Annotated in this window: 56 protein-coding genes and 4 tRNA genes (2 of these 60 cut by a window edge); 41 read left to right on the top strand and 19 right to left on the bottom strand. The window is 63.7% G+C overall.

All coding sequences use genetic code 11. From position 1 onward, the window contains the following. Positions 1-382, bottom strand: the 5' portion of a protein-coding gene (locus BZG29_RS19410; protein WP_171985063.1) for a DeoR/GlpR family DNA-binding transcription regulator. Its footprint begins 377 nt before the window's first position; the window shows 382 of its 759 coding nt (coding positions 1-382); its start codon is at positions 380-382; its stop codon lies beyond the left edge, outside the window. A 226-nt stretch (positions 383-608) separates the two neighbouring features. Between BZG29_RS19410 and glpD the strand changes: the two genes are divergently transcribed. The 8 genes from glpD (at position 609) to glpK (ending at position 9795) form a co-directional block, all read left to right on the top strand. Continuing rightward, on the top strand, positions 609-2132 hold the full coding sequence (gene glpD / locus BZG29_RS19405) for a glycerol-3-phosphate dehydrogenase (protein ID WP_150131003.1): 1524 nt from the start codon (positions 609-611) through the stop codon (positions 2130-2132). A gap of 93 nt (positions 2133-2225) precedes the next feature. After that, complete coding sequence (locus tag BZG29_RS19400; RefSeq protein WP_077406473.1) at positions 2226-3320, top strand: ABC transporter ATP-binding protein; 1095 nt, start codon at positions 2226-2228, stop codon at positions 3318-3320. 1 nt (position 3321) lies between these two features. Further along, positions 3322-4422, top strand: a complete 1101-nt coding sequence (locus BZG29_RS19395) for an ABC transporter ATP-binding protein (protein WP_077406470.1) — start codon at positions 3322-3324, stop codon at positions 4420-4422. Then, positions 4422-5306 (top strand): carbohydrate ABC transporter permease, encoded by an 885-nt coding sequence (locus tag BZG29_RS19390; RefSeq protein ID WP_077406467.1) that lies wholly within the window; start codon positions 4422-4424, stop codon positions 5304-5306. Before BZG29_RS19395 ends, BZG29_RS19390 begins: the two co-directional genes overlap by 1 nt. Beyond that, positions 5306-6109: a carbohydrate ABC transporter permease gene (locus BZG29_RS19385; RefSeq protein ID WP_171985164.1), complete on the top strand. Its 804-nt coding sequence runs from the start codon at positions 5306-5308 to the stop codon at positions 6107-6109. Before BZG29_RS19390 ends, BZG29_RS19385 begins: the two co-directional genes overlap by 1 nt. A gap of 1 nt (position 6110) precedes the next feature. Then, entirely contained in the window at positions 6111-6413 is a 303-nt protein-coding gene (locus tag BZG29_RS19380) for a DUF2160 domain-containing protein (RefSeq protein ID WP_244517398.1), read from the top strand. Positions 6414-6485: 72 nt separating this feature from the next. Continuing rightward, positions 6486-8213, top strand: coding sequence for an extracellular solute-binding protein (locus BZG29_RS19375; RefSeq protein WP_034779106.1), 1728 nt, complete (start codon positions 6486-6488; stop codon positions 8211-8213). A gap of 88 nt (positions 8214-8301) precedes the next feature. Next, positions 8302-9795, top strand: coding sequence for a glycerol kinase GlpK (gene glpK / locus BZG29_RS19370; protein WP_077406464.1), 1494 nt, complete (start codon positions 8302-8304; stop codon positions 9793-9795). A gap of 19 nt (positions 9796-9814) precedes the next feature. Here the strand turns inward: glpK and BZG29_RS19365 are convergent, their stop codons facing one another. Next, entirely contained in the window at positions 9815-10375 is a 561-nt protein-coding gene (locus BZG29_RS19365; protein ID WP_077406461.1) for a YdcF family protein, read from the bottom strand. 151 nt (positions 10376-10526) lie between these two features. Between BZG29_RS19365 and BZG29_RS19360 the strand changes: the two genes are divergently transcribed. Next, complete coding sequence (locus BZG29_RS19360; protein ID WP_077406458.1) at positions 10527-11027, top strand: hypothetical protein; 501 nt, start codon at positions 10527-10529, stop codon at positions 11025-11027. Positions 11028-11036: 9 nt separating this feature from the next. On the opposite strand, the gene BZG29_RS19355 is transcribed toward BZG29_RS19360, so the two are convergent. After that, entirely contained in the window at positions 11037-11684 is a 648-nt protein-coding gene (locus BZG29_RS19355) for a cysteine hydrolase family protein (protein WP_077406455.1), read from the bottom strand. A 112-nt stretch (positions 11685-11796) separates the two neighbouring features. Between BZG29_RS19355 and BZG29_RS19350 the strand changes: the two genes are divergently transcribed. Continuing rightward, positions 11797-12789: a helix-turn-helix domain-containing protein gene (locus tag BZG29_RS19350; protein WP_171985062.1), complete on the top strand. Its 993-nt coding sequence runs from the start codon at positions 11797-11799 to the stop codon at positions 12787-12789. 142 nt (positions 12790-12931) lie between these two features. Here BZG29_RS19350 and BZG29_RS19345 read toward each other — a convergent pair whose 3' ends face one another. The 4 genes from BZG29_RS19345 to BZG29_RS19330 form a co-directional block, all read right to left on the bottom strand. Next, positions 12932-13792, bottom strand: a complete 861-nt coding sequence (locus BZG29_RS19345; protein ID WP_077406449.1) for a tetratricopeptide repeat protein — start codon at positions 13790-13792, stop codon at positions 12932-12934. A 135-nt stretch (positions 13793-13927) separates the two neighbouring features. Next, the gene (locus BZG29_RS19340; RefSeq protein ID WP_077406446.1) at positions 13928-14494 is read right to left on the bottom strand and encodes a carboxymuconolactone decarboxylase family protein; all 567 of its coding nucleotides are present in this window, start codon (positions 14492-14494) and stop codon (positions 13928-13930) included. 101 nt (positions 14495-14595) lie between these two features. After that, positions 14596-14943 carry a hypothetical protein gene (locus BZG29_RS19335; RefSeq protein WP_077406443.1) on the bottom strand — a complete coding sequence of 116 codons (348 nt, stop codon included), beginning with the start codon at positions 14941-14943 and terminating at the stop codon, positions 14596-14598. Between the two features lie 147 nt (positions 14944-15090). Then, positions 15091-15591 (bottom strand): Lrp/AsnC ligand binding domain-containing protein, encoded by a 501-nt coding sequence (locus BZG29_RS19330; RefSeq protein ID WP_070222192.1) that lies wholly within the window; start codon positions 15589-15591, stop codon positions 15091-15093. Positions 15592-15697: 106 nt separating this feature from the next. Here BZG29_RS19330 and BZG29_RS19325 point away from each other — a divergent pair, with 106 nt between their 5' ends. From BZG29_RS19325 to BZG29_RS19250, 16 genes are all read left to right on the top strand, one after another. Further along, complete coding sequence (locus tag BZG29_RS19325) at positions 15698-16987, top strand: D-amino acid dehydrogenase (RefSeq protein WP_077406440.1); 1290 nt, start codon at positions 15698-15700, stop codon at positions 16985-16987. Between the two features lie 13 nt (positions 16988-17000). Continuing rightward, on the top strand, positions 17001-18110 hold the full coding sequence (gene alr / locus BZG29_RS19320) for an alanine racemase (protein ID WP_253192652.1): 1110 nt from the start codon (positions 17001-17003) through the stop codon (positions 18108-18110). 204 nt (positions 18111-18314) lie between these two features. Next, positions 18315-18872, top strand: coding sequence for an NAD(P)H-dependent oxidoreductase (locus BZG29_RS19315; RefSeq protein ID WP_077406434.1), 558 nt, complete (start codon positions 18315-18317; stop codon positions 18870-18872). A gap of 162 nt (positions 18873-19034) precedes the next feature. After that, positions 19035-20585: a sensor domain-containing diguanylate cyclase gene (locus BZG29_RS19310; protein WP_253192651.1), complete on the top strand. Its 1551-nt coding sequence runs from the start codon at positions 19035-19037 to the stop codon at positions 20583-20585. Between the two features lie 153 nt (positions 20586-20738). Beyond that, positions 20739-22172: a cytochrome ubiquinol oxidase subunit I gene (locus BZG29_RS19305; protein WP_077406428.1), complete on the top strand. Its 1434-nt coding sequence runs from the start codon at positions 20739-20741 to the stop codon at positions 22170-22172. Next, positions 22162-23169 carry a cytochrome d ubiquinol oxidase subunit II gene (gene cydB, locus BZG29_RS19300; RefSeq protein WP_077406425.1) on the top strand — a complete coding sequence of 336 codons (1008 nt, stop codon included), beginning with the start codon at positions 22162-22164 and terminating at the stop codon, positions 23167-23169. The genes BZG29_RS19305 and cydB overlap by 11 nt, the downstream gene beginning before the upstream one ends. Next, positions 23169-23306, top strand: a complete 138-nt coding sequence (locus BZG29_RS19295) for a DUF2474 domain-containing protein (RefSeq protein ID WP_077406422.1) — start codon at positions 23169-23171, stop codon at positions 23304-23306. Before cydB ends, BZG29_RS19295 begins: the two co-directional genes overlap by 1 nt. Next, positions 23306-23842 (top strand): hypothetical protein, encoded by a 537-nt coding sequence (locus BZG29_RS28210; protein WP_077406419.1) that lies wholly within the window; start codon positions 23306-23308, stop codon positions 23840-23842. The genes BZG29_RS19295 and BZG29_RS28210 overlap by 1 nt, the downstream gene beginning before the upstream one ends. 41 nt (positions 23843-23883) lie before the next feature. After that, entirely contained in the window at positions 23884-24312 is a 429-nt protein-coding gene (locus BZG29_RS19285; protein WP_077406416.1) for a hypothetical protein, read from the top strand. A 127-nt stretch (positions 24313-24439) separates the two neighbouring features. After that, positions 24440-24781, top strand: a complete 342-nt coding sequence (locus tag BZG29_RS19280; protein WP_077406413.1) for a hypothetical protein — start codon at positions 24440-24442, stop codon at positions 24779-24781. 1 nt (position 24782) lies between these two features. Beyond that, positions 24783-26141 (top strand): TolC family protein, encoded by a 1359-nt coding sequence (locus tag BZG29_RS19275; RefSeq protein WP_077406410.1) that lies wholly within the window; start codon positions 24783-24785, stop codon positions 26139-26141. A 2-nt stretch (positions 26142-26143) separates the two neighbouring features. Continuing rightward, entirely contained in the window at positions 26144-27526 is a 1383-nt protein-coding gene (locus BZG29_RS19270) for a copper oxidase (RefSeq protein WP_077406407.1), read from the top strand. Between the two features lie 183 nt (positions 27527-27709). Beyond that, positions 27710-29365 (top strand): methyl-accepting chemotaxis protein, encoded by a 1656-nt coding sequence (locus tag BZG29_RS28695; RefSeq protein ID WP_077409191.1) that lies wholly within the window; start codon positions 27710-27712, stop codon positions 29363-29365. A 78-nt stretch (positions 29366-29443) separates the two neighbouring features. Continuing rightward, a complete protein-coding gene (locus BZG29_RS19260; RefSeq protein WP_077406405.1) occupies positions 29444-30217 on the top strand; it encodes a hypothetical protein in 774 nt (257 codons plus the stop codon). Positions 30218-30310: 93 nt separating this feature from the next. Further along, positions 30311-30826 carry a hypothetical protein gene (locus BZG29_RS19255; protein WP_077406402.1) on the top strand — a complete coding sequence of 172 codons (516 nt, stop codon included), beginning with the start codon at positions 30311-30313 and terminating at the stop codon, positions 30824-30826. Positions 30827-30841: 15 nt separating this feature from the next. After that, positions 30842-32140 carry an NAD(P)/FAD-dependent oxidoreductase gene (locus BZG29_RS19250; protein WP_077406399.1) on the top strand — a complete coding sequence of 433 codons (1299 nt, stop codon included), beginning with the start codon at positions 30842-30844 and terminating at the stop codon, positions 32138-32140. Positions 32141-32182: 42 nt separating this feature from the next. Here the strand turns inward: BZG29_RS19250 and BZG29_RS19245 are convergent, their stop codons facing one another. Both BZG29_RS19245 and BZG29_RS19240 read right to left on the bottom strand, forming a co-directional pair. Beyond that, positions 32183-32698 carry a DUF6265 family protein gene (locus BZG29_RS19245; RefSeq protein WP_077406396.1) on the bottom strand — a complete coding sequence of 172 codons (516 nt, stop codon included), beginning with the start codon at positions 32696-32698 and terminating at the stop codon, positions 32183-32185. A 77-nt stretch (positions 32699-32775) separates the two neighbouring features. Continuing rightward, positions 32776-33489, bottom strand: a complete 714-nt coding sequence (locus BZG29_RS19240) for an ATP-binding protein (protein WP_077406393.1) — start codon at positions 33487-33489, stop codon at positions 32776-32778. 310 nt (positions 33490-33799) lie between these two features. Between BZG29_RS19240 and BZG29_RS19235 the strand changes: the two genes are divergently transcribed. Beyond that, on the top strand, positions 33800-34195 hold the full coding sequence (locus BZG29_RS19235; protein ID WP_077406391.1) for a hypothetical protein: 396 nt from the start codon (positions 33800-33802) through the stop codon (positions 34193-34195). 73 nt (positions 34196-34268) lie between these two features. Here the strand turns inward: BZG29_RS19235 and BZG29_RS19230 are convergent, their stop codons facing one another. Together BZG29_RS19230 and BZG29_RS19225 are read right to left on the bottom strand one after the other, a co-directional pair. Beyond that, complete coding sequence (locus tag BZG29_RS19230; RefSeq protein WP_077406388.1) at positions 34269-35252, bottom strand: diguanylate cyclase; 984 nt, start codon at positions 35250-35252, stop codon at positions 34269-34271. A 303-nt stretch (positions 35253-35555) separates the two neighbouring features. Beyond that, positions 35556-37967 (bottom strand): ATP-binding protein, encoded by a 2412-nt coding sequence (locus BZG29_RS19225; protein ID WP_253192650.1) that lies wholly within the window; start codon positions 37965-37967, stop codon positions 35556-35558. Between the two features lie 508 nt (positions 37968-38475). Between BZG29_RS19225 and BZG29_RS19220 the strand changes: the two genes are divergently transcribed. From BZG29_RS19220 to BZG29_RS19210, 3 genes are all read left to right on the top strand, one after another. Further along, positions 38476-38552, top strand: a tRNA-Arg gene (locus BZG29_RS19220). An 83-nt stretch (positions 38553-38635) separates the two neighbouring features. After that, positions 38636-38712: transfer RNA gene (locus BZG29_RS19215), tRNA-Arg, on the top strand. 78 nt (positions 38713-38790) lie between these two features. Further along, positions 38791-38867: transfer RNA gene (locus tag BZG29_RS19210), tRNA-Arg, on the top strand. A gap of 115 nt (positions 38868-38982) precedes the next feature. Here the strand turns inward: BZG29_RS19210 and BZG29_RS19205 are convergent. Then, positions 38983-41148, bottom strand: a complete 2166-nt coding sequence (locus tag BZG29_RS19205; RefSeq protein WP_077406382.1) for a hypothetical protein — start codon at positions 41146-41148, stop codon at positions 38983-38985. Positions 41149-41418: 270 nt separating this feature from the next. Between BZG29_RS19205 and BZG29_RS19200 the strand changes: the two genes are divergently transcribed. Beyond that, positions 41419-41495, top strand: a tRNA-Arg gene (locus BZG29_RS19200). Between the two features lie 55 nt (positions 41496-41550). Here BZG29_RS19200 and BZG29_RS19195 read toward each other — a convergent pair. After that, positions 41551-42426 carry an AraC family transcriptional regulator gene (locus BZG29_RS19195; protein WP_077406379.1) on the bottom strand — a complete coding sequence of 292 codons (876 nt, stop codon included), beginning with the start codon at positions 42424-42426 and terminating at the stop codon, positions 41551-41553. Positions 42427-42539: 113 nt separating this feature from the next. On the opposite strand from BZG29_RS19195, the gene BZG29_RS19190 reads away from it, so the two are divergent. Together BZG29_RS19190 and BZG29_RS19185 are read left to right on the top strand one after the other, a co-directional pair. Further along, positions 42540-43496, top strand: coding sequence for a phytanoyl-CoA dioxygenase family protein (locus tag BZG29_RS19190; RefSeq protein ID WP_077406376.1), 957 nt, complete (start codon positions 42540-42542; stop codon positions 43494-43496). A gap of 94 nt (positions 43497-43590) precedes the next feature. Further along, on the top strand, positions 43591-44736 hold the full coding sequence (locus tag BZG29_RS19185) for an alpha-hydroxy acid oxidase (protein ID WP_077406373.1): 1146 nt from the start codon (positions 43591-43593) through the stop codon (positions 44734-44736). Here the strand turns inward: BZG29_RS19185 and BZG29_RS19180 are convergent. From BZG29_RS19180 to BZG29_RS19165, 4 genes are all read right to left on the bottom strand, one after another. Then, positions 44733-45239: an ATP-binding protein gene (locus BZG29_RS19180; protein WP_077406370.1), complete on the bottom strand. Its 507-nt coding sequence runs from the start codon at positions 45237-45239 to the stop codon at positions 44733-44735. The genes BZG29_RS19185 and BZG29_RS19180 overlap by 4 nt on opposite strands. A gap of 192 nt (positions 45240-45431) precedes the next feature. Then, the gene (locus BZG29_RS19175) at positions 45432-46088 is read right to left on the bottom strand and encodes a hypothetical protein (RefSeq protein WP_077406367.1); all 657 of its coding nucleotides are present in this window, start codon (positions 46086-46088) and stop codon (positions 45432-45434) included. 8 nt (positions 46089-46096) lie between these two features. Next, positions 46097-46864, bottom strand: coding sequence for a CPBP family intramembrane glutamic endopeptidase (locus BZG29_RS19170; protein WP_171985061.1), 768 nt, complete (start codon positions 46862-46864; stop codon positions 46097-46099). 8 nt (positions 46865-46872) lie between these two features. Then, a complete protein-coding gene (locus BZG29_RS19165; protein WP_171985060.1) occupies positions 46873-48465 on the bottom strand; it encodes a sensor domain-containing diguanylate cyclase in 1593 nt (530 codons plus the stop codon). Positions 48466-48604: 139 nt separating this feature from the next. Here BZG29_RS19165 and BZG29_RS19160 point away from each other — a divergent pair, with 139 nt between their 5' ends. The 8 genes from BZG29_RS19160 (at position 48605) to BZG29_RS19125 (ending at position 54014) form a co-directional block, all read left to right on the top strand. After that, positions 48605-49168, top strand: coding sequence for a GNAT family N-acetyltransferase (locus BZG29_RS19160; RefSeq protein WP_077406358.1), 564 nt, complete (start codon positions 48605-48607; stop codon positions 49166-49168). Next, a complete protein-coding gene (locus BZG29_RS19155) occupies positions 49165-49512 on the top strand; it encodes an SMI1/KNR4 family protein (protein ID WP_150131002.1) in 348 nt (115 codons plus the stop codon). Before BZG29_RS19160 ends, BZG29_RS19155 begins: the two co-directional genes overlap by 4 nt. A 15-nt stretch (positions 49513-49527) precedes the next feature. Next, entirely contained in the window at positions 49528-50067 is a 540-nt protein-coding gene (locus BZG29_RS19150; RefSeq protein ID WP_077406355.1) for a GNAT family N-acetyltransferase, read from the top strand. Beyond that, positions 50064-50774 (top strand): response regulator transcription factor, encoded by a 711-nt coding sequence (locus BZG29_RS19145; RefSeq protein WP_077406352.1) that lies wholly within the window; start codon positions 50064-50066, stop codon positions 50772-50774. Before BZG29_RS19150 ends, BZG29_RS19145 begins: the two co-directional genes overlap by 4 nt. Further along, positions 50771-51994, top strand: coding sequence for a HAMP domain-containing sensor histidine kinase (locus BZG29_RS19140; RefSeq protein WP_077406349.1), 1224 nt, complete (start codon positions 50771-50773; stop codon positions 51992-51994). The genes BZG29_RS19145 and BZG29_RS19140 overlap by 4 nt, the downstream gene beginning before the upstream one ends. 75 nt (positions 51995-52069) lie before the next feature. Next, positions 52070-52951 carry an alpha/beta hydrolase-fold protein gene (locus tag BZG29_RS19135; protein ID WP_077409190.1) on the top strand — a complete coding sequence of 294 codons (882 nt, stop codon included), beginning with the start codon at positions 52070-52072 and terminating at the stop codon, positions 52949-52951. Positions 52952-53040: 89 nt separating this feature from the next. Then, positions 53041-53505 (top strand): hypothetical protein, encoded by a 465-nt coding sequence (locus tag BZG29_RS19130; protein ID WP_077406345.1) that lies wholly within the window; start codon positions 53041-53043, stop codon positions 53503-53505. Continuing rightward, entirely contained in the window at positions 53502-54014 is a 513-nt protein-coding gene (locus BZG29_RS19125) for a DUF1993 domain-containing protein (protein WP_253192649.1), read from the top strand. Before BZG29_RS19130 ends, BZG29_RS19125 begins: the two co-directional genes overlap by 4 nt. A 3-nt stretch (positions 54015-54017) precedes the next feature. On the opposite strand, the gene BZG29_RS19120 is transcribed toward BZG29_RS19125, so the two are convergent. Then, the gene (locus BZG29_RS19120) at positions 54018-54473 is read right to left on the bottom strand and encodes a hypothetical protein (protein ID WP_077406342.1); all 456 of its coding nucleotides are present in this window, start codon (positions 54471-54473) and stop codon (positions 54018-54020) included. Next, positions 54470-55126: the 3' portion of a D-2-hydroxyacid dehydrogenase gene (locus tag BZG29_RS19115; protein WP_077406339.1), read on the bottom strand. 321 nt of this gene lie beyond the right edge of the window; 657 of the gene's 978 nt are visible here — the last part of the coding sequence; its start codon lies beyond the right edge, outside the window; the stop codon is at positions 54470-54472. The genes BZG29_RS19120 and BZG29_RS19115 overlap by 4 nt, the downstream gene beginning before the upstream one ends.

The raw sequence follows: 55126 nt of genomic DNA, 5'->3' as shown, positions 1-55126 counted from the left end.
TGGCGGCCACGTTCAGGTTGTTCGTCACCACGTGCAAGCCCGTGTGCCGGCCCAGCGCGCGCGCCACTTCCTCGGTCGTCGTGCCGATATTGATCAGGAGCGAACAGCCGTGCGGCACTTGCGCGGCGACGGCGGCCGCGATGCGCCGCTTGGCGTCGCTGTTGAACACTTGCCGCTGGCTGTAATCGATGTTTTCCACGGACGAGGGCAAGCCCACGCCGCCGTGGTACCGGGCCAGCAGGCGCGCTTCTTCCATCTGCTTGACATCGCGGCGCACGGTTTGCGGCGTCACGCCCAACTGCTGGGCCAGCTCTTCGACGGACATGGTGACCTTCTGGCGCACCACTTCGAGCAGGCGGCGCTGGCGGGGATTCAAAATCATGGGCTTGTCTCTTTAAAAATCAAAAAACGAACAGAAACGAACAAATAGTGATGAAAATATGTTGCTATGAGTTCGCATTCTGGCGTATCTTATTCATATTGCATGCGTATTACTAGATGGTGATCTTAACGACAGTCGCCGGCGATGCCTAGTCTTTCCTCGCCGCCCTTTCCCCGACAGACACGGAGTCCCGATGGCCGCAGCACAGCAAGGTGTGGAGACAGCGATGGCATACGACGTGCTGGTGGTCGGCGGCGGCATCAATGGCGCCGGCATCGCGCGCGACGCGGCCGGGCGGGGCCTGTCCGTGCTGCTGTGCGAAAAGGACGACCTGGCCGCGCATACCTCGTCCGCGTCCACCAAGCTGATACACGGCGGCCTGCGCTACCTCGAATACTATGAATTCGGCCTCGTGCGCAAGGCGCTGATCGAGCGCGAAGTGCTGCTGCGCTCGGCGCCGCACATCATGTGGCCGCTGCGCTTCGTCATGCCGCACGCCAAGGGCCAGCGCCCGGCCTGGCTGATACGCGCCGGCCTGTTCCTCTACGACATGCTGGCAAAGCGGGAAATCCTGCCCGCCTCCAGCGGCATCGACCTGACCCGGCACGCGGCCGGCACACCATTAAAACCCGAGTTCAAGCGGGGCTTCGTGTATTCCGACGGCTGGGTCGACGATGCGCGTCTGGTGGTCTTGAATGCCATCGACGCGGCGGACAAGGGCGCGCAGGTGCTGACGCGGACGCGCTGCACGGCCCTGTCACGCGCCGGTGCGGGTGAGGGCGCTGCCTGGCTGGCCACCTTGCAGCACGCCAGCGGGCGGCAGAGCACGGTGCGCGCGCGCAGCATCGTCAATGCGGCCGGGCCCTGGACGGCCGAGTTCCTGCAGCAGGCCGCGCCCGGCGGACAGGGCCGGCATTTGCGCCTGATCAAGGGCAGCCATATCGTCGTCAAGCGCCTGTTCGAGCATGATCATGCCTACATCTTCCAGCATCCGGACGGGCGCATCGTGTTTGCCATTCCGTATGAGCACGATTTCACCCTGATCGGCACTACCGACCTCGACTACCAGGGCGACCGTGGCAAGGTGGAAATCGACGACGAGGAAATTCGTTACTTGTGCGAGCTTTCCAGTTACTATTTCAGCAAGCCAATCTTGCCGGCCGACGTGGTCTGGACGTATGCGGGCGTGCGCCCGCTGGTGGAAGATGCGGCGGCCGACGCCAAGGCCGTCACGCGCGATTACCGCTTCGAACTGGACCAGGAAGGTGCGCCGCTGCTCAGTGTTTTCGGCGGCAAGATCACCACCTTCCGCAAGCTGGCCGAGGAAGCCATGGACATGCTGGCGCCCTTGCTGGGCAATACGTTGCCGGCCTGGACAGCCAGCGCCTGCCTGCCCGGCGGCGACGTGTTCGGCAGCACGCCGCAGAACCGGTCCGTGCGCGAGTTCGGCCAGTTCGTGCAGGGCTTGCAGCGCGAGTACGCGTGGCTGCCGGCGGCGCTGGTGGCGCGCTATGCACGCGCCTACGGCACGCGCATCCACGCGCTGCTGGCCGGGCGCAGGGACGTGGCGGCCATGGGCGAGGAAATCGCCGCCGGCCTGTACGCGGCGGAAGTCGATTATGTGCGGCGCCATGAATGGGCCGTCAGCGCGGCCGACATCCTGTGGCGGCGCTCCAAGCTGGGCCTGCACCTGCCGCGCGCGACGGCGGACACGCTCGACGCCTGGCTGTTGCAGCACCCTTTGTCATAGGCAGCACCCTTTGCCGTAAGCAGCACACGTTGGCGACCGCGCCCCGCAGAGGGCGCGGCGAAGAACAAGAAACCATCACTGGAGGAGAAGCGCGTGCAACTGGTACTGGACAAGATCAGCAGGAAGCAGGGGGCTGACGACTTTTTATATCCGATGTCGCTGGCCCTGGTGCCGGGCGCCATCAACGTCTTGCTGGGCACCACGCGTGCCGGCAAGACGACCCTGATGCGCGTGATGGCGGGCCTGGACAAGCCCAGCGGGGGCACGGTGACGGCCGATGGCGTCGACGTGACGGGCGTGCCCGTCAGCCGCCGCAACCTGGCCATGGTGTACCAGCAATTCATCAATTATCCGGCCTTCACCGTCTACGACAATATCGCTTCGCCTTTGCGCTTGCGCAAGGAACCCGAGGAACAGATACGGACGAAAGTGCTGGCGCTGGCCGAGCGCCTGCACATCACGCCGTATCTGCAGCGCACGCCCGGAGAATTGTCCGGCGGCCAGCAGCAGCGCACGGCGCTGGGGCGCGCGCTGATCAAGGATGCGTCGCTGTTGCTGCTCGACGAGCCATTGGTGAACCTCGACTATAAATTGCGCGAGGAATTGCGCCGCGAATTGACGGAACTGTTTTCCGGCGGCAGCACGACGGTCGTGTACGCCACCACGGAACCGCTGGAAGCGCTGCAGCTGGGCGGCCACGTGGCCGTGCTGCACGAGGGACGTTTGCTGCAGCAGGGGCCGACCCTGGACGTCTTCAACGCCCCCAATTCCATCGACGTGGCGCGCACCTTCAGCGACCCGCCCATCAACCTGATTCCCGCGCGCGTGGATGCGCAGGGCGTGGCGCAGGCGGCCGACGGCCTGTCGATACACCTGAGCAGCGCGCAGCGCGCCCGCCTGGGCGACAGCACGGAGGTGATCCTCGGCGTGCGCGCCCACAGCCTGCATCTGTCACCCCAGTCCGATGGCGACGTGCCCATCGCAGCTACGGTGGACCTGGCGGAAATCAGCGGCTCGGAAACCTATGTGCATGCGCGCCGCGGCGAGCTGGCCCTGGTGGCGCAGCTGGGCGGCGTGCACAACCTGGAAATCGGCAGCGCCTGCACCGTGTATTGCCAGCCGCATGCCTTGCTGATCTTCGCGCAAGACGGCGGGCTGCTGTTTGCTCCAGAACAAGGAGGAGCTTGATATGGCGCGCATCGAACTGGTGGACCTGGCCCACGCCTACAAACCGAATCCCACGGCGCCAAGCGACTATGCGCTGCGGCCCATGAGCATGGAATGGCATGACGGCGGCGCGTACGCCTTGCTGGGGCCGTCCGGCTGCGGCAAGACGACCTTGCTCAATATCATCTCCGGCCTCGTGAAACCGTCGCATGGCAAGGTGTTGTTCGACGGCAAGGATGTGACGCAGCTGCCCACGGAGGCGCGCAATATCGCGCAAGTGTTCCAGTTTCCCGTCATCTACGACACCATGACCGTGCACGACAATCTGGCGTTTCCGTTGCGCAATCGCGGCTGGAAAGAGATCGACGTGAAAAAGCGCGTGCAGCAGGTGGCGCAGATGCTGGAATTGACGGGCGACCTGAAATTGCGCGCCAGCGGCTTGTCCGTGGACGCCAAGCAAAAGATTTCACTGGGACGCGGTCTCGTGCGCCCGGACGTGGCGGCCGTGCTGTTCGACGAACCGCTGACGGTGATCGATCCGCACCTGAAATGGTTGTTGCGGCGGAAACTCAAGGAAATCCACCACGAACTGAAGTTATCCCTGATCTACGTCACGCACGACCAGGTGGAAGCGCTGACCTTTGCCGATCAGGTGGTCGTCATGACGCAGGGCGAAGTGGTGCAGACGGGCAGCGCGCAAGCGCTGTTCGAGGAACCGGAGCACACGTTCGTCGGCTACTTCATCGGCAATCCGGGCATGAACTTGCTCGATTGCACCTTGGACGATGGCGGCGTGCGCGTGGCGGGCCAGGCGCTGCCCGTGTCCGCCGCCGCGCGCGCGGCGCTGTCGGGTGCGCAAGGAAAAATCACGCTGGGCGTGCGGCCCGAATTCGTCGAGTGCGTCAAGGCGTACCCGGCAGAAGAGGGGGGCGACCATTGCCTCGATGCCACGGTGACGGCCGTGCGCAACATGGGCACGCATTACCTGGCGGAATTCCAGCTGGGCGGCGCGACGGTGGCGGCCAAGCTGCGCGCCATCGATGCCGTCGCCGGCGATGCCGTGCGGCTGCGCTTTCCGCCGCAACGCACCTTGTTCTATGTCAACGATAAGCGGGTGGCCTGATGATACATAACGGTAAAACCGACAACAACCGCCGCGCCTGGCTACTGATCCTGCCCGTGCTGCTGTGCGTGGCCTTTTCCGCCATCGTGCCCCTGATGACGGTGGTGAACTATTCCGTGCAGGATATTCTGAGCCCCACGCAAAAGGTCTTCGTGGGCACCGAGTGGTTCCGCATGGTCATGCTGGACGGCGACTTGCACAGCGCCTTGCTGCGCCAGCTGCTGTTTTCCGGCTCCGTGCTGGCGATCCAGATTCCGCTCGGCATCTTGATTGCCCTGTGCATGCCGGCCGATGGTTGGAAGGCGTCGCTGGCGCTGGTGCTGATCGCGCTGCCCTTGCTGATTCCCTGGAACGTGGTGGGCACCATCTGGCAAATCTTTGGCCGCGGCGACATCGGCCTGATGGGCTATACCCTGAACCAATTGGGTTTTGACTACAATTACAACGGCAACTCGCTCGACGCGTGGCTGACGGTGATGGTGATGGATATCTGGCACTGGACGCCGCTGGTCGTGCTGCTGTGCTATGCGGGCTTGCGCGCCATTCCCGACGCGTATTACCAGGCGGCGCGCATCGACGGCGCTTCGCGCCTGGCCGTGTTCCGCTACATCCAGCTGCCGAAACTGCGCAATGTGCTGATGATCGCCGTCTTGCTGCGCTTCATGGACAGTTTCATGATCTACACGGAACCGTTCGTGCTGACGGGCGGCGGACCGGGCAATGCAACCACCTTTTTGTCGCAATACCTGACGCAAAAGGCCGTGGGCCAGTTCGACCTGGGGCCGGCCTCGGCCTTCTCACTGATCTATTTCCTCATCATCCTGCTGTTCTGCTTTGTGCTGTACACGTGGATGCAGAGAGTCGGCACGGGAGACCAGAAATGATGCACAAGAAAATGAGCAGCACCATCCTCGTGGTCTTTTTGCTGGGCTCGCTGTTGCCCATCTACTGGATGCTCAATATGTCGCTCAAGACCAACGAGGAAATCGTCGGCGTGCTGAGCCTGTGGCCCCAGCAATTGACATTCGCCAATTACCACACGATTTTTACCGACCGTTCCTGGTACAGCGGCTACATCAATTCCATGATCTACGTGGCCTTGAACATGGTGATGTCGGTCACGGTCGCCTTGCCGGCCGCCTACGCTTTTTCCCGCTATAACTTCGTCGGCGATAAACACCTGTTCTTCTGGCTCTTGACCAACCGCATGACGCCGCCCGCCGTCTTCCTCGTGCCGTTCTTCCAGCTGTATTCGACGGTGGGCCTGATGGATACGCATCTGGCCGTGGCGCTGGCGCACATGGTCTTCAACGTGCCGCTGGCCGTGTGGATTTTGGAAGGCTTCATGTCCGGCGTGCCGAAGGAAATCGACGAGACGGCGTATATCGACGGCTACAGCTTTCCCCGCTTCTTCATCCGCATCTTCTTGCCGATGATTAAGTCTGGCGTGGGCGTGACGGCGTTCTTCTGCTTCATGTTCAGCTGGGTGGAATTGTTATTGGCGCGTACCTTGACGTCCGTCAATGCCAAGCCGATTGCCGCCACCATGACGCGCACCGTCTCGGCGGCCGGCATGGACTGGGGCGTGCTGGCGGCGGCGGGCGTGCTGACCATCGTGCCCGGCGCGCTGGTGATCTGGTTCGTGCGCCATTACATAGCCAAGGGTTTCGCGATGGGGAGGGTGTGACATGGAAAATACCGATAGCACGGCCAGCCTGTTCGGCTGGATGGCCTGGACGCCGGAGGTGGCCATTTTCTTCATCTGCATCGGCCTGATGCTGGCCGGCATGACGGTGTGGCAAATCCGTTCGCCCAGCATCGAACGAAAAGGTTTCCTGCCGATGCCGACCACGCGCGGCGACCGCCTGTTCATCGGGCTGTTGACGGCCGCGTATGTCAATCTGGCGTGGGCGGGGTTTACGGAAATGCAGCAGGCCATCGGGGCTGCCATCAGTTTTGTGGTGTTGTTGATTGTTATGCGTTGGGGATAACCGGCTTGCCGGTATTGATGGATGCCGTACCGCCAGCAGGCGGCCGGTAAAAACTATAAAAGGAGATTCACGATGAAATTGAAGTTCACGGTCTTCGCGGCTGCGGCCATGCTCGTGTCGAATGCGGCCCTGGCGGACGCCAAGCAGGCGCAAACCTGGATCGACAAGGAATTCCAGCCATCCAGCCTGAGCAAGCAGCAACAGCTTGCTGAAATGAAATGGTTCATCGATGCAGCGGCCAAGCTGAAAGCCAAGGGCATCAAGGAAATTTCCGTGGTCTCGGAAACCATCGACACCCACGTCTACGAATCGAAGACCCTGGCCAAGGCCTTCGAGGAAATCACGGGCATCAAGGTGCGCCACGACATCATCCAGGAAGGCGACGTGGTGGAAAAGCTGCAAACGTCGATGCAGTCCGGCAAGAGCATCTATGACGGCTGGATTTCCGATTCCGACCTGATCGGCACGCATTACCGCTATGGCGCCGTGGAACCTCTGTCCGACTACATGGCGGCCAAGGGCAAGGAATTCACGAATCCGGGCCTGGACTTGAAGGATTTTATCGGCATCAGCTTCACGACGGCGCCGGACGGCAAGGTGTATCAATTGCCCGACCAGCAATTCGCCAACCTGTACTGGTTCCGCGCCGACTGGTTCGCGCGCAAGGATTTGCAAGCCAAGTTCAAGGCCAAGTATGGCTACGAGCTGGGCGTGCCGCAAAACTGGTCCGCGTATGAAGACATCGCCGATTTCTTCACGAATGACGTGAAGGAACTGGATGGCAAGAAAGTCTATGGTCACATGGATTACGGCAAGAAAGATCCGTCCTTGGGCTGGCGCTTCACCGATGCGTGGCTGTCGATGGCTGGCGCGGCCGACAAGGGCATTCCGAACGGCATGCCGGTCGACGAGTGGGGCATCAAGGTAGCGGCCGACAAATGCACGCCCGTGGGCGCCTCGATGTCGCGCGGCGGCGCCACCAACTCGCCGGCCGCCGTGTTTGCGCTGACGAAATATATCGACTGGATGAAGAAATACGCGCCGCCGCAGGCGAACGGCATGAATTTCTCGGAATCGGGGCCCGTGCCGGCGCAGGGCGAAATCGCCCAGCAAATCTTCTGGTACACGGCATTTACGGCCGGCATGACGAAACCGGGCTTGCCGGTGGTCAACAAGGACGGCACGCCGAAATGGCGCATGGCGCCGTCGCCGCACGGCCCGTACTGGAAAGAGGGCATGCAGAACGGCTACCAGGACGTCGGTTCGTGGTTCCTGTTCAAGTCCACGCCGGACGACCGCAAGGCCGCCGCCTGGCTGTACGCGCAATTCGTCACCTCGAAAACTGTGTCGCTGAAGAAATCCATCGTCGGCCTGACGTTTATCCGCGATTCCGACATCCGCCACGATTATTTTACGAAGCACGCGAACGAATACGGCGGCTTGATCGAGTTCTACCGCAGCCCCGCCCGCGTGGCGTGGACGCCGACCGGCAACAACGTGCCCGACTATCCGAAGCTGGCGCAGCTGTGGTGGAAGAACGTGGCCACGGCGATTACGGCGGAAAAAACGCCGCAAGCGGCCATGGATAACCTGGCCGAGGAAATGGACCAGGTCATGGCGCGATTGCAGCGGGCCGGCATGAAGGCGTGCGCGCCGAAGCTCAATCCGAAGGTCGATCCGAACCAGTATCTGTCGGACCAGCATGCCCCATGGAAAAAGCTGGCGAATGAAAAGCCGAAGGGTGAAACGATTGCCTACGATAAATTATTGCAGGCTTGGAAAGAAGGCAAGGTAAGGTAGTCGTGTAAGCTTCTGCCGGGGCTGTCCCGAGGGCACGGAGTGAATCAGCTCCGTGCCTGTTTTTACCCGATTTTCGCACCACCAGACAATGACCAAATACATACTTGCTTTAGATCAGGGCACCACCAGTTCGCGCGCCATCCTGTTCGACCATGCGGGCCGGCCGCACGCCAGCGCACAGCGCGAATTTCGCCAGATTTTCCCCCAGCCGGGCTGGGTCGAGCATGACGCGAACGACATCTGGGCCTCGCAAGAGGGCGTGCTGCAGCAGGTGCTGCGCGACAGCGGCGTGGCCGCATCCGACGTGGCCGCCATCGGCGTGACCAACCAGCGCGAGACGACGGTGCTGTGGGACCGCGCCACGGGCGCGCCCGTCGCCAACGCCATCGTCTGGCAAGACCGGAGAAATGCGGCTTACTGCGAGCAACTGGTCGAGCAGGGCAAGGCGGACGTGATCCAGAAAAAAACGGGCCTGGTGCTGGACGCGTATTTTTCCGCGACTAAACTCAAATGGCTGCTCGACAACGTTCCCGGCGCCCGCGCGCGCGCCGAACGGGGAGAACTGGCCTTCGGCACCGTCGACAGTTGGCTGATCTACAAGATGAGCGGCGCCCACTTGACGGACACGAGCAACGCGGCGCGCACCATGCTGTTTAATATCAATACCCTGCGGTGGGACACGGATTTGCTGGCGCTGCTGGACATTCCCGCCTCGCTGCTGCCCGACGTCGTGCCATCGAGCGGCGTGGCGGCGCACACGCATGCCAGCTTGCTGGGCGTGTCCGTGCCCATCGCCGGCATCGCGGGCGACCAGCAGGCGGCCACCTTCGGCCAGGCCTGCCTGAAACCTGGCATGGCGAAGAATACCTACGGCACGGGCTGCTTCATGCTGATGAACGTGGGCAAGCGCCCCTTGCCCTCGAAAAACCGGTTGTTGACGACGGTGGGCTGGAGCCTGGGCCCTGATGCAAATCAAACCGATTATTTGCTCGAAGGCAGCGCCTTCATCGCGGGCGCGGCCGTGCAATGGATGCGCGACGGCATCGGCATCATCCGCGACTCGTCCGAAGTGGAAGCCTTGGCCACCAGCGTGCCCGATTCGGGCGGCCTGGTCTTCGTGCCCGCCTTCGCGGGCCTGGGCGCGCCGTACTGGGACCCGTATGCACGCGGCACCCTGATCGGCATCACCCGCGGCACGGGCAAGGCGCACATCGCGCGCGCCGCATTGGAGGGCGTGGCCTACCAGAACGTCGACGTGCTGTCGGCCATGCAGGACGACGCGGGCATTGCCCTGTCCGAGCTGCGCGTCGACGGCGGCGCGGCGCGCAACGATATGCTGATGCAGTTCCAGGCAGACATATTAAATGTGCCCGTGGTGCGTCCTGTGGTGACGGAAACGACGGCCCTGGGCGCCGCCTACCTGGCGGGCCTGGCCGTGGGCTTCTGGGACTCGCAGGAAGAAATCGCCGCCCAGTGGCAGGTGGGGCGCCGCTTCGAGCCGGCCATGGCGGCCGACGAGCGCCTGACGCGCTTGCATAAATGGCAGCGCGCTGTCGAGCGGTCGCGCGACTGGAGCGAGTGAGCCATGGAATCAGCCGGGATCAGTGCCGTATGAAATACACGGCGTAGCCCACCGTTTCGCGCGGCACCGAATACAGGTCGCGCAGCTCGAAATAGGGGGCGTGCACGTTGCCGCTGACGGCGATGCCGCTGCGCGTCAAAGCCAGGCGGAAGCGGGGCACGTGAAAATACTGCGTGGCGACCATGGCTGTCTTCCAGCCGTGCTCGCGCATCAGGATTGCTGCGTTGCGGGCCGTGGCCTCCGTGGTCCAGCCTTGATTATCCTCAATGATGGCGCTGGCTGGCACGCCGCGCGACTGCAGGTAGCGGGCCATTGATGCGGCCTCGTCGAATCCTTCCTTGCCCGTCGCGCCGCTGACGAGGATGCGCGGCGCCCTGTGTGCCTGGAATTGCTGGAGCGCCGCGTCGAGCCGTGCCTGCAGGCGCGGGCTGGGAGTGCCGTCGGGCAAGATCGTATTGCCAGGCACGACGATCACGTCGGCCGGGGCCAGCTTGTCGTTGAGGCCCTCCAGCACCATGGCGGCCGTGGCCAGCAGGAACGTTATCAGCGCCAGCAGGGCGGTCAGTGTCAATCTTCGCATCGTCAGGCATCCGGCAGGTTTTTCGTGAGCGCGACTGTAGCAGATCGCGCCGCGAATTGACCATTCGCAAGCCGGCGCAGGTGGATTTTCGCCTATGCTAAGCTTGGTGATCTGGCAACCTGATCCCCCTTACTTGCATTGGAGAACCAGCATGACAGCCGTATCCAGCATCCTGATTGCCATGACTTTCGCCGCCCAGGCGGACCAGTATGAGCATGCCGAACGTGCCGAACGTGCCGGGCGCGGCGATGACATCCAGCTCGTCTGCTATGGCGAGGCAGAAAAAACCGTCATGGAAAATCGTTCCGGCATGGAATGGGACAATGACAAGCATCAATATGTGCAGAAATCCACCGTGGAAACGGGCAAGAGCCGTTTCGATACGGCCGTCAACGTCAGTATCCAGGGCAGCGCGGCGCAAATCCGTTTGCCGAAGCAGTTGATTCCACCGATTCATGGCGACAGCAACGACGGCTGGTGGGATTTGATGGATTTGATCGTGGGCCACGATGAAATCCGCGGCCGTTTCCGTCTGAACGCCCTGAACCGCCCCGCCGTGGTGATCAACCGGCGCAGCGGCGTGATCACGGTCGACGGCATGATCAAGTTCAGCGGCCGCTGCGACGCCGATAACGGGCACCGGCGCTTTTAAGAAGCCAACTCAGGCGGCGACAGCCGCCTTGCGCGCGCGCTGGTTCGACAAATAAATATTGTCCTTTTCCAGCGGCTTGCCCTCGCGCACGGCATCGAGCCAGTCCTGCGTGCTGACGACGGCGGCGAAATTCGAGTGGAACACGGCGCTGAAGACGCGGTGGATTTCTTCCGCGCTGGCCGTGCCGCCCGCATTGGCGTAGGGCAGGGTGCCGGTGGCGTCCTGCAGGAACTCGACTTGCAAGCCGTCGTGCGCGGCGTGGAAGATGGTGGCGGCGTCGCAATTGTGCGTCATGTAGCCGACCACCGTCAGGGTGTCGATGCCATGGCTGCCCAGCCAGGCCTGCAAGTCCGTGCCCGCGAAGGCGCTGCCCATGACCTTGTTGATGCGGTGGTCGGCGGCAAAGGCGGCCACTTGCGGATGCAGCTGCCAGCCGTCGCTGCCTTTTGCAAAGATGGGAGAAGCTTCCGGCGCATCGTGCTGGACGACGATCACGGGCACGCCGGCGGCGCGGGCGGCGGCCATGGCGGTGACGATGTTGGGCAGGGAAATATCGACGGATGGATATTCGATCGGCAGGTCGCCCGTAAAGTATTCATTTTGCACGTCGATGACGAGCAGGGCGCGGCGTGGGGCGGTGGAAGCTTGCGTGGACATGGTTTCTCCTGGAACGGTTGAAAGAGGATGGATTTCCCCGGTACAGCCATTCTCGGCCCGCGCGCCGCAAACAAAAAGTGGCCCGAAGGCCTGTGTGCGATAAAATCGGGCCATGCCTACCGTTCCTGCACCTTCCTCCCCCTTGAGCGTGGCCGTGATCGCCTTCGACGGCATGACGCCCTTCCACTTGTCCGTGCCTTGCCTCGTGTTTGGCGCCCAGACGGACGAGGCCGATCTGCCGCCTTTCCACGTGCGCGTGTGCGCCGCTGATCTCGCGCCCTTGCGCACGGCGGCCGGCTTCGGCATCACGCCCGAGTTCGGTCTGGAAGGGCTGGAAGGGGCCGATATCGTCATCATGCCGGCCTGGCACGACGATTGCCGCGATGCGCCGCCGGCCCTGGTCGCGGCGCTGCAGGCGGCCAGCCGGCGCGGTGCGCGCATGGTGGGCCTGTGCCTGGGCGCGTTTCCCCTGGCGCAGGCGGGCTTGTTGGATGGCAAGAGTGCTGCCACGCACTGGGGCATGGCGGAGCGGCTGGCGGCCCGCTATCCCAGGGTCAGGGTGGATCGGGATGTGCTGTACGTGGACGATGGCGGCGTGCTGACGTCGGCCGGCGTGGCGGCCGGCCTCGATTGCTGCCTGTATCTGCTGCGCCAGCTTGCCGGCGCCGAGGTGGCCAACCGGGTGGCGCGCCGGCTGCTGGTGGCGCCGCACCGCCAGGGCGGGCAGGCGCAATTCATCGAGCGCCCGCTGCCAGTGTCCGGCAGCGAAGGGCGCTTCGCCGAGGTGCTCGCCTGCGTGACGGCCAACCTGGGCATGGCGCACAGCATCGACGCGCTGGCCGAACGGGCCGCCATGAGCCGGCGCAATTTTACGCGGCATTTCCGCCAGGCGACGGGCACGTCCTTCAAGCAATGGCTGCTGAACCAGCGTCTTGCGCATGCGCAAGGCTTGCTGGAAAAGAGCGGGGCGTCGATCGACGTCGTGGCGCAGGAGGCCGGCTTCGGCACGGCCCTGTCCTTGCGCCAGCACTTTCGCGCGAATCTGCAGACGTCGCCTTCGGCGTACCGCAAGCTGTTCCGGCAGCAGCTAAGTAACCCCCAATAAATTATTGTGATTTCTGACTTCCATAACCGGTGCTCTGCGGCGTTGCCCGCTGCTAGCAGTGCTCGCACTGCGTCGCAGCGGACGCCTTGCATAGCATCCGGTTCTGTTCTTCATAAATTCACAATAATTTCCTGAGGATTACTTAGGCCAGCTCGCTTGACCAGAGCAGCGCCGGATCCCGGCTGCCCTGGGGCAGCTGCGCGCTGACGGCGATTTGCCGCGCGATGAAGGCGGCCGGCTCGAAGGCATGGCGTTCCCGAAAGGACACGGTTTCCGCGCTCATCAGTTCGGCGTAGGTTTGCATCAGGGTCGCGGCGCAAACATGCTTGCCTTGCTCCAGGTAGGTGGCGATGGCGGCCAGCAGCACGGGGTAATCCGCATTGTCCTTGCTGCCGCCAAAGTTGAACGACAATTGCCCGCAGGCGCGCCAGATGGGGTCGATTTCCCCGTCCGGCACCGGCTGCGTGCGCAGCCATTGCAAGGCCTTGAGTGGCGGGCCGCCAAAGGACGGTGGCGAAATGATGGCCTGGATGGCCACCTTGACGGCGTCATCGATTCTTCCCGCGCGCACATACTGGCCATGCAGCAGCACCAGGGCATCCGTGTATTCGGGCACGATGGCGAGCGCCGCTTCCAGCAGCGCGATGGCCGCGTCCGGGTTGCGCTGGGCGATCAATTCCTTGGACTCCAGGAAGGCGGCGCGCGGCGAAGCGGGGTCGTCGTCCAGCGATGGCGTGCTGACATACTCGTCTTCGGCTGCCGCATGGGCTTGCAAAAACGCGGCCAGGCTGGAAAAGTGCGGCTGGAGGCGCCACTCGTCGTGCCACGTTTCGACGACGATGGGTTCGGATGCTTCGCGGCCGATGGGCCAGTACAGGCCGAACGTGTCGCCATTGCCCAGCGCGCCTTCGCAAAACGGGGTGAATCCGAGCGGTGGATACGCTGTCGTGTGTTGCCAGTCTTGTTCCGCCGAAATGTGGGCGAGGCTTGCGGGTAGTTGCATGGAGGCACCGGAGAATAAAACGCCAGTGTAAATCAAGAGGGCGCGGCGGGCGCACACCGTCGAACCGCGCGGCGGCACGCCAGGCCAGGCGTGCCGCCGCGCAGAAGCGGCATGAGCAGTGCAGGGCAAGGCCCTTCAGTCGCGTTCCGGCACCGGCACGTTGAAGCCGTTCAAGGTGGTCGATACCAGCGCGTACAGGCCCACGAGGTAGATCAGCTCGTTGATGCCGTGCTGGCCGAAGGTGGCCAGCGCCAGTCGGTACAGCGGCTCCGGCAGCGTGCCGCCACGGCTGAGTGCGTAAGCCAGGTCGTAGGCCACGCTTTCCTGCTTGTCCAGGTCGAGCGGCTTGACGTCGGCTACCAGCGTGGCGAGGCGCTCGGCAGGCATGCCTTCGCGCTCCGCGACGGCGATGTGGGCGTAGATTTCATAGGCGGCGTTGTAGCGCGCGCCAACCACCAGGATGGCAATCTGGCGCACCTTGTCGGGCAGCGTGGCGTTGGCCGTCATGGCCAGGGTCAGGTTCCAGATCGCCTTGCCGATGGCCGGTTCGTGCAGCCATGGATTCCACGGCCCCATCAGGGCGCCGTCTTCGCGCACGGCGATGAAATCGTTGAAATTGCTGGTGATGCCTTTGCGCATATCGTCGTACAGCGGCTTTTGTTCGGGCGTCAGGTCTTTCGGAGCGATCAGGGGCAGGCGCATGGAAACTCCTTGCAGGGTAGGTGGGCGGCGGGAGCCAGCAGCCAGTATAGCCATCTGGCTGGCGGCTGCGTTACGCTGTCGCACACGTGCGCGGCCTGCGCCTACCTGCGCGGCTCGTGGATGCGGAATTTCTTGACGATGCCCGCCTGGTCGAACATGACGGCCACTTCGCGCGTGCCTTTTTCGCCCAGCAGGGGGATCAAACGCGTCATGCTGGGCGTTTTCAGCTGGTTCTTGTAGACCCAGACTTCATAGCCGGGATCGAAGCTGACGACGGTGGCGTTGCCCAGGGCCGCGTCGAGGTCGAGGCGGGTGGTCTTGCCGACCTTGATGTTTTGATAGATGGCGCCATTGTCCGGCGCGCGGTTGACCTTGTATTCACTGGCGGTGCACATGGCCACGGCCAGGCCCGCGAGGCAGGAAGCTGCCAGTTTTATCAATGTGTTCATATGGACTCCCAGTGTGCATCACTGCTTCCAATCTCAGAGGGGACGGGCGTGATGTCAGGAGGGAGTGTGCTTGTGTCGCCGCGAATGTGCTACAAGATTATACAAAGGTGCAAAATTTGATGCCGTCGGTACCGGCAGGCGGTACCTTCAGCGATTTTGCAATACGTCGGTCGAGAGCGCCAGGGTTTCCTTGATTTCTTCCATCACCACATAGCTCTTCGATTGCGCGGCGCCCGGCAACTGCAGCAGCATGTCGCCCAGCAGCTTGCGGTACTCGGCCATTTCATGGATGCGCGCCTTGATCAGGTAATCGAAGTCGCCCGACACCAGGTGGCATTCCTGCACTTCGGGAATCTGCAGCACTTCGCGGCGGAATTGCTCGAAGGCGGACGCGGATTTTTGATTCAGCGTAATCTCTACAAAGACGAGCAGCTTGGCGCCCAGCGCGGCCGGGTTCACCTTGGCGTGGTAGCCCGTGATGACGCCGTCGCGCTCCATGCGCTTGACCCGCTCGATGCAGGGCGTAATGGACAGTCCTACCTGTTCACCCAGGTCTTTCATCGAGATGCGGCCATCCTGTTGCAGGATGCGCAGGATGTGGCGATCCAGCTTGTCGAGGCCACGTGCCGATTCTTTAAGGATTCTCATGATTTATTGCTGAATATCTCGATTTATACGTGAACAAATACTGGCTCTTTCCCCATATGATAGCGGTTAATCTGGCGTCAGCCTAAAAAAATATAATGAGGAAACTATGCGTATTGTGATTCTGGGTAGCGGCGTCATCGGCGTCACCAGTGCTTACTATCTGGCCAAGGCAGGACATGAGGTGACCGTCATCGACCGCCAGCCGGGCCCGGCACTGGAAACCAGCTTCGCGAATGCGGGGCAAATCTCGCCCGGCTACGCTTCGCCATGGGCTGCGCCCGGCATTCCCCTGAAAGCCGTGAAGTGGATGATGCAGCGCCACGCGCCCCTGGCCATCTCGCTCGACGGCAGCGCCGCCCAGCTCAAATGGATGTGGCAGATGTTGCGTAATTGCACACCGGAAGCGTATGCCGTGAACAAGGAACGCATGGTGCGCCTGGCCGAATACAGCCGCGACTGCTTCAAGGTGCTGCGCGCCGAGGCCGGCATCACGTATGAAGGCCGCCAGCAAGGCACGATGCAATTGTTCCGTACCGAAAAACAATACAACGACGCCGCCAAGGATATCGAAGTGTTGAAAGACGCGGGCGTGCCGTATGAGGTGCTGCAGCGCAACGAGCTGTCGCGCGCCGAGCCGGCCCTGGAAGCGGTCAAGGATAAACTGTTCGGCGGCTTGCGTCTGCCCAACGATGAAACGGGCGATTGCCAGCTGTTTACCACCCGCCTGTCCGAGATGGCCGAGGCGCTGGGCGTGAAGTTCCGCTACGGCGTGTCCATCGACGCCTTGCTGACGCAGGGCGACGAAATTGCTGGCGTGCAATGCGGCGCGGAAATCGTCAAGGCCGATTCCTATGTCGTGGCGCTCGGCTCCTACTCGACGGGCTTCATGAAGCCGTTGCTGGACATCCCCGTGTATCCGCTGAAGGGCTATTCGATCACCGTGCCTATCGTCAACGCGGCCAAGGCGCCCGTGTCGACCATCCTCGATGAAACCTACAAGATTGCCGTCACCCGTTTCGACGACCGCATCCGCGTGGGCGGCATGGCGGAAATCGCCGGCTACAACCTGAACCTGAACCCGCGCCGCCGCGAAACCTTGGAAATGGTCGTCAACGACCTGTTCCCCGGCGGCGGCAACACGGCCGAGGCTACTTTCTGGACGGGCTTGCGCCCGATGACGCCGGACGGCACGCCGATCGTCGGCCGCACGCCGCTGCGCAACCTGTTCCTGAACACGGGCCACGGCACGCTGGGCTGGACCATGTCCTGCGGTTCGGCGCAATTGCTGGCCGACCTGATGTCGTCGAAACAGCCGGCCATCCTGGCCGACGACCTGTCCGTCAGCCGCTACAGCGGCGCGCAGGGCAATGGCAAACTGCAACACGCGGTGGCCTGAGATGGCGGCCAGCATGCCTCCGAAAGAGCGTAGCGGCGCCATCCTGACGGTGGACCTCGATGCCGTGCGCGCCAACTACCGCTTGTTGCGCGACAAGGCGCACCCGGCCGCCTGTTCCGCCGTCGTCAAATCCGACGCGTATGGCCTCGGTGCCGCGCAAGTGGGCGCGGCCCTGTATGAAGAAGGTTGCCGTCATTTCTTCGTCGCCCACCTGGAAGAGGGCATCAGCCTGCGCCCGCACGTGGCGCCGGATGCGGCCATCTTCGTGCTGCACGGCCCGCCCGTCGGCACGGAAGGCGAATTCACGGCCCACGGCTTGACGCCCGTACTCAACAGCGAGCCGCAGGTAGCAGGCTGGCGCGCGCATGCAAAAACGCTGGGCACCACCCTGGACGCCATCGTGCAGGTGGACACGGGCATGTCGCGCATGGGCTTGTCGCCGCAGGAAATCGACGCCTGGCTGCTGGACCCGCACTTTCTTGACGGTATCAAGGTGCGTTACCTGATGAGCCACCTGGCGTGCGCCGACGAACGCGCCAACCCCATGAATGGCGAGCAGCTGGCCCGATTTATCGCCATCCGCGCCCGTTTGCCGCAGTACCGCGCCAGCCTGGCCAATTCCTCGGGCATCTTTTTGTCGCCCGACTATCACTTCGACCTGGTGCGTCCCGGTGCGGCCCTGTACGGCATCGGGCCGCAGGGCGGCGAACCGAATCCGCTGCGCTCGGTGGTGCGGCTGCAGGGCAAGGTCATGCAGACGCGCACGATTGCCGCCGGCGACCACGTGGGCTACAGCCGCCGCTACACGGCCAGCGAGCCGCGCCAGGTGGCGACTATTTCCGTCGGTTACGCCGATGGCTGGCTGCGCAGCATGAGCAACCAGGGCCTGGCCATCGTCGACGGCGTGAAAGTGCCGCAGATCGGCGCCATCTCGATGGATTCGATTACGCTGGACGTCAGCGCCATCGACCAGGAACGCGTCGCGCCGGGCAGCCTGGTCGACCTGATCTGCGCCGAACACCCGGTCGACGCCGTGGCGGCCATGGCCAATACCATCGGCTACGAGGTGCTGACGAACCTGGGCGGGCGCTATTACCGCGAATACCGGGGCCTGGCACGCTAGCGCACCTGCCAAAACGCCCATGGCGTTGTTGCCTTGCCTTGCCGTACATTCGTACTGTCTTCGGCAAGGCGCCTAGCCCTGAGCATTTTTTCAGGTGCGCTGGTTTCGCACGCTAAGCAGCGCGAAACCGATGATTGTGTGGCAAGATAGCCCTGATGTGCATCGCACCTCAGGGCTTTTCTTTAACCATCATCGGGGATTTATATGAGCCAATATCAAGTCGCAATCATCGTCGGCAGCCTGCGCAAGGATTCCTTCAACCGCAAGCTGGCCGACGCCATCATCAAGCTGGCGCCGCCCGAGTTTTCCTTCAAGCACATCGAAATCGGCGACTTGCCGCTGTACGACCAGGATGACGACGGCGCGCAGTCCGAGCAAGTGCTGCGCCTGAAATCGGACATTTCCGCTTCGCAAGCCTTGCTGTTTCTCACCCCCGAATACAACCGCTCGATTCCCGGCGTGCTGAAAAACGCCCTCGACCAGGGCTCGCGTCCGTACGGCCAGAGCGTGTGGGGCGGCAAGCCCGGCGCCGTGCTCGGCGTTTCCGTCGGCGCCACGGGCACGGCCCTGGCGCAGCAGCATTTGCGCAATGTGCTCGCCTACCTGGACGTGCCGTTGCTGGGCCAGCCTGAAATGTTTATCCAGGCCAAGGAAGGCCTGTTCGACGAGCATGGCGGCATCGGTCCGGCCAGCCTGGGTTTCTTCCAGGGCTGGATGCAGCGCTACGCGGACTGGGTCCGCAAGCACGCCATCCACGCTTGAGGTAAATCAAGGCGGCAGCGCTCGGCGTTGCCGCTTGTACACATTCTTTGACCATTGATGCCAAGATTTTAATATTGGCACGGGTGTCTCGGTATAATGCGCTCTTTCTTTAGCGCAATACTTTCTCTTGTCGACCCCATGTGGACTAAACCTGTTCTGCGCATGAATTTGCGCCGCTTGATCGTGCTCGTGGCCTTTGCCAGCGCCCTGGTGTCCCTGGCCAATACGTTTTATGCCAGCTACAGCGTGCAGCGCCAGCTGCTGATCGATACCACCCTGGAAGCGAACCACGCGTATGCGAGCAAGCTGGCCAGCACGGCCGAGGATTTCCTGCAGTCGGCGCGCCAGCAGCTGGCCTACAGCGCCGGCGGCCTGCCTTCGCGCATGGGCGACGAGCAATGGCTGACGGACGAGGCGCAGCGCCTGCGCCTGCAAACGAACAGCTTCAATTCCGTGCTCATCGTCGATGCCCAGGGCAAGGTGCTGGGCGTGTCGCCGGAAACCCTGGCCCTGAAAAACCGCACGCTCGATTCGGCCGGCGCCGTGCAGGCGCTGCGCGAACGGCGCCCGCTGGTGACGCAGCCGTACGTGTCGTCGGCCGGCAACCTGGTCGTGTTCATTTCGCATCCCATCCTGGGCAAGGATGGCCGCTACCTGGGCTACGTGGGCGGCAGCATTTACCTGAAACAGAAAAACATCCTGTACACCATGCTGGGCCAGCATTACTACCGCGACGGTTCCTACCTGTACGTGGTCGACCAGAACCGGCGCCTGCTGTACCACCCGGACCCGGACCGCCTGGGCGACGTGGCCGGCAGCAACGACGTCATCGACGCCATCATCGCGCAGCAGGGGGGCGGCAACCGGCGCATGAACAACAGCCTGGGCGTGGACATGCTGGCCGGTTACGCCGTCATGCCGTCGACGGGCTGGGGCATCGTGGCGCAGCGCCCGACGGCCATGACACTGGCGCCGCTGAACCAGCTGATGGCCAACACGGTATGGCACTCGCTGCCGATCGCCTTGCTGAGCCTGCCATTCATCTGGTGGCTGGCCAGCCTGATTTCACGGCCCCTGGTGCAGCTGGCCGAGGGCGCGCGGCGCATGGACGCGCCCGGTACGGCCGAGCGCATCGCCGCCATCCGCTCGTGGTACGTGGAAGCGGCGCAAATCAAGAAAGCCCTGCTGAAAGGCCTGGCATTGTTGCAGAACAAGATCGGCAAGCTGAAGACGGATGTGGAGACGGACCCGCTGACGGGCCTGTCGAACCGGCGTGGCATGGCGGCGGCGCTGGACGCCTGGCAGGCGCAGGCGCGGCAGTTTTCCGTCATCGCCATCGACATCGACCATTTCAAGCAAGTCAACGACCGCTGGGGCCATGCCGTGGGCGATGAAGTCATCCTGCGCCTGGCGCAGCTGATGCGCGCCTGTTCGCGCGATGCCGACGTGCTGTGCCGCAATGGCGGCGATGAATTCATCATGCTGCTGCCCGATGCCGACCTCGACGTGGCCATGCAGGTGGCCGAGCGCCTGCGCGCCAAGGTGGCCGCCGCCGTGATACCCGGCGCGGGCGCCATCACGGTCTCGCTGGGCGTCGTCTCGTCGTCGGACGGGGAGCGCAGCACGGACGCCGTGCTGCTGGCCGCCGATGCGGCCCTGTACGTGGCCAAGGAAAACGGGCGCAATTGCGTGGGCATCACGGAGCCTGCCTGAGGCATTTTCCATCGGATCGGCTTGACCTTGTCATTCGGCAAACGTCAAACTGATCCTATGTTTTCTCCCGTTTCTGAGTCTGTTATGTTTTACCCGGAAAGCCTAGAGTGGAGGCCTGGGTAAAACAGACGTCACACGTCGGGAAGGCAACACATGTTAGGGCTTACGGCACTGGAACTGGCGCGCGTCCAGTTCGGCTTCACCATCTCGTTCCACATCATTTTTCCTGCAATCACGATCGGCCTGGCCAGTTACCTGACGGTGCTGGAAGCGGCGTGGCTGCGCACGCAGGACGGCGTGTACCGCGACCTGTACCATTTCTGGTCGAAGATTTTCGCCGTCAACTTCGGCATGGGCGTCGTTTCCGGCCTCGTCATGGCGTACCAGTTCGGCACCAACTGGAGTTTCTTTTCCGATTACGCGGGCAGCATCACGGGGCCGCTGCTGGCCTATGAAGTGCTGACGGCCTTCTTCCTGGAAGCGGGCTTCCTCGGCGTGATGCTGTTCGGCTGGCACCGCGTGGGGCCCGGCCTGCACATGTTCGCCACGGCCATGGTGGCGCTCGGCACCCTGATTTCCGCCACGTGGATCATCGCCTCGAACAGCTGGATGCAGACGCCGCAGGGCCATGAAATCATCGACGGGCGGGTCGTGCCCGTGGACTGGCTGGCCGTCATCCTCAATCCCTCGTTCCCGTACCGCCTGCTGCACATGAGCGTGGCCGCCTTCCTCGCCACGGCCTTGCTGGTGGTGGCGTCGGCCGCCTGGCACTTGCTGCGCGGCAATGACAACGCGGCCATCCGCAAGATGATGACCATGGGCTTGTCGATGCTGCTGGTGGTCGCGCCCATCCAGGCCGTCATCGGCGACCTGCACGGCTTGAATACCCTCGAGCACCAGCCGGCCAAGCTGGCCGCCATGGAAGGCCACTGGGAAAACACGGGCAACGAGGGCACGCCGCTGATCCTGTTCGGCTGGCCCGACATGGCGCGCGAGGAAACCCTGTACAAGGTGGAAATCCCCCGCTTGGGCGGCCTGATCCTCGCGCACGACTGGAACGGCACGATACCCGCCCTGAAGGAATTTGCGCCGCGCGACCGGCCCCCTTCCGCCGTCGTCTTCTGGTCGTTCCGCCTGATGGCGGGGCTGGGCATGCTGATGATCGCGCTGGGCATCTGGAGCGCATGGCTGCGCTGGCGCAATACCTTGTGGCGCTCGCGCCTGTTCCTGCGCTGCGCGCTGTGGATGGGACCGAGCGGCCTGGTGGCCATGCTGGCCGGCTGGTACACGACGGAAATCGGCCGCCAGCCGTGGACCGTGTACGGCTTGCTGCGCACGGAGGATGCCGTCTCGGCGCACGGCGCCACGCAGCTGGGCATCACCTTGCTGTTGTTCGTCGTCATCTATTTTGCCGTGTTCGGCACGGGCATAGGCTACCTGCTGCGCCTGATCCGCGTGGGGCCGCAGCCGCACGAAGGGGAGAGCGTCGAGCATGGCGGCCCCGGCCAGGAACGCACGCCTGCACGGCCTATATCGGCCGCGCATCTGGAAGAGCAAGCGCAAGGAGGACATTCGCATGGGCATTGATCTGCCACTAATGTGGGCCATTATTATCCTGTTCAGCATCATGATGTACGTGGTGATGGATGGCTTCGACCTGGGCATCGGCATCCTGTATCCGTTTTTCCAGGAGAAGAGCGAACGCGACGTGATGATGAATACGGTGGCGCCCGTCTGGGATGGCAATGAAACCTGGCTGGTGCTGGGCGGCGCCGGTATGCTGGCGGCCTTTCCGCTCGCGTATTCGGTGGTGCTGAGCGCCTGCTATCTGCCGCTCAGCTTCATGCTGATGGGCCTGATCTTCCGCGGCGTGGCCTTCGAATTCCGCTTCAAGGCGCGCGAGCACGAGCGCCATGTGTGGGACAAGGCCTTCATCGCCGGCTCGGTGGCGGCCGCCTTCTTCCAGGGCGTGACCCTGGGCGCCTACATCCAGGGCATGCCGGTAGTCAACCGCAGCTATGCGGGCGGCGCGCTGGACTGGCTCACGCCGTTCTCCCTGTTCACGGGCGCCGGGCTGGTGGCGGCGTATGCCTTGCTGGGCAGCACCTGGCTGATCATGAAGACGCAGGGTGGCCTGCAGGCGCGCGCCGTGCGCCTCACGCGCGTGCTCGTCTGGCTGCTGCTGGGCGTGATCGTCGTCATCAGCGTCTGGACGCCGCTGGTCGACCCGGCTATCGCCGCGCGCTGGTTTGCGCTGCCGCAATTGTTCTGGTTCCTGCCCGTGCCGCTGCTGGTGCTGGGCGCGGGCTGGCTGCTGCTGCGCTCCCTGCGGCAGGGGCGGCAGGCGGCGCCGTTCCTGTGCACGCTGGCGCTCGTCTTTCTCGGCTATACGGGCCTGGGCATCAGCGTGTGGCCCAACATCATCCCGCCGTCGGTCTCGATATGGGAAGCGTCGTCGCCGCCGCAAAGCCAGGGCTTTACGCTGGTGGGTGCGCTGTTCATCATTCCCGTGATCCTGATGTATACGGTGTGGTCATATTATGTGTTTCGTGGCAAAGTCCTGCCGGAAGATGGCTATCACTGATGCAACAACAAGGACAACAGACATGGTGGAAACGACTGGCCTGGATGGCCGGCCTCTGGCTGGCCAGCGTGGCCACTCTGGGCTTGGCGGCCTGGGCGATGCGCCTGCTGATGCGGGCGGCGGGGATGGGCAGCTGATGGCGGAGGGGCAAGCATCCGGCATCCGCTGCGAGGTCGGTGGCCAGCCGCACCCGCTGGCCTTCCTCGACTGCCGCGAACTCAATTACGGCCAGCACAGCGTGCTGCCGCTGCACCCGTTCCGCCTGAGCGTGCCGGAAGCGGCGCTGGCGGGACTGCTCGACGAACCCTTCAACAGTTTCGTGCAGGATTGCCGTGAAGACGATCTGCAGTACGAGGAGAGCGACTTGCCCGAGCTCATGCAGGCCGGCTACCCCGACATCACGGCCATGCTGGCGGGTCACCGGCCGCTGCTGGCCGAAATGATGTACGACTTCATGATCGGCGACCTGATGTGGGCCATCGGGCGCGCCAGCGGCTACTGCCGGCCCCGCGCCCGTTGCTTGGGTGACGTGGCGGCGGCCGATGGCCGCGCGTATTTTACCGTCAATAAAGTGGAGAAAATCCATTTTGTCGGGGGCCAGGTCATATTGGAGGGGCAGGGCTACTACGGCGCCTACGTCATCTGGCTGACGCACGGCGGCGGGCGCAAATAGGGGCTTGACCTTCCTCATGTGGGAAGGTTTATAGTCATGCCATGAACCGTGCCTTTTCCCGCTTTCTCGCCCGCTCGCTGCTCTGGCTGCTGGCCGTCACGCTGCCCATGCAGGGCTTCGCGTCGGCCATGCGCAGCTGCTGCGTGGACGAGCTGGCGGCAGCGGTCACCGTCACCGCCGTAGCGATGGAGGCGCCCCAGTGCCACGACATGGGCGACATGGCCGGCATGTCCCACATGCAGGACCAGCCGCTAAAAATGGCCATGGACGATGGCGGCGCCGGCCACCATGGCCACGATTGCAGCAACCATGGCGCTTGCACCGTGGGTGCCACGGCGCCGCCCGGCATGCCGCCCCTGCATGCCTTGACCCTGCGCGCGCCCCCTCCGGCGCTGGCGCCCGATTCCCTGTTCGCCGGGCATATCCCGCCTGGCCCAGAACGTCCCCCGAGAAGCACGCGCTCCGCCTGACCGCCCGTTGAACCTGGCGGTGCCGCCGTCGCACGTCCCTGCAGCTTGTATCGTGCACCTTGTTCCGGCCGCGCCAGCGTTCCAGTCGCGCGCCCGCCGCGCCATACCCTGTTCTTCAAGGAATACCATGAAATACCTGTTCAGCTTTGCGCTGGCTGTGCTGCCGCTGGCCGCCGCAGCGCAATCCCCGTCCGCCCCGCAAGAGGCGCAAGCCTCCGTGCCGGCCACCACCTATCGTTCCGCCTTCGCCGGCTACCGTCCCGCCGCCGAGGATGACGCCACGCCCGACCAGGCCTGGCGCGCCGTCAACGATAAAGTCGGCAAGGCCGGCGGCCACATGGGCATGATGAAGATGGAAGGCCACAAGATGGAAGGCCATGCAATGAAGGGCCACACGATGCCGATGGAGACGCCCGGCCCCAAGTCCGATGCCAAGCCCGCCCCGCAACATCAGCACGAAGGACACTGACATGCCACGTTTCACCAAATCAACTTGCCTCACGCCGCTGGCGCTGGCGGCCGCCTTGCTGCTCAGCGGCTGCGCCAGCTTCAGCGCCGATGGCGGCATGCAGGCCGTGTCCGCGCTGGCCGATGCCCGCACGGGCGCGCCCGCCGCGCTGGCCGACCAGGGCGGCGAGGAAAAACTGGCCGCCCTGCTGGCCCAGCCCCTGGATGCCGACAGCGCCGTGCGCATTGCCCTGATGAACAACCACGGCATGAAGGTGGCGCTGGCCGAACTGGGCGCGTCCGAGGCGGACCTGGTGCAGGCGGGGCGCTTGCGCAATCCCGGCCTGTCGTTCGGCCGTTCGCATGGCAGTCACGGCAATGAAATCGACCGCGGCGTCAGCTTCGACCTGGCCGGCTTGCTGACCATGCCGCTGCGCGTGAACATCGAACGCGGCCGTTTCGAGCAAGCCAAGCTGCAAGCCGCCGGCAGCGCCGTGCAGCTGGCGTCGGATACGCGCCGCGCCTACTTCAATGCGGTGGCCGCCGTGCAGACGGAACAGTTCATGCAGCGGGCGCTGCTGTCGGCCGAGGCGGGCGCCGAGCTGGCCACGCGCTTGCAGCGGGCGGGCAACTGGAGCCGCCTCGACCAGGCGCGCCAGCAAGTGTTTTACGCGGACGCCGTCGGCGACCTGGCCCGCGCGCGCCACCAGGCATTGGTGACGCGCGAGCACCTGACGCGCTTGCTGGGCCTGTGGGGCAAGCAGACGGCGTTCACTCTGCCGTCGCGCTTGCCCGACTTGCCGGCCAAGCCAGCCGAGGCGGGCAATATCGAGGCGCAAGCGATGGAGCAGCGCCTCGACGTGCAAAGAGCGAAACTCGACGCGCATGCCACGGCCAGCGCGCTGGGCCTGTCCAAGGTGACGGGTTTCATCAACGTGCTCGACGTGGGTTACAGCAACAAGAGCACGAGCGAGGCGCCGCGCGAAAACGGCTATGAAGTGTCGCTTGAATTGCCCCTGTTCGACTGGGGTTCGGCGCGCAACGCGAAGGCGCAAGCGCTATATGAACAGTCGCTGCAGCGCACGGCGGGCACGGCAGTACGGGCCCGCTCGGAAGTGCGCGAGGCGTATTCCAGCTACCGCACGGCCTACGATCTGGCGCGCCACTACCGCGATGAAGTCGTGCCGCTGCGCAAGACGATTTCGCATGAAGTATTGCTGCGTTACAACGGCATGCTGGCCAGCGTCTTCGAACTGCTGGCCGATGCGCGCGAGCAAGTTGCCAGCGTCAACAGCGCCATCGAGACCCAGCGCGATTTCTGGATCGCGCAAACCGAACTGCAAGGCGCCATCAATGGCAGCGGTCCTGCCAACAAGGAATAATGATGATTACACGTAGAAACTTTTTCATGAACGCGGGCGCGGTCGCCCTGAGTGCGGCAGCCGTGAGCCGTGTCGGCGCGGCGTCGCTGCCGGAAGCCGTCAGCATGGCCGGCGCGGAGACGAAGGCGCCGCCACCGCCGCCGAACGGGCGTCCGTACAACCCCGTCGTCACCCTGAATGGCTGGTCCTTGCCTTGGCGCATGAACAACAACGTCAAGGAATTCCACCTGGTGGCCGAACCCGTCGTGCGCGAACTGGCGCCCGGCATGATGGCCAACCTGTGGGGCTACAACGGCCAGTCGCCCGGTCCCACCATCGAAGTGGTGGAGGGCGACCGCGTGCGCATCTTTGTCACCAACAAGTTGCCTGAACACACGAGCGTGCACTGGCATGGCCAGCGCTTGCCCAACGGCATGGATGGCGTCACGGGCCTGACCCAGCCGGGCATTCCCCCTGGCAAGACTTTCGTCTATGAATTTGTCGCCAAGCGGCCCGGCACCTTTATGTACCACCCGCATGCGGATGAAATGACGCAGATGGCCATGGGCATGATGGGTTTCTGGGTGACGCACCCGAAAGACCCGAATTTCATGAAGGTGGACCGCGACTTCGTCTTCCTGTTGAGCAACTATGACATCGACCCCGGCAGCTACACGCCGAAGATCATGACCATGACGGATTTCAATCTGTTCACCTTCAACAGCCGCGTCTTCCCCGGCATCGACCCCATGGTCGTGCGCCAGGGCGACAAGGTGCGCGTGCGCGTGGGCAATCTGACCATGACGAACCACCCGATCCACATGCATGGCCATGAATTCGAGGTGACGGGCACGGATGGCGGCTGGACGCGCCCCGAGTCGCGCTGGCCCGAAGTGACGACGGACGTGGCCGTGGGACAGATGCGCGCCGTGGAATTCACGGCCACGGACCTTGGCGACTGGGCCTTCCACTGCCACAAGTCGCACCACACGATGAATGCCATGGGGCACGACGTGCCGACCATGATCGGCGTCGACCACCAGGGCGTGGCGGCGAAGATCAATCAATTGGTGCCTGGCTACATGGTGATGGGCGAGCGGGGCATGGCCGACATGGGCGAGATGCAGATGCCGATCCCCGACAATACCTTGCCGATGATGGCGGGCGACGGCCCCTTCGGCGCCATCGGCATGGGCGGCATGTTTACCACGGTCAAGGTGCGCAAGGATCAGAAGCCGGGCGACTACCGCGATCCGGGCTGGTACAAGCACCCGGCCGGCAGCGTGGCGTATGAATGGACGGGCGCCTTGCCGGAGCCCGTGCGCGGCCAGGGTGCGGGCAAGCCCGTGGTGAAAGGTGGCGTCGAGATGACGGTGCGTAAACCTGGCGCACACACGGGTCATTAACTTGGGCCACTAAAGCACCTGCCTGAACGGCTTGCCTAGCATGGCAAGCCGTTTTGCATGTTGCTATAAATCAAGGAATTGTTGTTTGGTGACAATCCGAGCATTTTTTTCCGTGTTTTTTCTTTATATTCAAGCCAGTACGCTCCAGTTGCATCGAGTATCGGCCAGTCTATGGGAGAAATCATGTTGAACCGGATGAAGGTGGGAACGCGCTTGCTGGCGGCATTCTTTTGCGTCGCGCTGATGGGGGCCATCGTGGCCGGCATCGGCATCTTCAACATGGGCAAGATCGATACCATGGCGGGGCAGATGTACAACCATGAACTGTTGGGCTTGTCGTACATCAAGGAAGCCAACATCGCCCTGATCAAGGTGGGCCGCGCGCGCAGCAATTTCTTGCTGGCCACGACCGCCGAGGAGCGCGCTACGCGCCAGGCCGATATCGCCAAATTTCTCGACATGAATAAAAGCTACCTGGCCAAGGCGGAACCGCTGTTCGTCACGCCGGCCGCCAAGGAACTGTTTTCCCGCTTCGCCGCCGTCGAAGCGGAATATATTGCCACCATGCAGCAGGCGCTGACCCTGGCGGCGGCGGAACCGCTGGCCCAGCGCAGCGCGCAACTGGTCGATCTGCTCAACAAGACGCGCCAGCATGCCGACGAACTCGACGGAGTGCTGGACAAGCTGTCGCAGCAGAAGGAAGAGCGCGCCAAGGCCGCTTCCGAGCAGGCGTCCGGCGTGTACCAGGCCAGCCGCAGCTTCATGATCGCGCTGGTGCTGGGCAGCATGGCGGCCGGCCTGGCGCTGGGGGCGCTGATCACGCGCGGTCTGACGCGCCAGCTCGGTGGCGAACCGGCGTATGCCGTCAAGATCGCCGGCGCCATCGCCGAGGGCGACCTCACCGTCGATATCCGCACGGCCAGCCACGACAGCGCCAGCCTGCTGTTTGCCATGAAAACCATGCGCGACAAGCTGGTCGGCATCGTCAGCCAGGTGCGCTCGGGCACGGACACCATCAACACGGCCTCGGGCGAAATTGCCCAGGGTAACCTCGACTTGTCGTCCCGCACGGAAGAGCAGGCCAGTTCACTGGAAGAAACGGCGTCGTCGATGGAGCAGCTGACGTCGGCCGTGCGGCAGAATGCGGACAATGCGCGCCAGGCCAATGCGCTGGCCGGCGCCGCGTCCGACGTGGCGGGCAAGGGCGGCGCCGTGGTGGGGCAGGTGGTGCAGACGATGGAATCGATCAATGCGTCGTCGCGCAAGATCGTCGACATCATCAGCGTCATCGACAGCATCGCCTTCCAGACGAACATCCTGGCCTTGAACGCGGCCGTGGAAGCGGCCAGGGCGGGCGAGGAGGGGCGCGGTTTTGCCGTCGTGGCGTCCGAAGTGCGCAACCTGGCGCAACGCTCGGCTAGTGCCGCCAAGGAAATCAAGACCCTGATCGGCGACTCCGTCGAGCAGGTGGAAATCGGCTCCAGACTCGTGCATGACGCGGGCAAGACGATGGATGAAGTGGTCACCAGCGTGCGCCAGGTGGCCGACATCATGCAGGAAATCACGGCCGCCAGCGCCGAGCAAAGCGCCGGCATCGAGCAAGTCAACCAGGCCGTGCTGCAGATGGACCAGGTGACGCAGCAAAACGCGGCCCTGGTGGAAGAGGCGGCGGCCGCCGCCGAATCGCTGCAGGACCAGGCGCAGACCCTGACGGAACTGGTGGGCGTGTTCCGCCTGCATGCGCAGGCCGAAGGCATCGCCGTGGCGGCGGCCAGCAATGTCACGCCGCTGCGCCGGCCGGTGCCGGCCGTCAGGCAGGGCGTGCGGCGCCTGGCCTGAAATGGGGCGGGTCCGGGCGCAATCGGCGCGGCGGTGGTAGGCTGTCGTTATTGCGCGTTTGCCACTTCCGGGTTTTCCATGCCGTCTCCTTCCCTGCCGCTGTTGTGTTTCTCCGTGTTATTGCTCTCCCTGCCGCCGCTGGCGCAGGCGCAGGAGGGCGATCCCGTGCTGCCGTACCGGCCTTCCGTGGCCAGTCCCGCCCAGCTGCCCGTGCCGGGCCAGCTGGAATTCGAAGCGGGCGGCCTGCTGTCGAAAACGGACGACACGCGCCGCGCCAGCCTGCCGTACACCTTCAAGCTGGCGTTTACGCCCGAGTGGGGCGTGTTGCTCGAAGGCGAGGGCTTCGTGCGCGCGCGCGACGATACGGGCCGGCGCGAAACGGGCGTGGGCGACACGACGGTCGTGCTCAAGCGCGCCTTTTTGCTCGACAGCGCGACGGCGCTGGGCCTGGAATTGGGCTGGAAGTTGCCCACGGCCAAGGACAGCATCGGCAGCGGCAAGAGCGACGTGTCGCTGAACGGCATTTTCAGCCGCGACCTGGGCGCCGTGCACATGGACGCCAACCTGAACGCCACGCGCCTGGGCGCAGCCGACCCGCATACCGGCAGGGTGCAAACGGGCTGGGCGACTTCCTTTTCCACGCCCGTCAGCGAGCGCTGGGGTGCCACGGCGGAAGTGTCGGGCACGCGCCTGCGCGGCGCGCCGGCCACGGCGCAGCTCTTGCTGGCCGCCACCTACAGTCCCACGCCGCGGCTGGCCATCGACATCGGCATGGCGCGCGGCTTGACGGCGGCATCGCCGGACTGGTCGCTGTTCAGCGGCCTGGTAGTGCCTTTGGGCAAGCTGTGGTGAGATTGCCACGGCAATCCTTATGTGTCCTTGCGAACAAACAGTTGGTTGCACAAGGTCTACAATTGCGGCATAACTGATAAAAGGAGTGTCCCCATGAAAACCCTCATTCTCGCTGCCGTCCTGCTGTCGGCCGCTACCGCTGCCGTCGCCCAGGTGGGCGTCTCCGTCACTGTCGGCCAGCCGGGCTTTTACGGACGCCTCGACATAGGCGACTATCCCGCGCCGCAATTGATCTATGCCCAGCCCGTCATCGTGCAGCGCCCGCAATATTATTCGGCCCGTCCCATCTATTTGCGCGTGCCGCCCGGCCATGCGAAAAACTGGTCCAAGCACTGCCGCAAGTATAATGCCTGTAACCAAGAGGTATATTTCGTCCAAGATAGTTGGTATAACAACCAATATGTGCCCCGTTACCGCCAGCAACATGGCGACCATGGCCGTCCCGATTACGGCGACCGCGGCCGTCATGACGACAAGCATGACAAGCACTTCGACAAGCATGATGACAAGCGCGACAAGCATGACAACAAGCCGGGCAAGGGCCACGGCAATGGCAATGGCAATGGCAATGGCAATGGTCACGGCAACGGCAACGGGCACAGGGATTAACAAGCAGGAGGATCTTTGCATAGTAAAATCGTTATCGTAGGGGGAGGTGCAGGCGGCCTGGAGCTGGCCTGTAAACTCAGCCGCAAGCTCGGCGCCGGCCAGGTCACCCTGGTCGACAGCCGCCTGTATCACATCTGGAAGCCGTCGCTGCATGAAGTGGCGGCCGGCACCCTGGACATTCATCAAGAGGGCCTGTCGTATCAGATGTTGGCGCATGACAATGGCTTCACCTATGTCTATGGCCCCCTGATCGCACTCGACGCCGCGTCGAACAGCCTCACCGTGGGCGCCATCGCCACGGACAAGGATGAGCAACTCTTGCCGCAACGCACTGTCAGCTACGACCAACTGGTGCTGGCCGTGGGCAGCACCTCGAATTACTTCGGCGTGCCCGGCGCCCAGGAAAACACGATTTCCCTGAATGCCACGGAAGACGCCGAACGTTTCCGCCTGACCCTGCTGAAACTGCTGGCCATGGCCGAGCAGCGCCAGGGCGATGCGGGCCATCCCGGCGTCGACATCGTCATCATCGGCGGCGGCGCCACGGGCGTGGAACTGGCGGCCGAGTTGCGCGAAGCGAGCGGCGTGTATGCCGCGTATGGTTTTCAGAATCTCAACGCCATCAAGGATGTGCGCATCACCTTGCTCGAAGGGGCGCCGCGCATCCTCGCGCCGCTGCCCGAGCGCGTCTCCATCGCCGCCTCGAAACTGCTGCACCAGCACGGCATCAGCGTGGTGACCGATACGCGCGTCACCACCATCGAAGCCGACAAGGTGACGGTGGCCAGCGGCACCAGCTATGCGGCCGACATCTGCGTGTGGGCGGCCGGCATCCGCGCGCCGGAATTCCTGTCCACCCTGGGCTTGCCGACCAACCGCGCCGGCCAGCTGGAAGTGACGGGCATGCTCAATGTGCAGGGTCATGCGAATATCTTCGCGCTGGGCGATTGCGCCGCCTGCATGGGGCCGGACGGCAAGCTGGTGCCGCCGCGCGCCCAGGCTGCCCACCAGCAAGCCGATTACCTGCTGAAAACGTTCCTGCTGCAAGCGAAGGGCAAGCCGCCGCAAACCAAGCCGTACGAATACCTGGACTACGGTTCGCTCGTGTCGTTCGGCCGCACCACCTCGGTTGGCACCCTGATGGGTTCGCTCAAGGGCCTGAGCTGGTTCGTCGAAGGGTTTGTTGCGCGCATGATGTATGTGAGCCTGCACCTGATGCACCACAACGCCGTGCTGGGCAGCGTGCGCACGGCCGTCATGGCGATGGGCCGCTTCCTGATCAAGCGCAGCACGCCGCAGGTGAAGCTGCATTAATCTGGCTGGTATCAGAGCAGAAAGGGGCCGCGAGGCCCCTTTTTATTTGCTGCGCGTAAGGGGCGCCGCGTCGCAGCGGCCCCGCGTCATGGGGAAATCGATGGTGGTGAGCTTGCCCTTCAAGGTGCCGGTGATGCTGGCGTGCAAGATGCGCTCGCTGTCGCGGCGGTAGATGATGCGGCTCGGGAAGTCATTGTCCAGGTTGGCGAAGATGAATTCATTCGGCTTGTCCTGGCGCAACAGGTTGAAGATCACGGGCGGCTGGCCCGACGGCTGCACGATGTAGGCCAGCTGGCCCGGTTCCGTGAGGCGGATCTGCACGAATTCAAAGGCCGTCGTCTTGCCGCCCTTGACGGTGCGGCTGGTGCCGAGCAGGGTGCCGCCGGCAGCCGTACTCCATTGCTCCCCGGAACCGGGTTCGGCGCCGTCGACGTTCCAGCAGCCGGCCAGCCAGGCCAGCTTGTCCACGGTTTCCGGCGGCGGCACGGTGTTGTCGGCGGCCTGGGCGGCGCCCGTGGCCAGCAGCGTTGCCAGCAGGGTGGGGATGAGTCGTTGCATGCGGTCTCCTGTCGTCGTATCGTTCAGCGGGTCAGGGTGCCCCGGCAGTGTTGCGATTTGGTGCTGCCTGGGATGGACTATTCCTTCGGGCTAATGCGCGGCAAGACCACGGTCAGGGCCGTGCCGCCTTGCGGATTGGTCGTCAGGCTCAGGGTGCCGCCCAGGTAATGCACGCGCTCGCGCACGGAGCGCAGGCCGTGCTTGCTCATTTCGACGGGTTCGTTGGCCGGCAAGCCGTTGCCGTTATCCTTGACGGTCATCATCAGCGCCTCGTCATTGTCGTCGATGATGATGTCCACCTGCGTGGCGTGGGCATGCGCGGCGATGTTGCCGAGCGCTTCTTCCAGGGTGCGCAGCAGGGCCACGCCCACGTTGCGCGGGCAAATCAATTCATCTTCGGGCAGGCTGCAGCGCACGGTGATCTTGTGCTGTTCGGCAAATTGCGCGGCCAGTTCGCCCAGCGCGACATTCACGCCGAGAAACTCGAGCTTGTCGTTCCACAGCTTCATCTGCATCTGGCGGTTGGTCTCGATCACGTTCAGCAGCAATTGCTTCATCGTCGCCGCGCGGTCGAGCAAGGCCGCTTCCTGCGGCATCTTTTGCGTCAGCAGCGACAGGTGCATGGTCAGCGCCGTCAGCGAGGAGCCCAGGCTGTCGTGCAACTGGCGCGACAGGGCGCGCCGTTCATTGTCCCAGCTGGTGTTGACATGGCCGAGCAATTCGCTGAGGTCGGCGGCGCGTTCCGCATCGGCCTGGGCCGCTTCCTTGTTCGGATCTGTTTGTGCGGACATAGCGCCCCGTGAATGGTGAAAGGTGAGGACCAAATTCAAGTTGTGGATCATACATGAGGATTTCATCGCGGGGCGCATGGATGAAAAATTTCTGTCTTTTCGGCAATTTTAATCTCCTTCCATCATTTTTATGTGATAGACAATATTATCGTTTGCGCCAGCGGCCACCGTTCCCGCCGTTACGTACGGCTGCGCACATACCGGGGCGCGGCACGCTGCCATAGTGGGGCTGTCATTACCCCATGCGGCCCGGCGCCAGTGCGGCGCGGGGCGCAGCACTGGCCCGCTTACCGAAACGAAAGGACATGCCATGAATATCGATACCATCGTCGACAAGGAATACCTCGACAAAAGCTTCCGCGACATCGTCAATGCGCCCATCAGCGCCCTGCGCGGCGTCAGCGCAAAAGATGCCAAGGCCTTGCAGCAAGCGTTTGGCGTCACCACCGTGCGCGAATTGTCCAACCTCAACTTCGTCAAATGGGCCAGCGCGCTGGCCATCCTGGCCGATGAAGAGGGCATGAGCGGCGAGGAGCGGGCTAAGGAAGAGCTCCTCGATGACGCCGTGGAAATGACCTTCCCCGCCAGCGACCCGATCTCCGTCGATGCCGGCATCACGCGCATCGAAGTGTCGCCCGACACCGTCAATGCGCAAACGGACCACCAGCATGCGGGCCAGCATGAAGTGACGGCCGGCAAGAAATAAAGCCCGCTGGACATGAAAAAACCGGCTGGCCGCGAGGCTTGCCGGTTTTTTTACGCGCCGCCCGGCGCCACAGTCAGGCGATCGACGGGATGCTGCTTTTCTGCATGTTGACCTGCGCCGCGATCACCTCGTGCGGCGTGCAGCAAAAGCGGTTCTTGCCGGCGCGCTTGGCCTCATACAGGGCCGTGTCGGCCGCACCGAGCAGGGATTCGACGGTGCTGGCGTCGTCCGGGTAGATGGCGATGCCGATGCTGGTCGACAGGCGCAGGGTCAGGTCGTTGATGAAATACGGCTCGGAAATGACTTCGATCAGCTTGGCGGCCGGTTCGCGCGCGTCGCCCTTGCCGGCCAGGTTGCCCAGCACGATGACGAATTCATCGCCGCCGATGCGCGCCACCGTGTCTTCCTTGCGCGACGCGCCCACCAGGCGGGCCGCCACCATTTTCAGGATCTCGTCGCCATAGCCGTGGCCGTAACTGTCGTTGATGGCCTTGAAGCCGTCCAGGTCCAGGTACAGGATGGCCGATTTGCCGCGGCTGCGGGCCGATTGCTGCAGCGTGTGCTCGATGCGGTCTTCCAGCAGGCGCCGGTTCGGCAAGCCCGTCAGCGGATCGTGCAGCGCCAGTTCCTGCTGCTGCTTGCTGTATTGCGCCAGTTCCTTGTACAGCAGGCGCACTTCCAGCATGTTGTGGATGCGCTTGTGCACTTCCATCAGGTCGAAGGGCTTGCTGATGAAGTCGCGCGCGCCCGCTTCCAGGGCGGCGATCTTGAAACTCGGTTGCGCCGTCAGGGCCAGCACGGGCAGGTAGCCGCCATGTTCGATTTCTTTCAAGCCTTTCATGACCTGGAAACCATTGAGTTCCGGCATTTGCAGGTCGAGCAAGATCAGGTCGTAGCAATGCTCCCGGTGCAGGGGGCAAACCTGTGCCGGACGCATGGTGGCCGTGACGTTGGTGTAGCCGGCATCGCGCAGGATTTCCAGCATCAGGTCGACATTGTCGGGTGAGTCGTCGACGACCAAAATTTTGGCTTTCAAAATCTCATCTTGGCTGGGCATGTAAGGTCTCGGTTATACGGTCTATGCAACGCTGGCTTCTACCGCAGATGATGGGCTGACGGCGGTGGAAAAGATAGTAGCGCCTTGCAACAAGATAGGGCGCACAACTGCGCATGAACTCGCTTCTGCCGTTCTCCCCGGCCAAGGTCGCCGCTTTCAGCCTGCCGTGCAGGTGTGCTTCTGCATTTCAGTGTAGCAAACTTCAGCTTAGTTGCTTGTAGGACAGTGCCGCGTCTGAAAGTAGGAAGGCTAACCCATGAAAATAGTCATTTTGTACTGCACTATTTATTTCTTTGCATCATCTTATTGAGGCGGTGTTTTGCGCTCCCGTCCAGGGCGCGCAGCGGCCAGCTGCGCCACGGCCGCCACCAGTTCGGCCGGGTCGAGCGGCTTCGAGACCCAGGCCTGGAAGCCGCTGTCCAGCGCCCGCTGGCGATCCTGCGGCTGCGCAAACGCCGTCAGCGCCAGCGCGGGCAGCCGGGCCACATCAGGGGCGGCGTGCGCGCGCACTTGCGCCAGCAAGTCGAAACCGTCGGCCTCGGGCATGCCGATGTCGCTGACCAGCACATCCGGGCGCACCTGCTCCAGCAGTTGCAGCGCTTGCGCCACGCCGCCGGCGCCGTGCACTTCGGCATTGTTGTCGCGCAAGATGCGCTCCGTCAGTTCGCGCGCATCGGCGTCGTCATCGACCAGCAGCACCTTGATGCCGCGCAAGTCATGGCTGGAGGGCGGGGCGCTGCCCGCCTGGCGCGCGGCGGCCGGCGTGCCCAGCGGCAGGCGCACGGTAAAGCTGGCACCCTGCATGTCGCCGGCGCTGCTGACCGTGACCGTGCCGCCATGCTGCTCCACCAGGTGTTTGACGATCGCCAGTCCCAGCCCCAGGCCGCCGTGCCGGCGCGTGGTGGAGGCATCGGCCTGGCGGAAGCGGTCGAACACGTGCGGCAGGAAATCCTTCTTGATGCCGACGCCGTTGTCGGCCACCGTGATGGACAGGCGCGACGCCTCGCGGCGCACGCCGATGTCGACCCGTCCCCCTTGCGGCGTGAACTTCAGCGCATTCGACAGCAGGTTCCAGATCACTTGCTGGATACGGCTGGGGTCGCCCGTGATGGTGCCCGCATCGCTGGCGATGTTGCAGTGGATGGCGATGTGCTTGGCGTCGGCCGCCGGGCGCAGGGTTTCGATGGCCGAGGCGATGATGCTGGCGGGCGCCAGGGTTTGCAGGTCGAGCAATACCTTGTCGGAGGTGATGCGGCTCATGTCGAGCAAGTCCTCGATCAGCTGCGCCTGCGCGCGCGCATTGCGTTCGATGCTCTGCAGGCCGCGGTGCAGGTCGGCCTGGTCGCGCGTGCCGCGCCGCAGCACCTGGGCCCAGCCGAGGATGGCCGACAGGGGCGTGCGCAGCTCATGCGACAGGGTGGCGAGAAAATCGTCTTTCAGCTGGTTCGTGCGCTCGGCTTCGGCGCGCGCCTCGCGTTCGCTGTCGAGCAGTACCTTGCGCTCTTCGGCGGCGCGCGTGGCGGCCGCGTACAGGCGCGTATTGTCGAGCGCGACGGCGGCCTGGGCCGCGATGGCCGAGACGATGCGCTCGCTGCGCGCGCTGAACATGCCCGCTTGCGGATGGCCGAGCAGCAAGCGCCCCAGCAACAGGCCCGAGCGCGAGCTGACGGGCAGGCTCAGGCAGCTGCGCAGCGGCGGCGCGCCATCGGCGCTGGCATCGGGCGCGGCCAGCAAGTCGTTCTGGCGCATGGCCGCCCCCTGGCGCAGTTCGGTGGCGATGGCTTCGGCCTGGCGCAGGCTGATGCCGTTGACGGCGCGCGCCGAAGGCAGGGGCGCGGCGCTGTCGGGGATCTCGCCCGCATCGTCATAATAAAAGGCGCCGAAGCGCGCGCCGCTGATGCGCGTGGCCGCATCGACGGTTTCCTGCAGCAGGGCGGGCAAGTCGAGGGTGCCGGCCAGGGCCGCCCCCGTATTGTTGAGCAATTCGAGCACGCGCGTTTCATCGCGCAAGGCTTCCTGCGCGCGCTTGACCTGGTCGACGTCGGTGCTCGTGCCAAACCAGCGCAGCAACTGGCCGCCCCGGTCGCGCACGGGATTGGCGCGCGTCAGGAACCAGCGGAACTGGCCGTCGGCGCCGCGGATGGGGAATTCCATTTCGAAGGGCGTGCCGTCGCGCAAGGCGGCCTTCCACGCGTGCAGCATGGGCGGCAAATGCTGCGCGTGATAGGCGATGCTCCAGCCGTCGCCCGCCATCTGTTCGGCGCTGGTGCCCGTGTAGTCGTGCCAGCGCTGGTTGTACCAGGCAATGGTGCCGTCGAAGCTGGCGATCCAGGCCAGTTGCGGAATGGAATTGGCCAGCGCGCGCAAGTCTTCCTCGCTGTGGCGCAAGCTTTCCTCGGCCGCCTTGCGCTGGCTGATGTCCTGGATGTACGTGGTCAAGCCATCGCTGGAAGGGAAGATGCGCACTTCCAGCCAGCGCCCCAGCGGCCGGTACAGCAGTTCGAAGCTGCAGCTGTGCTGCTGCGCCATGGCGCGCCGGTATTGCACTTCCAGTTCCGTCCCTTGTAGGGCGGGACAGGCTTGCCACAGGCTGCTGCCGGCCAGGCTGGCGCCGGGCGGACGCTGCGGTGCGAGCATGTCGGCGCCGCGCGTATTGATATAGCGGATGGTCCAGTCGCGGTCGAGCAGGCAAAAGCCATCGGTGATGCTTTCCATTAAGTTGGCCAGGCGCTCGCCGGAGAGGCTCGGCGGCGCTGATGGGGGCAGCAGATCTTGTGTGCGGTCAGGCTTGGCCATCGGAAATCCTGCAACAGTGAGTCTGCCGCACGGGCTCTTGCCCCGCCGGGCCGCCGCCGCTAAGCTCAGTTAAATGGGTCATGATGGTCAATGCCCGCGTCATGAATGAGGGGAGGCACAAGCGCCCCTGTCTGGCTGGTATTGTAGCCCCAAGCGGCGCGCCGCCACCGCACGCTTGCGCGTTGCCTGCAGATAGCACTGGACAGGCTGGAAAGCAGTCCCTATAATCCCGCTTCTTTCGAGACAGCAACTTCTCGATTCGCTGGAAGCTCCTGTGAAAGCAGAAGTGTCCATCGATAAAAAGGCGTCAGCTTTTTAGCAGTGAAAAGGTAGTCGATCATGCGGGGCGGTATTCTGCAAAATCAGCTAAGCGATTGAAAAATCGAACTTTTCAAAGCGAAATGAATACGCTATAATGTTTGCCTGCGCGGCTGTAGCTCAGCTGGATAGAGTACTTGGCTACGAACCAAGGGGTCGTGGGTTCAATTCCTGCCAGCCGCACCAGAATACTGAAAATCAGACTTTGCCTGGTTTTGTTGTAACAAGTTTCACCTCCATGTTGTTAAGTGGAATGTTGTAGAAGTTTTGCGGCTGTAGCTCAGCTGGATAGAGTACTTGGCTACGAACCAAGGGGTCGTGGGTTCAATTCCTGCCAGCCGCACCAGTATTGCCAGCATCGGGTTTTTCCCGTGTTGATGAAAGTTTCAAGCTTCGCGCCGTCCGGCGAAGTGTGTCAGAGTTTGCGGCTGTAGCTCAGCTGGATAGAGTACTTGGCTACGAACCAAGGGGTCGTGGGTTCAATTCCTGCCAGCCGCACCAGTATTTGCAGTAGTGAAAAAAACCCGGAAAGTTCGCTTTCCGGGTTTTTTTTCGTCCGGCGCAACTGCAGCCGGCCGCCGACGGCGCGGCCTTCCTCGGTCGCGCCAATGCCCCATCAATTCGGATACGGCTGGCCCGAGGACGCCTGGTTGCCCAGGACGATGGTGGTTACCCACAGCCCGCCATTCGTCACCGGGCCGGTGAACTTGAACAGCGAACCGCCCGATTGCGCCGGGTCCGCCACATTCGACGCCAGGCTATTCAAGCCCGAGGTTGTGAAGGTGCACGCAGTTTCTTGCCCGACAGCATTTTGTTCCGCGTTCAGCACGGGCGTGGCGTTATTGAACAGGTACAGGCCGCAATTGTCCATTTTCGATCCATAGGTGGCGGACTGCGTGTAATTGAAGGTCACCGCGCCATCGAGCAGGGTGGCGGCCGGGATGGACGACAGTTTTGCCGGCGTGATGCTGGTGATCGTGGCGAACAGGCTGGCCTGGTTTGCCCGGGCAAACGCTTTCGACAGCGGCACGGCATTGATCTGGAACGGGAAGGCGCTGACGGGGCCGTTCGGGGTCCTCAGGGTCCATACGTAGATTTTCCCAGGCGCCACTTTCGTTTCGTCGATGCAGGCCGTGCCGGCGCCCAGGCCCGGCGTGCCGGCGGGCAGGCTGGCCAGGTCCTGGCAGCTCTGGATCGCTTCCGCGTTATTGTAGAAAGCGCTGGCAGCGCCATTGCTGTCGGCAATCCGCATGTGGGTGTAGCCCGTGGCTGGCAGGATCAGCTGCAATTTGCTGCCGGCCGTGCCCGGTATCTGGAAGTCGCCGAATGTCGTCAGGCCCGGTCCCCGCACGTCGATCTTGCTGATGGCCGGATTGTCCTGCAGCACGGTGTCGAGCTCGATGTGCGCGGCCCATTCGCGCGCAAAGGTGGCCGCGCCCGCACTGTCGAGGCTGCGCTGGATGCGCGCATTCATGTGCATGTCCAGGTGGCCGCTGCCGGCCAGTTTCCAGCCGCCGGCGCAGGCGCTGGTATCGCTCGTCTTGACCAGCTTCCAGTTGAGCATGCCCGCATCTGTTCCTATGCGCAACTGTACCCATGCGCTGCTTGGCTTGCCTGTGGTGAAGGCAATGGCTGTCGCCCCGGCGCCAAGGCGATTATTGATGAAGTCGGCGACGCGCGATGTCGAAGTGCTGCTCGACGACGTCAGCGTGGCGATTTCATCCGTGCTCAACGGTTGCATGTTGACGCTGGCCAGGCCCAGCGCTTCGATCGTCAGCCCGGCATGGGCGGCCTGGTCCGTGCTGCTCAGGGCCGACACGATTTCCGCCTGGCCCACACCCGCCCCCATATTGAAGGAGCTGTCGATGAACGGCGACACGGCCGCCGGCGACGGCACGACGAAGCCCGTCTTCGGATACAGCGCGCTGAGCGAGGCCATGCAGGCGCGGATTTCCGGCAAGACGCCGGCCGCGGCGTTCGCCTTGAGCAAGTCGGCATCCGATGGCGGCGTCGCTGCGGGGATGGTGGCGGCACCGCCGGCGGCGGCAGGCAAGGTCACGCTGCCCAGTGTGCTGTTGGTGGCAATCAGGGTGACCGTCGCCATGGCGCCTTGCGCTTCCGCGGGCGCGACGAGGATCTGGTCCAGCACGGCATCCATCCCCGTGCCGTTGGCAACAAAGGCGCCCGTCAGCGGATTGGTGTTGCTGGCGTTAATCGGTTTGATCATGGCGACGACTGCGGCGATGGCCGCATCGAGCCGTTGCTGGGTCGCCGCACTGGCCAGCGCCGCGGTGCAGGCGGCCGGGACGGCATTGGCAACGGGCGCGCAGACGCTTGCCAGGGCGGCGCCGCCGGGCTGGCCCGACGCCGTGGAAACGATCAGGTCGGTCAGCGGCGTGATATTGACGGTTTGCCCCGCTGCCGTGGCGATGGAATTCATGGTTACTTGCTTGCCGCCGGCCGTGCCGGTGATGCTGAGGAGAAAGGGCGCCGTCATGCCGCCTACATCGAGCGTGTATGCCCCGCCGGCGCCGGTACTGACCGCCACGGACACTTTGCCCTTGCTATCGATGGCAATCACGCTGCCCGAGACGGGCGCGCCGACGGCGGCGGTGCCGCTGAGCGTCGTGGCAGGCGGCGGGACAACGGGCACGACGGGAGGAATAGGCGCAACGGGGGCGACCGGGTCCGCGGGGTTGCTGCCGCCGCCGCACGCGGCCAGCATGAGGGCGGCGGTGCAGGCGGCAGCCAGAGGCAATAATTTGTGCAAGTTCTTCTTCATGGTATCCCCTTAGTATTTTTATTAAAATTACTGCTAGTAAACATTCTCAAAGTTTTCCATGAATTGCAATTTATTTTTCTTAGATGCATTAATAATGACCAACAAGTAACAAAGCTGTCGGTTTCGCGCCGCAGTCTGGAAGGAAATGTGATGAAATGAGCAAGTATGCGGCGTGCGTGCGCCGCTGCAAGACAGGAGTGGCCGCCAATTGTGAAATATCGCCGCCACGCCTTTGCCATTCTGCAAAGCCCTGCTATAATCTTGTCTTAGGCGGCTGTAGCTCAGCTGGATAGAGTACTTGGCTACGAACCAAGGGGTCGTGGGTTCAATTCCTGCCAGCCGCACCAGAATATTGGGGGTCAGATTGTAAAATCTGATCCCCTTTTTCGTTTCCGAATGGATTTACGCTGCGCCTGTGGCGCCGCGCCGGTATTGCTGGCGAAACGCGCGCGGCGTCACGTGCCTGGCGGCGAGGAACTGGCGGTTGAAATGCGCGAGGTTGCGGTAGCCCGCCTCTTGCGCGATGACGGCGATGGCCAGATTGCTTTCGATCAGCTGTTGGCAGGCCCGGCCGACGCGCAGCCGCGCCAGGTACTCGCCGGGCGTGCAATGCGCGTGGCGCTTGAAACAGCGGTGGAAGGCGCCCAGCGACAGGGCCGCCCGCTGCGCCAGCGTTTCCAGTGCAATCTCTTCCCGGAAATGCGCGTGCATGAAGTCAAACACGATTTCCATGCGTTTTTGCTGCCCATCGGCAAGCACCGGCGCCAGCGCTTCCGAGGCCAGCGGCTGCGCACCGCCATCGCCAGCCAGGTCCAGCAGCACGTCGAGCAACAGCGGCAGGCGCTGCGGCACCGGCAGCGCATTCAACTGCAGCAGTTTCTCTGCGCTGCGCGCGCTCGTTGCCGGAGAAAAATGCAGGGCAGGGCCGGCGCGGCGCGCCAGTTGCCGCACGCCGTGCAACTCCGGAAAACAGGTCGCCAGCTGTTCCACCCACTCCAGCGAAAACCACACGACGACGGCCAGCATGGGCTGCGTGCCGTCGATGCGCTCGCTGGCCGACCACGTGTGCGGCAAATTCGGCCCCAGCAGCACCAGGTCGCCCGGTTCGAAGTCGCCCAGGTGGTCGCCGATGTAGCGTTGCCCCCGTGCATTGACCGTCAGGGTCAGCTCGAACTGCGGATGGTAATGCCAGAGGAAGGGAATCGCATCGAGCTCGCGCCACAGCAAGCCCCAGGAGTGGCCCGTCGGGATCGTGACTTGTTCGAATAAAGGCGTCATTGTGACGTTTTAAGGAGAGTGATAGTCAGGATAGTATCAGTTTTGGTTGCTGCGCACGCATTTTACGCGGCACTGCCGGAGCACAATCTATCCCACCAACACAGGAGACAGCGATGCAAAACCGATATCAGTACGGCGAAGACCGTCCCGGCAATCCGTCCGTGGCTTACACGGAACAAACCCAGTTGCGCGACATACAAAAACAGCTGCCCCTGCGCGTGCTGTCCGACAGCGACTTTTTGCACTGGCAAACCTACGGTTACGTCATCGTCAAGGATGCCGTGACGCCGGAACAGGTGCGCCGCACAACCGATTTCCTGTGGGAATTCCAGGGACTCGACCAGCACGACCCCGCCACCTGGAACCGGGAGCAGTTGCGCGACCACGCGATGAAAGAGCTCAACGGTTCCGGCATGGTCGAGGCCTACCACAACCAGACCCTGTGGGATAATCGCCAGACCCAGCGCGTGTACGACGCCTTTGTCGATATCTGGGACCGTCAGGATTTGTGGGTAACCATCGACCGCGCCAACCTGAACACGCCGAACCATGGCAAGCGCAAGTTCGGCGGCTTCATCCATTGGGATGCCGACACCACGCTCGACCCGCTGCCCGTCAACGTGCAAGGCGTGCTGGCCCTGTCCGACACCTCGCCCGAGAGCGGCGGTTTCCAGTGCTATCCAGAATTGTTCAATCATTTATTGAGCTGGCGCAAGACGGTGCCGCTCGACCGCAACCCATGGCAGCCGGACCTGGCGACGGTGCCGTATCCGATGGAATTCATCGCCATGAAGAAAGGGGAGTTGCTGATTTTCAATAGCCTGCTGGCGCACGGCATCCGCCCGAACACGTCGACGGACCAGGTGCGCCTGGCGCAATACATTTCCTTCACGCCCGCGCAGGAAGACAATCAAACCCTGCGCGACTGGAGAGTGCAAAGCTGGCGCGAACGCAGCGCGCCGCAAGGCTATGCGTTTCCCGGCGACCCCGAGGAAAAGGAACAACTGCGCTATCCGCAGGCGCGGTTGACCGCGCTGGGCGAGAAGATCCTCGGCGCGCGCGGCTGGTAAGCGTGGCGCCACGTCCGATGGCATTGCCTGCCGGATAGACAATTGCCGGCAAATGCACGATCATGGCTTGACTTGCCATCGACCGAGGAAACGCATGAGTATCATCACCTGCATCGAAGACTTGCGCGTGCTGGCCCAGAAACGGGTGCCGCGCATGTTTTACGACTACGCCGATTCCGGTTCCTGGACGGAATCGACGTACCGCGCCAACAACAGCGATTTCGCCAAGATCAAATTCCGCCAGCGCGTGGCCGTCAACCTGGAAAACCGCAGCCTGGCCTCGACCATGGTGGGCCAGCACGTAGCGATGCCGGTAGCCCTGTCGCCCACGGGCTTGACGGGCATGCAGCATGCGGATGGCGAAATTCTCGCGGCCCAGGCGGCCGAGCAATTCGGCGTGCCGTTCACCCTGTCGACCATGAGCATTTGCTCGATCGAGGACGTGGCGGCGAACACGACGAAACCGTTCTGGTTCCAGCTGTACGTGATGAAAGACCGCGAATTCATCAACCGCCTGATCGACCGCGCCAAGGCGGCAAAATGCGGCGCGCTCGTGCTGACCTTGGACTTGCAGGTGCTGGGCCAGCGCCACAAGGACTTGCGCAACGGCCTGTCGGCGCCGCCGAAATTGACGATTCCCAACATCTTCAACATGGCCACCAAGCCGCGCTGGGTGGCGGGCATGCTGGGCACGAAACGCCGCGGCTTCGGCAACATCGTCGGCCACGCCACGTCCGTGTCCGACATGTCGTCCCTGTCGGCCTGGACGCAGCAGCAATTCGACCTGAGCCTGTCGTGGGCGGACGTGGAATGGATCAAGCAGCGCTGGGGCGGCAAACTCATCATTAAGGGCATCATGGACCCGGAAGATGCGCGCCTGGCCGTGGAAAGCGGCGCCGACGCGCTGATCGTCTCGAACCACGGCGGGCGCCAGCTCGACGGCGCGCAATCGTCGATCGAAGCCTTGCCCGCCATCGTCGACGCCGTCGGCAGCCAGATCGAAGTGCACATGGACGGCGGCATCCGCTCGGGGCAGGACGTGATCAAGGCCGTGGCACTGGGCGCGAAAGGCGTGTACATCGGCCGCCCGTTTTTATACGGCCTGGGCGCCATGGGCGGCCCGGGCGTGAGCAAATGCCTGGACATCATCCGCAATGAACTCGATTTGACGATGGCGTTTTGCGGCTTGCGCGACCTGCAGCAGGTGGACAAGAAAATCCTGCTGCCGGGGACGTTTTAAGCGGCAATCCGCACGATTTCAAAACCTTCCGATGCCTGCGGCGGCACGAAGAGGCGCGTGATTTCATCAAATTGCGCGTCGCTGGTGGAAAACGGATGCAGCCCGCTGGCATTGCGCTGGCGCAAGCGCGCCTTGCATTCGTCGTCCGTCACGTCGAGGTAATGCAGCACGTGCGGCGTACCCGCCTGCTGGAACAGTGCGCGCATCCAGGCGCGGCTGGCCGGTGTATTCGCGGGGAAATCGAGCACGACGGACACGCCCGCCTGCAGCATCTGCAGGGTCAAAGGGGCGATGGCCGCGCGCAGCAGCGCCGCGCAGGCCGCGTAGTCGGCCAGACTGGCGATCCGGCCCGGATACAGCTGCGCCAGCAGGCTGTCTTCGCTGATGCGCACGGTGTGCGGCGCCTCCGCAAGGCGGGCGGTCAGGGTGGATTTGCCCGAGGCAATTTTGCCGCACACGAGGTGCAGGGTGGGGGAAGCGGTGGTGCTGGGAGTAGGGGACATGGTCGCTCGCTAGAAAGAAATAATGCCTGCGAGACGTCTTGATCTATTGCTGCAAATCAAAGCCGCCTCCCGGGCGGCTTTGGCAATCACAGTTCTGCTAAGCCACCATCGTTGGAATGGCGGCAATAATCGATGGCAGGGGCGGGAATGGCGATTGCATGACTGAACGATGCCATGGAATGTCAGGCGCTGTCAATGACCGATGCTGCTCCACGTATCCTGGAATGCGGTGTCATCGAGCGGCCGCGCATGCGGGTCGTCCTGCCGGAACAGGCCGCCGATCAGCATGTCCTGGATGGCGCCCGTGAAGCCGCCATACGGCGAGGCGCGGCCCCACTGGCGGTGCGTATGGGCGAAGACGACGGCGTCTTGCTGCGCGGCCAGTTGCGCCAGGGATTGCCGCAAGGTGGCGGCCGCTTCCGGGCCCATGTCCGTGGCGATGGCGCACACCAGGCGCTGGCTGAACTGCAAGGTTTTTCCTGCCAGTCCCAGCAGCGATTCATTGGCCAGGGCGAGGAACACATCGGGCGCCTGGTTGTCCTTTTCGCAGACGGTCCAGGTGGGCGCCCATGCTTCCAGGCTCATGAAGCGGGCTTCCGTCGTGGCCGGCGTGTGCGTCCACTTCGCGTGCGATTTGGCGTCCCAGCCCAGGCGGCCAAAGGGAATTGACTTGCCCTTGGGATTGTATTGATGGCTGCGCAAGGCGGCCTTGCCCCGCGCGCCAGCCTGCGCCATCAGGCCATCGAGGCTGGCGGCAAACGGCATCCATTGCGCCGCATCCCACAGCGACGGCGCATCGGGCGCGGCAAGCAGCAGAAATACTTCGTACTCGCGTGAAAAAAACGCCATGTCTGTTCCTATAGTTGTAATTGAGATATGGCCGCCCGTTGGCTGGGACGCAGCAGGTAGACGCCGTACAGGCACAGGGGCAGCACGGCCAGCAGGGCGATATACGGCAGGATCGACGCGCCATCTTCGGCCGGGTTGGGCAAGGTGGCCGTCACCAGCGCGTAGTCCCACAAGCCATGCACGAGCACCATGGGCCAGATCGAGCGGGTGCGCAGGCGGATGGCCGCGTAGCCGATGCCCTGCAGGGTGGCGGCCACGGCTTGCCACAAGGCACCGCTGACGTCGCCCGAGGCCAGGCCGTTGGCCGTATGGGCCAGGCCGAACAGCGCCGATGACATCAGGACGGCGGGCCAGACGGCGTAGCGCTCTAGCATGCCTTGCAGCAAGATGGCGCGGAACATCAGCTCTTCCGAGATGGCCACCAGCGCCGCATTGCACGCGACGACCAGCAGCACGCGCGGCTGCGGCCAGCCGCCGGCCCAGGCCAGCAACAGCATCAGCAGCGCATACAGCAGGGGCGGCGAGGCGAGCCACACTGTTTTCCATGGCTGCGGCGCGCACAGGCCCGCTTCGCGGGGCCGGCTTGACGCCAGCAGCAGCGCCAGCGCGAACAGGGCGGCCAGCGCCCACGACAGGCCGATACGGCCGGTGACGGCTGCGCCCGGCAAGGCATAGCCGGCCGATTCCAGCCAGCGGCCGCCCATGCTCAAGCCCAGCCAGATGGCCAGTGCGATGAGGGCGAGCGGCATGCTGAGGGCGATTCTTTTCCTGGACATGGGCGGCCTCATGCTGCCGGCCCGCCGCCGCTGACGCGGTTGCGGCCCGTGTTTTTCGACTGGTACAGCAAGGCGTCGGCCTGGCGTATCAGTTCGCTGCTCTCTGTGCATCGCTGCTGGCCGGGCTGCAGCGTGGCCGCGCCCAGGCTGACCGTCACGACGCCATTTGCGCTGGCCGCATGGGGAATCTGCAAGGCTTCCACGGCCGAGCGGATGGCTTCCGCGACTTCCAGCGCGCCCGCGGCGTTGGTGCCGGGCATGATCACGGCGAACTCTTCGCCGCCATAGCGTGCCGCCAGGTCTTCGGTCCGGCCGACGCTGCGGGCCACGGCGCCGGCAACTGCCTGCAGGCACCCGTCGCCGGCCACGTGGCCATACTGGTCGTTGAATTTCTTGAAGAAATCCACGTCGAGCATGATCAGCGACACAGGATGCCCGCTGCGTTGGGCACGCTTCAATTCCTGAGCCAGCGTCTCGTCGAAACAGCGGCGGTTGGCCAGTCCCGTCAAGCCGTCTTGCGACGCCCGCGCCGCCAGATCCGCATTCGCGTGCCGCAGCTCCGCCGTGGCCAGGCGCAGGCTGGCTTCGATGCGGTCGCGTACGGCAATCTGCCGCATCAGCCTGCGGAACAGGTAGATCAGCGCCGCTCCCGCCGCCAGCGACGCCAGCACGATTTGCATGCTCAGCCTTTGCCACTCGGCGAAGATGTCTTCCTTCGATAGCCCCGCCGCCACGATGACGGGAAAGCGTTCCAGGTGGCGATAGCTGTACAGCCGTTCGATTTCGTCCACCTTTGCCGTCATCATGGCCGTGCCCACCGGCCCTTTTTCGCGGTAGGCGCGCAAGAGTGCGCCCGACGAAATATCCATGCCGATGATATTGGGCTGGAACGGCCGCCGGTAAATCAGCGTACCGTCATCGAGGGCAAAGAATGCCGTGCCCGTGTTGCCAAGGTTGAGGCTATCGTAGATGCGTTCGAAGGAGGCGAGCCCCAGGGTGACCAGCACCACGCCGGCAAAGGAACCGTCCGCCAATTCCACCCGGCGCGACACGGGCAAGACCCATTGCCCGCTGGATTTGCTGCGCACGGGCGCACTGATGCGGCTGCTCAGCTGCGCATGCGTCTTGTGATAGGTGAAATAATCGCGGTCGGCGTTGTTGCCGTCCTGCATGGCGCCGGACGAGGTGGCCAGCCAGTCCCCCTGGCTGTCAAAAATGAAGACGCCGGCAATTTCCACGATATTCCTCGACAGCTGCTGCAGATGCGATTGCAAGCGCTCGCCGGTGGCGTCATTATTGCCTTCGTTGCGGATGTGTTCGACGATATCTTCCAGCATGACATCGGCGACTTCCAGTTCCATGTAGGCTTGCGTGGCAAGGGCGCGCGCCATGTTCTCCGTCGCCGCGCTGCTCTCGCGCAGGCGGACTTCGCGCGAAGACCAGACGATCCAGATGGTCATGCCAAGCAGCATGGCGCACATGCAGAAGAAGGCGATGCTGGCCCAGACGATCACTGGCCGCTTGTGCTTGCTCAAGACCTCGGGCTGCGCCGGCAGGGTGCCCGCCGCGTCCTTGTTTATTGCATTCTTTACTGCATCCATAGGCGAATCATGAAGTTGCATCAATGATATGGTGAAAATATTGCCATACTACATTAAAAGCAGGCGTACAAAATTGCCACATCGTTATAGTTGCATGAAATAATAAGCATTCGTCCGTTTGCCGCCAGACTGGAGAGCCATGACCTACAGCAAGACCATCACCACTGAACGATTGATCCTGCGCAAGCCGCAACCGTCCGATGAGGCGGCGCAGTTCGCCATGCATTCCGATCCCGAAGTGATGCGCTATTTCAGCGAACCGCCCTGGGAAGACACGGGCCGCGCCGCGCGCCAGATTGCCGAGGACATCGCCGCTTTCGAGAAAGAGGAATTCTTCCGCTTTGCCGTCGAGCTGAAGGCGACGGGCGAATACCTGGGCAGCTGCAGCCTGTTTTCCGAGCACCGCCAGAACCGCCGCGCTGAAATCGGCTACGCGCTGGGCCGCCCGTACTGGGGCCGTGGCTATATGCACGAAGCGCTGTCCGCGCTGCTGGAATACGCGTTCATCGAGCGCGACCTGAACCGCCTGGAAGCCGATATCGACCCGCTCAACGCCGGCTCGGCCAGCGCCCTGGAACGCCAGGGTTTTAATAAGGAAGGCTTTTTGCCGGAGCGCTGGATCGTCGGCGGCCACGTCAGCGATTCGGCCCTGTACGGCTTGCTGCGCCGCGAGTGGGAAGCGCGCCGCAAGGGCGCCGCGTGAGCGGACAAGACATCGACGCCGTCCAGCGCTGGCTGGGCCACGCCTTGCCGGCGCATTATCTGCGCTTTCTGCAGGACTGGCAGGAAGGCCTGCGCGGCGAACAAGTGCTGCTGTATGGTGCGGAAAGCTTGCGGGAACGCAACGAAACCTATGACGTGCCGCAATCCTGCCCCGGCTACCTCGCCATCGGCGACGACAGCGGCGGGCGCGCCGTCATGCTGGCGCTCGACGGCGCTGACCGTGCCGTGTACCTGGTCGGCCATGGCTCGATGCAGCGCGACGATTTTGAACGGACCGCCGATGATTTCCATGCCTGGCTGGCCGCCGATTGCCCGCTTGACTAAAAAGGATGCCAGGCGATGATCGCTGTCGATTTACCCGCTGCAGACCATCGGCTGGTGACCTTGCGCCACCTGGAACGCAGCGACGCGCCCGCCTGGTATGCCTACCTGGCCGACCCTGCCGTCGTGGAGCACACGAGCTGGGATTTGCGCAGCATCGATGATCTGCAAGCCAATTTCGATGACTATGCATCGGCAGAGCCGTCTTCGTCCATACGGCTGGCCGTCGTGCTGCGCGACGGCGGCCAGCTGGTGGGCACGATCGGCTTCAATGCCATTTCTCCGCAGCACCGCACGGCCGAAATCGCCTACGATCTTGCTCCTGCCGTGTGGGGGCAGGGCGTGGCCACCTCCGTCGTGAACGCCGTCGTGGAGTGGGGCTTCCGGCACCTTGGTTTGCTGCGCATTCAGGCGACCGTGCTGGAGAGTAATGAACGTTCGATCCGCGTGCTCGAACGCTGCGCTTTCGAACGGGAAGGCTATCTGCGCTGTTACCGGCAAGTTCGCGGAAGATCGGGCAATTTCTGGCTGTCTGCGCGCATTGCCGGCGTGCGATGAATAAACTTCCCCTGAGTATCCTGCTGGTGGAAGACCACCTGGCCATCGCGCGCCAGGTGCTCGATTTCCTCGACGGCTTGGGCTGGCAGACGGACCATGCGGGCACGGGCGCGCTGGCCGTGCAATTGGCCACGCGCAACGTCTATGACGTGGTGCTGCTGGACCTGAACCTGCCCGACCTGGATGGCTTGCAAGTGTGCCGCGCCATCAAGGCCGGGGCGCCCAGCAATGTGCCGATTCTGATGTTGACGGCGCGCGACTCTTACGAAGACAAGGCGCGCGGTTTCTGCGACGGCGCCGACGACTATTTGACCAAGCCGTTCGACTTGCGCGAAGTGGCCTTGCGCTGCGAAGCGCTGGCGCGCCGGCAGCAGTTGCACGTGCACCAGGAAATGCGCGTGGGTCCGTTTACCTTGCAGACGCGCGCAGGACGCGCCCTGTACCGTGACGCAACGCTGCCGCTGACGCAGACGGGTTTTAAGATCCTTCTGCTGCTGTGCCGCGAGCATCCGCACGCCGTATCGCGCTCGGCCTTGCTGCAAGCCCTGTGGGGCAGCCAGCCGCCCGACAGCGACGCTCTCAAATCGCACATCTACGCGCTGCGCAAGCAGCTGGAGTTGCTTGGCGGGTCTGGCGCGGCGGGCATGCTGGTGACCATACCGCAGCTGGGCTACCGCCTGGCCTTCGACGCTGCGGCATCGCCATGAGCCAGTCGATCCGGCAGCGCCTGTTCGCGGCCCTGGCCGGCTTCACCGTCCTGCTGTGCCTGTGCTACACGGGCCTGGCACTGGTGATTGCCTACGTCACGGAAGACATGCTGGTGCAGCGCCTGCTCGAACGCGAGGCGGTGGCCGTCAACCAGCGCTTGCGCCAGCACGGTCAGCTTACGCCGTCTGGCAGCGACCTCATCACGGTTTATGGCAGTTACCTTGATTTGCCTCAAGCGGTGCGTGCGCAAGTGCCGCCGTCCGCCCCGCGCGCGGAAGTGTTTACGACGACGGGCCAGCATTATCATGTGCTGGCGCTCGATTTCGTTACCGGCGGCAAGCCGGCCCGCTGCTATCTGCTGGCCGACGTGGCGCCCGTGCTGGTGGTGTCGCGCCTGACGCGGGAAGTGGGCGGTGTCGTGGCTGGGGTGGCGCTGGCGCTGATAGCCCTGGCCTTGCTACTGGCATACTGGCTTGCGCGGCGTCTCGTGCTGCCCTTGCAGCGTCTGGCCCACGAAGCGCGCCAGCTGGCGCCCGGCGGCGCCGTGCACTTCAGCGAGCGCGACCGTCCCGACGAGATCGGTTTCCTGGCGCGCCGCCTGGAAACCACGTTTACCGAACTGCAGGCAGTGTTGCGGCGGGAACAGGCATTCACCCGCGACGTCAGCCATGAATTGCGCACGCCGCTCACCCTGATGCATAACACACTGGCGCTGGCCTATGCGCAGCCGCTGGACAAGCAGGAGCAGGCGCAGCTGCGGCAAGCCACGGACGACATGCGCGCCACCATCGACGTGCTGTTCGCGCTGGCACGGGCCGAGCAATTGCCGGGCGACGTGGTGGAGTTGCGCGGCTGCATCGAGCAATGCCTGCTGCGCCTGCTCGACGAACACCCTTGGGATGCCAGCCTGCTGACCCTGGACTTGCCCGAGCGGCTGGAGGTGGTCGGCAACGTGCAACTGGTCATGTTGCTCCTAAATAATTGCCTGGGGAATGCCCTGTTCCATGGCGGCCCCGCTTGCCGCATCAGCATTGCGTTTGCGCAAGGCCGCTTGAGCATCGTCAATACGGTGACGGCGGGCCAGCCGCGGCGCGTCCACGGTTTCGCGCACGGCCAGAACCTGCTGCTGCGCCTGGCGCAAGCCATGCGCTGGGACATCGTTTTCCATCCGGGCGCGGCGCAGTACCGCGTCGACATCATTCCCCTCCAGAAACAGTAAAAAGCAGGGAGATTTCACCGCGATTTCACCGGCGCCTGCGTAAGCTGCAAGCTCTTGATCAACGGAGAAAACCGCATGAAATGTCTTATCAGCCTGCTGGTGCTGGCCTGCACCAGCATCCCCGCGCTGGCGCAAGTGACCAGCCTCGTCCACAAAGAGGAAAAACGCCGCTACATCGTCTACACGCCGGCTGCATATCAAAGCCAGCCTCAGAAGACCTTTCCCGTCGTCTTCAATTTCCATGGCGGCGGCATGAGCATGGCGGAACAGATGCTGTACACGCAGATGAACAAGACGGCCGAGCGGCACCAGTTCATCGTCGTCTATCCGCAAGGCATCAAGCAGGATTGGAACGTGGGTTTCGGCATGGATTACCTGGCGGGCACGGACGACGTCGGCTTTACGCAAGCGATGTTGAGCAAACTCAAGCAGGATTACCGCATCGACGAGCAGCGCGTGTATGCCACGGGCCTGTCGCGCGGCGGTTTCTTTGCCCTGCGCCTGGCGGCCGAGCTGCCGCAGCAGTTCGCCGCCGTCGTCTCGGTGGGGGCGCCCATGCCGGAACCCGTGGTGCAGCATCACCAGAAAACGGACAAGGTCGGCATGCTGTTGATACAGGGCACGGCCGACAAGGTCGTGCTGTTCGAGGGCAAGGCCGCCAGCTACCTGTCGGCCGAAGGTACGTTCGATTACTGGCGCAGGCACAACGGCATCGAAGGCGCCAGGCCGCAGCCGCGCCTGCTTCCCGGTCCCGCTGGCGACGCCACGCAAGTGACCTGGCAGGAACAGGGGGCTGGTACGGGCGGCGCCAGCGTGGCCTTGCTCACCGTCAAGGAGGGCGGCCACACATGGCCGGGCGCCGATGCGTTTAATATTGGCCTGCCCATCGGCAAGACCACGCGCGCCATCGATGCAAATGAGGTGATGTGGGAGTTTTTCAGCCGCCATCGCCGTTGACGCCATGCTAGGATGGCGGCGCAGGGCGTAACCATCAGGCAATAGGAAAGGCAGGCACAGTGGGATTATCAACAGCAGGTATCGCGGCCATGGCCGCGGCGATCTTTGCCAAGCCCGGCGTGGCCGTGGCGCAGGCGTATTCGGAGGCGGAACGGGAAACGCTGCATTTCCACTCGCCTGCCGAGCTGTGCGCGTATGCGGCCAGGCTGGAGACCGAAGGGGCCGGCGAGGTGTTCCTGGCCGTGCATTACCCGGACATGGCCGGGCACTTTGCCCCGCGCCGTATCGCCCTCGACCCGGCCCAGTGCGGCGGCCTCACGTATCGTTATGTGTGCGAAGGCTGGGGCGTCATCCACGTGTATCTGCGCCTGTCCAGCGGCAAGGGACTGGCGTCGCAGGTGAGCGCCAATTCGCAAAAGCGCGCGGAAAAATGGCAGCGCCATTACCCGGAATTCGGTTCGCCCGACGCCTGGGACTGGGACGCCGTGGGCCGCCACGAACGCCGGTTGATCCGCGTGCTGAAGAAGGTTGCCGAGCAGGAAGGTTTGACATGACGGACATGATGCAGATCAATCCCATCACCATCTTTTGCCGCTCCCTGGCGCAGCTCTCCGCCATGCTCGACAAGACCGGCACCGCGCCGCACATGCTGGCGGCGCGCCTGCACCCGGACATGCTGCCATTCGCCCAGCAAGTGCGCGCGGCCGTGAGCTTTTCCCTGCGCGGCTGCTGCCCGCTGGCAGGGCTGGACGTGGCCGATTTCAGCGGCGCCGCCAGCCTGCAGGAACAGATCGCGCAGACCATGCGCTACCTCAAGGCCATCCCCGCGGAACGTTTTGACGGGCCGCCCGGGCGCATCTGCCGCGACCGGGCCGGTTTTGCCGACATCGCGCTGCCGGCCGATGAGTATTTGAATCTGTACATTGTGCCGAATTTCTACTTTCATTTCAGCATGGCGTATGCGATTGCGCGCAGCGGCGGCGCGGCCATCGGCAAGGGTGATTTCGATGGCTATCACGCTTACGCGCCGGGTTTCAGTTTTGAGCGTCCCGCCGCGCCGTAGTGGCTACAGCCCCGCATCCTTCCAGGTAGACAGTCCCAGCCGCTTCAACAGCCGGCCCGACAGCCCGCAGCTCCAGCAACTGATCTGGATTTGCCGGTACCGTGCCGGGTCTGCATGCCAGGCTTGCTCGGCGTAGGCGAGCAGCGCGTCGCTGAGGGCAGAGTTGTCGGCGACGGGCGGCAGGCGCGACATCAATTCAAGCACGCCGTGCGTGGCCTCCTTGATCTGCAGCAAACCGGCCAGCAGGGCGCGCAGCACGGCGTCGTCGATGTTGCTGCTCGCTTGCGTGAAACGCTGCTGCCAGCACGGGCTGCGCGTCTGCCACAGTGCCAGCAGCGCAGGCATGTCGGCCGCTTGCAGTTGCCCGATCAGCTCGTCCGCCTCGAGGAACAGGTCGAGGCGGTCGTATTCATCGTCGTCGCTGCACAGCAGTTCATCCAGCTCGTTTAACAGGCTCATGCCACCACGTTCACGGGAGCACCGCGTTCGAACGCTTCCACGTTGCCGATCAGGATGTCGGCCAGCTTCTGCATGGCCTCGCCGCTGGCCCAGGCCGTGTGCGGCGTGAGGATGAAGTTGGGCAGGCGCAAATTTAACAGCGGGTTGTCGGGCGGGGGCGGCTCCTTGGACAGCACGTCGAAACCGGCGCCGGCGATCACGCCGTTTTTCAAGGCCTCGGCCAAGGCGGCTTCGTCGACAAGGCCGCCCCGCGCCGTGTTGATCAGCAGCGACGTCGGCTGCATGCGCGCCAGTTCCTTTGCTCCGATGATGTTGCGCGTCTTGTCCGTCAAGGGCAGGTGCAGGCTCAGTACGTCGGAGGTGGCCAGCAGTTCGTCAAAACTCACTTCCTTGACGCCGTCTTCCTGGATCGGGGAACGGTTGTGGACGATCACCTGCATGCCGAAGGCGCGCCCCAGCTGGGCCACGGACTTGCCCAGCGCGCCGTAGCCGAGCAGACCCAGGCGGCTGCCGGCCAGGTCGCGGATCGGGTGGCCGAACAGGCAGAAGCGGTCGGACGCCTGCCACAGTCCCGCTTCCACGTCCGCGCGGTAGGCGATGAGCTGGCGGCGCAGGGCCAGCATCAGGGCCAAGGTATGCTCGGGCACGGTGGC

It is taken from the genome of Janthinobacterium sp. LM6, assembly GCF_002002885.1.
Classification (GTDB): Bacteria; Pseudomonadota; Gammaproteobacteria; order Burkholderiales; family Burkholderiaceae_D; genus Janthinobacterium; species Janthinobacterium kumbetense.
The sequence above is the reverse complement of the archived record's forward strand: the minus strand, read 5'-3'. Positions and strand labels throughout refer to the sequence as shown.

Bases quoted from the DNA above. Each gene is read 5' to 3' on its own strand.
- glpD (WP_150131003.1), top strand. From the start codon at position 609: ATGGCATACGACGTGCTGGTGGTCGGCGGCGGCATCAATGGCGCCGGC.
- BZG29_RS19395 (WP_077406470.1), top strand. From the start codon at position 3,322: ATGGCGCGCATCGAACTGGTGGACCTGGCCCACGCCTACAAACCGAAT.
- BZG29_RS19390 (WP_077406467.1), top strand. From the start codon at position 4,422: ATGATACATAACGGTAAAACCGACAACAACCGCCGCGCCTGGCTACTG.
- BZG29_RS19385 (WP_171985164.1), top strand. From the start codon at position 5,306: ATGCACAAGAAAATGAGCAGCACCATCCTCGTGGTCTTTTTGCTGGGC.
- BZG29_RS19380 (WP_244517398.1), top strand. From the start codon at position 6,111: ATGGAAAATACCGATAGCACGGCCAGCCTGTTCGGCTGGATGGCCTGG.
- BZG29_RS19375 (WP_034779106.1), top strand. From the start codon at position 6,486: ATGAAATTGAAGTTCACGGTCTTCGCGGCTGCGGCCATGCTCGTGTCG.
- glpK (WP_077406464.1), top strand. From the start codon at position 8,302: ATGACCAAATACATACTTGCTTTAGATCAGGGCACCACCAGTTCGCGC.
- BZG29_RS19365 (WP_077406461.1), bottom strand. From the start codon at position 10,375: ATGCGAAGATTGACACTGACCGCCCTGCTGGCGCTGATAACGTTCCTG.
- BZG29_RS19360 (WP_077406458.1), top strand. From the start codon at position 10,527: ATGACAGCCGTATCCAGCATCCTGATTGCCATGACTTTCGCCGCCCAG.
- BZG29_RS19355 (WP_077406455.1), bottom strand. From the start codon at position 11,684: ATGTCCACGCAAGCTTCCACCGCCCCACGCCGCGCCCTGCTCGTCATC.
- BZG29_RS19350 (WP_171985062.1), top strand. From the start codon at position 11,797: ATGCCTACCGTTCCTGCACCTTCCTCCCCCTTGAGCGTGGCCGTGATC.
- BZG29_RS19345 (WP_077406449.1), bottom strand. From the start codon at position 13,792: ATGCAACTACCCGCAAGCCTCGCCCACATTTCGGCGGAACAAGACTGG.
- BZG29_RS19340 (WP_077406446.1), bottom strand. From the start codon at position 14,494: ATGCGCCTGCCCCTGATCGCTCCGAAAGACCTGACGCCCGAACAAAAG.
- BZG29_RS19335 (WP_077406443.1), bottom strand. From the start codon at position 14,943: ATGAACACATTGATAAAACTGGCAGCTTCCTGCCTCGCGGGCCTGGCC.
- BZG29_RS19330 (WP_070222192.1), bottom strand. From the start codon at position 15,591: ATGAGAATCCTTAAAGAATCGGCACGTGGCCTCGACAAGCTGGATCGC.
- BZG29_RS19325 (WP_077406440.1), top strand. From the start codon at position 15,698: ATGCGTATTGTGATTCTGGGTAGCGGCGTCATCGGCGTCACCAGTGCT.
- alr (WP_253192652.1), top strand. From the start codon at position 17,001: ATGCCTCCGAAAGAGCGTAGCGGCGCCATCCTGACGGTGGACCTCGAT.
- BZG29_RS19315 (WP_077406434.1), top strand. From the start codon at position 18,315: ATGAGCCAATATCAAGTCGCAATCATCGTCGGCAGCCTGCGCAAGGAT.
- BZG29_RS19310 (WP_253192651.1), top strand. From the start codon at position 19,035: ATGAATTTGCGCCGCTTGATCGTGCTCGTGGCCTTTGCCAGCGCCCTG.
- BZG29_RS19305 (WP_077406428.1), top strand. From the start codon at position 20,739: ATGTTAGGGCTTACGGCACTGGAACTGGCGCGCGTCCAGTTCGGCTTC.
- cydB (WP_077406425.1), top strand. From the start codon at position 22,162: ATGGGCATTGATCTGCCACTAATGTGGGCCATTATTATCCTGTTCAGC.
- BZG29_RS19295 (WP_077406422.1), top strand. From the start codon at position 23,169: ATGCAACAACAAGGACAACAGACATGGTGGAAACGACTGGCCTGGATG.
- BZG29_RS28210 (WP_077406419.1), top strand. From the start codon at position 23,306: ATGGCGGAGGGGCAAGCATCCGGCATCCGCTGCGAGGTCGGTGGCCAG.
- BZG29_RS19285 (WP_077406416.1), top strand. From the start codon at position 23,884: ATGAACCGTGCCTTTTCCCGCTTTCTCGCCCGCTCGCTGCTCTGGCTG.
- BZG29_RS19280 (WP_077406413.1), top strand. From the start codon at position 24,440: ATGAAATACCTGTTCAGCTTTGCGCTGGCTGTGCTGCCGCTGGCCGCC.
- BZG29_RS19275 (WP_077406410.1), top strand. From the start codon at position 24,783: ATGCCACGTTTCACCAAATCAACTTGCCTCACGCCGCTGGCGCTGGCG.
- BZG29_RS19270 (WP_077406407.1), top strand. From the start codon at position 26,144: ATGATTACACGTAGAAACTTTTTCATGAACGCGGGCGCGGTCGCCCTG.
- BZG29_RS28695 (WP_077409191.1), top strand. From the start codon at position 27,710: ATGTTGAACCGGATGAAGGTGGGAACGCGCTTGCTGGCGGCATTCTTT.
- BZG29_RS19260 (WP_077406405.1), top strand. From the start codon at position 29,444: ATGCCGTCTCCTTCCCTGCCGCTGTTGTGTTTCTCCGTGTTATTGCTC.
- BZG29_RS19255 (WP_077406402.1), top strand. From the start codon at position 30,311: ATGAAAACCCTCATTCTCGCTGCCGTCCTGCTGTCGGCCGCTACCGCT.
- BZG29_RS19245 (WP_077406396.1), bottom strand. From the start codon at position 32,698: ATGCAACGACTCATCCCCACCCTGCTGGCAACGCTGCTGGCCACGGGC.
- BZG29_RS19240 (WP_077406393.1), bottom strand. From the start codon at position 33,489: ATGTCCGCACAAACAGATCCGAACAAGGAAGCGGCCCAGGCCGATGCG.
- BZG29_RS19235 (WP_077406391.1), top strand. From the start codon at position 33,800: ATGAATATCGATACCATCGTCGACAAGGAATACCTCGACAAAAGCTTC.
- BZG29_RS19230 (WP_077406388.1), bottom strand. From the start codon at position 35,252: ATGCCCAGCCAAGATGAGATTTTGAAAGCCAAAATTTTGGTCGTCGAC.
- BZG29_RS19225 (WP_253192650.1), bottom strand. From the start codon at position 37,967: ATGGAAAGCATCACCGATGGCTTTTGCCTGCTCGACCGCGACTGGACC.
- BZG29_RS19205 (WP_077406382.1), bottom strand. From the start codon at position 41,148: ATGAAGAAGAACTTGCACAAATTATTGCCTCTGGCTGCCGCCTGCACC.
- BZG29_RS19195 (WP_077406379.1), bottom strand. From the start codon at position 42,426: ATGACGCCTTTATTCGAACAAGTCACGATCCCGACGGGCCACTCCTGG.
- BZG29_RS19190 (WP_077406376.1), top strand. From the start codon at position 42,540: ATGCAAAACCGATATCAGTACGGCGAAGACCGTCCCGGCAATCCGTCC.
- BZG29_RS19185 (WP_077406373.1), top strand. From the start codon at position 43,591: ATGAGTATCATCACCTGCATCGAAGACTTGCGCGTGCTGGCCCAGAAA.
- BZG29_RS19180 (WP_077406370.1), bottom strand. From the start codon at position 45,239: ATGTCCCCTACTCCCAGCACCACCGCTTCCCCCACCCTGCACCTCGTG.
- BZG29_RS19175 (WP_077406367.1), bottom strand. From the start codon at position 46,088: ATGGCGTTTTTTTCACGCGAGTACGAAGTATTTCTGCTGCTTGCCGCG.
- BZG29_RS19170 (WP_171985061.1), bottom strand. From the start codon at position 46,864: ATGTCCAGGAAAAGAATCGCCCTCAGCATGCCGCTCGCCCTCATCGCA.
- BZG29_RS19165 (WP_171985060.1), bottom strand. From the start codon at position 48,465: ATGGATGCAGTAAAGAATGCAATAAACAAGGACGCGGCGGGCACCCTG.
- BZG29_RS19160 (WP_077406358.1), top strand. From the start codon at position 48,605: ATGACCTACAGCAAGACCATCACCACTGAACGATTGATCCTGCGCAAG.
- BZG29_RS19150 (WP_077406355.1), top strand. From the start codon at position 49,528: ATGATCGCTGTCGATTTACCCGCTGCAGACCATCGGCTGGTGACCTTG.
- BZG29_RS19145 (WP_077406352.1), top strand. From the start codon at position 50,064: ATGAATAAACTTCCCCTGAGTATCCTGCTGGTGGAAGACCACCTGGCC.
- BZG29_RS19140 (WP_077406349.1), top strand. From the start codon at position 50,771: ATGAGCCAGTCGATCCGGCAGCGCCTGTTCGCGGCCCTGGCCGGCTTC.
- BZG29_RS19135 (WP_077409190.1), top strand. From the start codon at position 52,070: ATGAAATGTCTTATCAGCCTGCTGGTGCTGGCCTGCACCAGCATCCCC.
- BZG29_RS19130 (WP_077406345.1), top strand. From the start codon at position 53,041: ATGGCCGCGGCGATCTTTGCCAAGCCCGGCGTGGCCGTGGCGCAGGCG.
- BZG29_RS19125 (WP_253192649.1), top strand. From the start codon at position 53,502: ATGACGGACATGATGCAGATCAATCCCATCACCATCTTTTGCCGCTCC.
- BZG29_RS19120 (WP_077406342.1), bottom strand. From the start codon at position 54,473: ATGAGCCTGTTAAACGAGCTGGATGAACTGCTGTGCAGCGACGACGAT.